This window comes from Microcoleus sp. B6-A1 (assembly GCF_036705085.1).
Classification (GTDB): Bacteria; Cyanobacteriota; Cyanobacteriia; order Cyanobacteriales; family Microcoleaceae; genus Microcoleus.
Genome location: NZ_JAUBTU010000008.1, coordinates 1 through 57,671, shown reverse-complemented (window position 1 = coordinate 57,671; position 57,671 = coordinate 1). Strand labels below are relative to the sequence as shown.

At 45.2% G+C, this 57,671-nt stretch carries 44 protein-coding genes and 1 tRNA gene (1 of these 45 running past the window's edge); 16 read left to right on the top strand and 29 right to left on the bottom strand.

Going from position 1 to position 57,671, the window contains the following annotated elements:
• Window positions 1–326 carry the 5' portion of a fused MFS/spermidine synthase gene (locus tag QUB11_RS04540; RefSeq protein ID WP_333199769.1) on the bottom strand. 619 nt of this gene lie to the left of the window's left edge, so only the first 326 of its 945 coding nucleotides appear in the window; it begins with the start codon at window positions 324–326; its stop codon lies off the left edge, out of view.
• 614 nt (window positions 327–940) lie between these two features.
• Here QUB11_RS04540 and QUB11_RS04535 point away from each other — a divergent pair.
• On the top strand, window positions 941–2,011 hold the full coding sequence (locus tag QUB11_RS04535; protein WP_333389913.1) for an ATP-binding protein: 1,071 nt from the start codon (window positions 941–943) through the stop codon (window positions 2,009–2,011).
• Window positions 2,012–2,090: 79 nt separating this feature from the next.
• Window positions 2,091–4,652, top strand: a complete 2,562-nt coding sequence (priA, locus tag QUB11_RS04530; protein ID WP_333389912.1) for a primosomal protein N' — start codon at window positions 2,091–2,093, stop codon at window positions 4,650–4,652.
• A gap of 350 nt (window positions 4,653–5,002) precedes the next feature.
• Here priA and gltD read toward each other — a convergent pair whose 3' ends face one another.
• Window positions 5,003–6,487 (bottom strand): glutamate synthase small subunit, encoded by a 1,485-nt coding sequence (gene gltD, locus QUB11_RS04525; protein WP_333253831.1) that lies wholly within the window; start codon window positions 6,485–6,487, stop codon window positions 5,003–5,005.
• Window positions 6,488–7,007: 520 nt separating this feature from the next.
• On the opposite strand from gltD, the gene QUB11_RS04520 reads away from it, so the two are divergent.
• The 4 genes from QUB11_RS04520 to QUB11_RS04505 all read left to right on the top strand — a co-directional run bounded on the left by QUB11_RS04520 (window position 7,008) and on the right by QUB11_RS04505 (window position 11,763).
• Window positions 7,008–8,039, top strand: a complete 1,032-nt coding sequence (locus QUB11_RS04520; RefSeq protein WP_333199775.1) for a sulfate/molybdate ABC transporter ATP-binding protein — start codon at window positions 7,008–7,010, stop codon at window positions 8,037–8,039.
• Window positions 8,040–8,259: 220 nt separating this feature from the next.
• Window positions 8,260–10,203, top strand: coding sequence for an ATP-binding protein (locus tag QUB11_RS04515; RefSeq protein WP_333199777.1), 1,944 nt, complete (start codon window positions 8,260–8,262; stop codon window positions 10,201–10,203).
• Window positions 10,204–10,359: 156 nt separating this feature from the next.
• Window positions 10,360–11,091 carry a serine O-acetyltransferase gene (gene cysE / locus QUB11_RS04510; protein ID WP_333199883.1) on the top strand — a complete coding sequence of 244 codons (732 nt, stop codon included), beginning with the start codon at window positions 10,360–10,362 and terminating at the stop codon, window positions 11,089–11,091.
• A gap of 87 nt (window positions 11,092–11,178) precedes the next feature.
• Window positions 11,179–11,763: a Crp/Fnr family transcriptional regulator gene (locus tag QUB11_RS04505; RefSeq protein ID WP_333199779.1), complete on the top strand. Its 585-nt coding sequence runs from the start codon at window positions 11,179–11,181 to the stop codon at window positions 11,761–11,763.
• An 11-nt stretch (window positions 11,764–11,774) separates the two neighbouring features.
• On the opposite strand, the gene QUB11_RS04500 is transcribed toward QUB11_RS04505, so the two are convergent.
• Window positions 11,775–12,986 (bottom strand): transposase, encoded by a 1,212-nt coding sequence (locus QUB11_RS04500; protein ID WP_333199781.1) that lies wholly within the window; start codon window positions 12,984–12,986, stop codon window positions 11,775–11,777.
• Between the two features lie 708 nt (window positions 12,987–13,694).
• Between QUB11_RS04500 and QUB11_RS04495 the strand changes: the two genes are divergently transcribed.
• Together QUB11_RS04495 and cysK are read left to right on the top strand one after the other, a co-directional pair.
• Window positions 13,695–14,132: an Rrf2 family transcriptional regulator gene (locus QUB11_RS04495; protein WP_333199783.1), complete on the top strand. Its 438-nt coding sequence runs from the start codon at window positions 13,695–13,697 to the stop codon at window positions 14,130–14,132.
• An 18-nt stretch (window positions 14,133–14,150) separates the two neighbouring features.
• Entirely contained in the window at window positions 14,151–15,131 is a 981-nt protein-coding gene (cysK, locus tag QUB11_RS04490; protein ID WP_333199785.1) for a cysteine synthase A, read from the top strand.
• Between the two features lie 359 nt (window positions 15,132–15,490).
• On the opposite strand, the gene QUB11_RS04485 is transcribed toward cysK, so the two are convergent.
• The 8 genes from QUB11_RS04485 to QUB11_RS04450 all read right to left on the bottom strand — a co-directional run bounded on the left by QUB11_RS04485 (window position 15,491) and on the right by QUB11_RS04450 (window position 22,735).
• Window positions 15,491–16,285, bottom strand: coding sequence for a sulfite exporter TauE/SafE family protein (locus tag QUB11_RS04485; RefSeq protein ID WP_333199787.1), 795 nt, complete (start codon window positions 16,283–16,285; stop codon window positions 15,491–15,493).
• A 304-nt stretch (window positions 16,286–16,589) separates the two neighbouring features.
• A complete protein-coding gene (locus QUB11_RS04480) occupies window positions 16,590–17,093 on the bottom strand; it encodes a hypothetical protein (protein WP_333199789.1) in 504 nt (167 codons plus the stop codon).
• A 304-nt stretch (window positions 17,094–17,397) separates the two neighbouring features.
• Window positions 17,398–17,844, bottom strand: a complete 447-nt coding sequence (locus QUB11_RS04475; protein WP_333199791.1) for a DUF202 domain-containing protein — start codon at window positions 17,842–17,844, stop codon at window positions 17,398–17,400.
• A gap of 15 nt (window positions 17,845–17,859) precedes the next feature.
• Window positions 17,860–18,282 carry a DUF202 domain-containing protein gene (locus tag QUB11_RS04470; protein WP_333199793.1) on the bottom strand — a complete coding sequence of 141 codons (423 nt, stop codon included), beginning with the start codon at window positions 18,280–18,282 and terminating at the stop codon, window positions 17,860–17,862.
• A gap of 146 nt (window positions 18,283–18,428) precedes the next feature.
• Window positions 18,429–19,094: a hypothetical protein gene (locus QUB11_RS04465; RefSeq protein ID WP_333199795.1), complete on the bottom strand. Its 666-nt coding sequence runs from the start codon at window positions 19,092–19,094 to the stop codon at window positions 18,429–18,431.
• 549 nt (window positions 19,095–19,643) lie between these two features.
• Complete coding sequence (locus QUB11_RS04460) at window positions 19,644–20,297, bottom strand: cadmium resistance transporter (RefSeq protein ID WP_333199797.1); 654 nt, start codon at window positions 20,295–20,297, stop codon at window positions 19,644–19,646.
• Between the two features lie 20 nt (window positions 20,298–20,317).
• Entirely contained in the window at window positions 20,318–21,022 is a 705-nt protein-coding gene (locus tag QUB11_RS04455) for a cadmium resistance transporter (protein WP_333199799.1), read from the bottom strand.
• Window positions 21,023–21,232: 210 nt separating this feature from the next.
• Complete coding sequence (locus QUB11_RS04450) at window positions 21,233–22,735, bottom strand: APC family permease (RefSeq protein ID WP_333199801.1); 1,503 nt, start codon at window positions 22,733–22,735, stop codon at window positions 21,233–21,235.
• 388 nt (window positions 22,736–23,123) lie between these two features.
• On the opposite strand from QUB11_RS04450, the gene QUB11_RS04445 reads away from it, so the two are divergent.
• Window positions 23,124–24,038: a LysR substrate-binding domain-containing protein gene (locus tag QUB11_RS04445; protein WP_333389910.1), complete on the top strand. Its 915-nt coding sequence runs from the start codon at window positions 23,124–23,126 to the stop codon at window positions 24,036–24,038.
• A gap of 479 nt (window positions 24,039–24,517) precedes the next feature.
• Here the strand turns inward: QUB11_RS04445 and QUB11_RS04440 are convergent, their stop codons facing one another.
• Both QUB11_RS04440 and QUB11_RS04435 read right to left on the bottom strand, forming a co-directional pair.
• Entirely contained in the window at window positions 24,518–25,363 is an 846-nt protein-coding gene (locus QUB11_RS04440) for a prohibitin family protein (RefSeq protein ID WP_333389908.1), read from the bottom strand.
• A 53-nt stretch (window positions 25,364–25,416) separates the two neighbouring features.
• Window positions 25,417–26,619, bottom strand: a complete 1,203-nt coding sequence (locus QUB11_RS04435) for an EAL domain-containing response regulator (protein WP_333389906.1) — start codon at window positions 26,617–26,619, stop codon at window positions 25,417–25,419.
• 421 nt (window positions 26,620–27,040) lie between these two features.
• Here QUB11_RS04435 and QUB11_RS04430 point away from each other — a divergent pair, with 421 nt between their 5' ends.
• A complete protein-coding gene (locus QUB11_RS04430) occupies window positions 27,041–27,556 on the top strand; it encodes a heme-binding protein (RefSeq protein WP_333389905.1) in 516 nt (171 codons plus the stop codon).
• On the opposite strand, the gene QUB11_RS04425 is transcribed toward QUB11_RS04430, so the two are convergent.
• From QUB11_RS04425 to QUB11_RS04415, 3 genes are all read right to left on the bottom strand, one after another.
• Complete coding sequence (locus QUB11_RS04425) at window positions 27,543–27,959, bottom strand: secondary thiamine-phosphate synthase enzyme YjbQ (RefSeq protein WP_333151165.1); 417 nt, start codon at window positions 27,957–27,959, stop codon at window positions 27,543–27,545. The two genes, QUB11_RS04430 and QUB11_RS04425, sit on opposite strands and share 14 nt — an antisense overlap.
• Window positions 27,960–28,232: 273 nt before the next feature.
• Window positions 28,233–29,333 (bottom strand): glycosyl transferase, encoded by a 1,101-nt coding sequence (locus QUB11_RS04420; RefSeq protein ID WP_333389902.1) that lies wholly within the window; start codon window positions 29,331–29,333, stop codon window positions 28,233–28,235.
• A 150-nt stretch (window positions 29,334–29,483) separates the two neighbouring features.
• Window positions 29,484–30,497, bottom strand: a complete 1,014-nt coding sequence (locus QUB11_RS04415) for a hypothetical protein (protein WP_333389900.1) — start codon at window positions 30,495–30,497, stop codon at window positions 29,484–29,486.
• Window positions 30,498–30,619: 122 nt separating this feature from the next.
• Between QUB11_RS04415 and QUB11_RS04410 the strand changes: the two genes are divergently transcribed.
• Window positions 30,620–31,186 (top strand): hypothetical protein, encoded by a 567-nt coding sequence (locus QUB11_RS04410; RefSeq protein WP_333389898.1) that lies wholly within the window; start codon window positions 30,620–30,622, stop codon window positions 31,184–31,186.
• 4 nt (window positions 31,187–31,190) lie between these two features.
• On the opposite strand, the gene QUB11_RS04405 is transcribed toward QUB11_RS04410, so the two are convergent.
• Window positions 31,191–36,530 (bottom strand): AAA family ATPase, encoded by a 5,340-nt coding sequence (locus tag QUB11_RS04405; RefSeq protein WP_333389896.1) that lies wholly within the window; start codon window positions 36,528–36,530, stop codon window positions 31,191–31,193.
• Window positions 36,531–36,959: 429 nt separating this feature from the next.
• Between QUB11_RS04405 and QUB11_RS04400 the strand changes: the two genes are divergently transcribed.
• On the top strand, window positions 36,960–39,428 hold the full coding sequence (locus QUB11_RS04400) for an ATP-dependent Clp protease ATP-binding subunit (protein ID WP_333199818.1): 2,469 nt from the start codon (window positions 36,960–36,962) through the stop codon (window positions 39,426–39,428).
• Window positions 39,429–39,728: 300 nt separating this feature from the next.
• Here QUB11_RS04400 and QUB11_RS04395 read toward each other — a convergent pair whose 3' ends face one another.
• The 9 genes from QUB11_RS04395 to QUB11_RS04355 form a co-directional block, all read right to left on the bottom strand.
• Complete coding sequence (locus tag QUB11_RS04395; RefSeq protein ID WP_333151151.1) at window positions 39,729–40,289, bottom strand: Uma2 family endonuclease; 561 nt, start codon at window positions 40,287–40,289, stop codon at window positions 39,729–39,731.
• A gap of 335 nt (window positions 40,290–40,624) precedes the next feature.
• A complete protein-coding gene (locus QUB11_RS04390; protein WP_333199820.1) occupies window positions 40,625–44,674 on the bottom strand; it encodes a hypothetical protein in 4,050 nt (1,349 codons plus the stop codon).
• Between the two features lie 310 nt (window positions 44,675–44,984).
• The gene (locus tag QUB11_RS04385; protein WP_333389894.1) at window positions 44,985–45,527 is read right to left on the bottom strand and encodes a redoxin domain-containing protein; all 543 of its coding nucleotides are present in this window, start codon (window positions 45,525–45,527) and stop codon (window positions 44,985–44,987) included.
• Between the two features lie 112 nt (window positions 45,528–45,639).
• A complete protein-coding gene (locus QUB11_RS04380; RefSeq protein WP_015178160.1) occupies window positions 45,640–46,239 on the bottom strand; it encodes a peroxiredoxin in 600 nt (199 codons plus the stop codon).
• A gap of 125 nt (window positions 46,240–46,364) precedes the next feature.
• A tRNA-Met gene (locus tag QUB11_RS04375) sits at window positions 46,365–46,437 on the bottom strand.
• Window positions 46,438–46,575: 138 nt separating this feature from the next.
• Complete coding sequence (locus tag QUB11_RS04370; RefSeq protein ID WP_333389892.1) at window positions 46,576–49,050, bottom strand: peptidoglycan DD-metalloendopeptidase family protein; 2,475 nt, start codon at window positions 49,048–49,050, stop codon at window positions 46,576–46,578.
• Window positions 49,051–49,632: 582 nt separating this feature from the next.
• Window positions 49,633–50,094, bottom strand: a complete 462-nt coding sequence (locus tag QUB11_RS04365) for a tRNA (cytidine(34)-2'-O)-methyltransferase (RefSeq protein WP_333199826.1) — start codon at window positions 50,092–50,094, stop codon at window positions 49,633–49,635.
• Between the two features lie 396 nt (window positions 50,095–50,490).
• Entirely contained in the window at window positions 50,491–51,642 is a 1,152-nt protein-coding gene (gshA, locus tag QUB11_RS04360) for a glutamate--cysteine ligase (protein WP_333389891.1), read from the bottom strand.
• 9 nt (window positions 51,643–51,651) lie between these two features.
• Window positions 51,652–51,951, bottom strand: coding sequence for a hypothetical protein (locus tag QUB11_RS04355; protein WP_333389890.1), 300 nt, complete (start codon window positions 51,949–51,951; stop codon window positions 51,652–51,654).
• A 108-nt stretch (window positions 51,952–52,059) separates the two neighbouring features.
• Between QUB11_RS04355 and QUB11_RS04350 the strand changes: the two genes are divergently transcribed.
• Window positions 52,060–53,103, top strand: a complete 1,044-nt coding sequence (locus tag QUB11_RS04350; RefSeq protein WP_333389889.1) for an AI-2E family transporter — start codon at window positions 52,060–52,062, stop codon at window positions 53,101–53,103.
• Between the two features lie 156 nt (window positions 53,104–53,259).
• Here the strand turns inward: QUB11_RS04350 and QUB11_RS04345 are convergent, their stop codons facing one another.
• Window positions 53,260–54,075, bottom strand: a complete 816-nt coding sequence (locus QUB11_RS04345) for a cobyrinic acid a,c-diamide synthase (RefSeq protein ID WP_333199835.1) — start codon at window positions 54,073–54,075, stop codon at window positions 53,260–53,262.
• Between the two features lie 324 nt (window positions 54,076–54,399).
• On the opposite strand from QUB11_RS04345, the gene QUB11_RS04340 reads away from it, so the two are divergent.
• The 3 genes from QUB11_RS04340 (at window position 54,400) to QUB11_RS04335 (ending at window position 55,811) form a co-directional block, all read left to right on the top strand.
• The gene (locus tag QUB11_RS04340) at window positions 54,400–54,621 is read left to right on the top strand and encodes a hypothetical protein (protein ID WP_333199837.1); all 222 of its coding nucleotides are present in this window, start codon (window positions 54,400–54,402) and stop codon (window positions 54,619–54,621) included.
• The gene (locus tag QUB11_RS31240; protein ID WP_445300761.1) at window positions 54,570–54,707 is read left to right on the top strand and encodes a Mo-dependent nitrogenase C-terminal domain-containing protein; all 138 of its coding nucleotides are present in this window, start codon (window positions 54,570–54,572) and stop codon (window positions 54,705–54,707) included. The genes QUB11_RS04340 and QUB11_RS31240 overlap by 52 nt, the downstream gene beginning before the upstream one ends.
• A 240-nt stretch (window positions 54,708–54,947) precedes the next feature.
• Window positions 54,948–55,811, top strand: a complete 864-nt coding sequence (locus QUB11_RS04335) for an Npun_R2479 family HD domain-containing metalloprotein (protein ID WP_333389888.1) — start codon at window positions 54,948–54,950, stop codon at window positions 55,809–55,811.
• Between the two features lie 25 nt (window positions 55,812–55,836).
• Here QUB11_RS04335 and QUB11_RS04330 read toward each other — a convergent pair whose 3' ends face one another.
• Window positions 55,837–56,841 (bottom strand): MvdC/MvdD family ATP grasp protein, encoded by a 1,005-nt coding sequence (locus QUB11_RS04330; RefSeq protein ID WP_333199840.1) that lies wholly within the window; start codon window positions 56,839–56,841, stop codon window positions 55,837–55,839.
• Between the two features lie 207 nt (window positions 56,842–57,048).
• Window positions 57,049–57,279: a hypothetical protein gene (locus QUB11_RS04325; protein ID WP_333199843.1), complete on the bottom strand. Its 231-nt coding sequence runs from the start codon at window positions 57,277–57,279 to the stop codon at window positions 57,049–57,051.
• Window positions 57,280–57,671: the final 392 nt, after the last annotated feature.

Below are 57,671 nucleotides of genomic sequence, written 5' to 3'. Positions count from 1 at the left end.
ACTTTTTCAACTGTTTTCCAGCGCAGCACTTCTCTAATTGTAGCTCCTTCTCCGCCGCCGAGAACGAGGACTTTTTTGGGTGAACCGTGACAAATCATGGCTGGGTGCACCAGGGGTTCGTGGTACAGAAACTCGTCGCCTGTACAAGATTGCCACTTACCGTCTAAAACTAAGCCTTTGCCGTAGGTACCGGTCTGAACTACGTACATTTCTTGATAGGCTGTTTTCTTGTAAGCGAGCACCGCGATGACGCCGTGAACGTAAATATCCCAAGGGGTAATGTACTCGCTCATCCAAAAGTCTGCACGAACTTCGCTACCTGACATCAATTACTCTCCAAATATAAACTGCTGTGTCGATGTTCTCACAAGTAGTAGTTATTAGCACAAAATGGTGCGGGTGTGTAAGTACGATCGACACATTAAAGTGAGATTTCTCAGCAATGCTATAGTGTGATTGCGTTCTGGGAACTCGCAATTGGCTTGGTACTTGAGATTGCTTGTGGGCGAGCGCGGGCCCAGTCGAGATCACTTTTCCCGTCGCCCCCGGTCGAGATCACTCATATTTAATATTTTCGCTTTGCATTGCCGGCGGGTTTTGTACAAATGTTGTCTGAATCGGGAAATTTTTCGCGCTGGGCCCGCCTTTATCAGTTTGCGATCGGCCTGCTTATTTATCAATAATCGGATGAAAACCCCGCAAATGCGAGAGCGGGGAATAAAAGTAGCGATCGGTTTTCACCCGACTTGTTATTAATAACTTGACATTGAGAATGTATATTAGATATGATTTTTAGACCTAGCCAAATAAAGGCAGCGTTGAACTTTTCGGGCCAAATTGCCGACGCGATGTGCGACAAACTTATCACTAGGTAAAGGGTGCAACTAAATTTACTGATTAAACTGTTAGGGCACTATTTTTAGGTTCAAAATAATAGCCGATGGAACCAACAGACTGGGAAAAAAGAATCAAAGAGCTGGAAAATGAAAATCGAATGCTGCGGGAAAAACTCGAAAATTCTGAAACCGAACGCAGCCAATTACAAGCCCTTAATCAAGAAAAAGAATCTTTGCTAAAAAAGCTCACTGAGGAATTTAGAGATTCCGAAAATATTTTAAAAGCAAGAATGTCTACACTAGAAAAAGCTTTGCAAAACCAGCAAACAACGCAGCTCAAATTGATCGAAGCCGAAAAAATGTCGGCTTTGGGCATTTTGGTAGCTGGTATTGCCCACGAAATCAACAATCCCGTCAACTTCATCTACGGCAATATTACCTATGTCAATGACTACGCTGGCGACATTTTAACATTGCTAGCAATGTACCAGGATAGGTATCCCGAAACAGATGCAGAGATTGAAGCTTTTCTGGAAAAAATTGACATCGACTTTTTGCGCGAAGATTTTTTGAAAACTCTTTCGTCAATGAAAGTGGGCTCCGAGCGCATCCGCGAAATTGTGTTGACTTTACGCAACTTTGCGCGGGTAGATGAAGGTGAAAAGAAACCAGTTAACCTTCACGAAGGAATTGACAGCACATTGTTAATTTTGCAGCACTTAACTAAAGAAAAACCCGGTCATGCCGCTATTAATCTTATTAAAAATTATGGAGAATTGCCCAAGATCGAGTGTTATGCGGGGCAATTAAACCAGGTGTTTATGAACATTATTAATAATGCTGTTGATGCCCTGCGGGAGCGAGAGCAAAAGTCTTCAGTGGACGATATCGAAGCCAACCCTATCCAGATGACAATTACTACTTCTATTATTTCCGAGAATTGGGCAAGAATTAGCATCAAAGATAATGGTCTGGGAATGAATGAATCTGTAAAAGCAAAAATTTTCGATCCGTTTTTCACCACCAAACCAGTTGGGCACGGGACGGGTTTGGGATTGTCAATTAGCTATCAGATTGTTGTGGACAAACACGGCGGGAGGTTAGAGTGCATCTCCGCAATTGGAGAAGGGACTGAATTGGCGATCGAGATTCCGATCGCCAATTCCCGCAGCTAAGATCGATCGATCGAGCTAAACTGAGGGATAATGAAAACTCCCTTTGACCGCGGCTCCTCCTAGTTTGATGTGCAACCTTATGTCTACTGTCACTTTTGGTTTGTCAACCCCTATAGCGGCAGAGGCCGGGGCATCCTACGGCAGCAGCGAACCGCCACAGCGCCCCACCGTGCGGGCAGAATGGATCGAGGTATTGGTAGACTCTCCTTTCAGGGTGGCGGGGGACTCTGCAGGGGAGGAAAACAAGTTATTTACCTATCGTTTACCTGCGGAACTTACCGTGCAACCAGGGGATATCTTGAGTGTACCCTTTGGCAGTCAACAGGTAGGGGCGATCGCGATTCGGTTCATTTCTCAACTGCCGCCAGACTTAGATCCGGCGCGGGTTAAAGATGTCGAAGATGTTGTCAGTGCGGGCTTTTTCCCACCGACTTACTGGGAATTGCTCGATCGCACCGCCACCTATTATTGCACACCATTAATTCAAGTAATTAGAGCCTCGTTGCCGCCCGGTTTGTTAAGCCGTTCCGTGCGCCGAATTCGCTTAATTAAGGACGCAATTTCTCCGAATGCCGAAACATTTCTCAATCCGGCAGCGAGTCAAATTTTGCAATTGCTGCAAGCTCAAAAAAACGGCGATTACACTTGGCAATACCTTCAGCGACAAGTCAAGGGAAGTTATCGGGGATTGAAAGATTTATTGAAACGCGGTTGGGTAGAAAGTTATTTAGAACCTCCCAATCCTCCCAAACCACAACTCAAACCGGCAGTGACATTAATTGCTAGTGCATTTGTCACAGATTTAACCAAGCGGCAACAAGAAGTATTGGAAGTTTTGCGGCGTGGCGGCGGTGAAATGTGGATGAACGATTTGCTGAGAATTTGCAGCGCGAGTTCTTCGGTTGTCAAAAATTTGGAACAAAAAGGTAGCGTTGTCATCGATCAAAGGGAAGTGCTCAGGGGCGATCGCGGAATTTCTCAATTGCCAGATGCACCGAAGACTTTAACTCATTTTCAAGCTCAAGCCTTAGCGTTTATTAACTCTTTTTCGGGATTTCGTCAAGTGCTGCTGCACGGCGTTACAGGTTCCGGGAAAACCGAAGTGTATTTGCAGGCGATTGCCCCCATCTTAGCCAGGGGCAAATCCGCCCTCGTACTCGTTCCCGAAATCGGCCTCACACCGCAACTTACAGACAGATTCCGAGCCCGTTTTGGCGAGCAAATTTGCGTGTACCACAGCGCCCTATCCGAGGGCGAACGTTACGATACATGGCGTCAGATGCTGACTGGAACCCCGCAAATTGTCATCGGCACGCGATCGGCCATTTTTGCGCCATTACCTCACCTCGGCTTAATTATCCTCGATGAAGAACACGACAGCAGCTTCAAACAAGACCAACCAGCCCCCTGCTACCACGCCCGCACCGTTGCCAAATGGCGCGCCGAATTAGAAAATTGTCCCTTAATTTTAGGTTCCGCAACGCCAGCATTAGAGACTTTGGTGGGGACGCGCCGAGATTATTACTCGTTACCAAATATCCATTATTTATCATTGCCCGATCGCATTTATTCCCGCCCGATGCCGCCTGTGGAAATAGTCGATATGCGCCAAGAATTGCGGCAAGGAAACCGCTCAATTTTCAGTGCTTCCCTGCAAAATGCCCTGGAACAATTGCAAGCAAGACAACAGCAAGGTATCCTGTTTATTCACAGAAGAGGACACAGTACCTTTGTCTCTTGTCGGAGTTGCGGCTATGTAATGGAATGCCCGAATTGCGATGTTTCCCTGTCTTATCACCACGTCGGCGAAGGAACCGCAGAAATATTGCGCTGTCACTACTGCAACCACACAGAAAGACACCCCCAAAACTGCCCGGAATGCCGTTCTCCTTACTTCAAAAACTTTGGTAGTGGCACTCAGCGAGTCGAACAGGAATTAACGAGATTGTTTCCCCAATTGCGGGCAATTCGGTTTGACAGCGATACGACTAGAAATAAGGGCGACCACCGCAGATTGTTAACGCAATTTGCTAATGGGGAAGCTGACATTTTGTTGGGTACGCAAATGCTGACGAAAGGGTTAGATTTAGCTGGAGTCACATTGGTGGGAGTTGTGTCTGCTGACGGGTTGCTGAACTTATCGGATTATCGGGCAAGCGAACGAGCTTTTCAAACATTAACTCAAGTCGCGGGCCGTGCGGGCAGAGGCGACGATCCGGGGCGGGTAATTATTCAAACTTACACTCCCGAACACCGGGTTATTCAAGCAGTTAGGCGGCACGAATATGCGGGTTTTGTGGAAACAGAATTAGCAGAAAGAGCGGCGCTAAATTATCCTCCTTCGGGGCGGCTGGTTTTGTTGCGATTGAGCAGTGTAGATGCGGCGGAAGTGGCGGTGACAGCGGTACAATTGGCGTCTGTTTGTCAGGAGTATATTGAGCGATTGTCTGTACCGGGATGTGAATTGTTGGGGCCTGCACCTGCGGCGATTATGCGGGTGGCAAATCGGTATCGGTGGCAGATTTTGCTGAAGTTGCCTTTGGATGAGTCGGTGGATTTGTCGGATTTGATCGGATTGCGCGATCGCACGCCGCGTTCTGTTAGTTTAATTATTGATGTCGATCCGTTGAATTTTGGTTGATTGGTGGTGGAGAAATGCGATCGGGTACAGGAGAGGGCGGGCACGGGGGCACCGCCCCTACGATTATTTTGGGGTAGGGAAACGGCACTGCCGTGTCCTCGATGCTGTCAACAAGGGCGTTAAACCCTCAGTCCGGCAGGGGTTGAAACCCCTGCCTCAAAGCTAAAGTCCTCTTAAGAGGACTGAGAAAAAGACTTGTAAACTGATTAGTCCTCTTCAGAGGACTTTCGCTATTAGACAGGGAATTCATTCCCTGGCGGACTGCCGGGTAGGCGGGAGGACTAGCGGACGAAAAGCTTAAGTTGACACCAATGGGCACGGCGCCGTTTCCGTACTGTAAATCCTACCAACTAAGGCAAATCCGTACTCCCCATCAGATAAAGATCGCACTCCCGGGCCACGCCGCGCCCTTCGTTAATCGCCCAAACCACCAAACTTTGTCCCCGGCGACAGTCACCAGCCGCGAAAACTCCCGGAATGCTGGTTGTATATTTTTCGTGCTCCGCTTTCACATTGCTGCGGGCGTCACGTTCCAATCCCAGCGCATCCAGCAAGGGCTGTTCCGGGCCGAGGAAGCCCATCGCTAGCAACACAAGCTGTGCGGGCAACACTTTTTCGGTGCCGGGGATGTGGTTCGGAATGAACTGCCCTTTCTCGTTTTTCGCCCACTCCACTTCAACGGTGTGCACAGCTTTGACATTGCCGTTTTCGTCGCCCTCGAACTTTGTCGCCGTGGTGAGATAGCCGCGGGGGTCGTCGCCGAATTTGGCTGCGGCTTCTTCTTGGCCGTAGTCGAGACGGTAGACTTTCGGCCATTCGGGCCAGGGATTGTTGGCGGCGCGTTCCGAGGGCGGTTTGGGCAGGATTTCTAGCTGTACGAGGCTTTTGCAGCCGTGGCGGATGGAGGTGCCCACGCAGTCGGTGCCGGTGTCGCCGCCGCCGATGATCACGATATCTTTGCCTTCGGCGGAGATGAAGTTATCGTTGGTGCTCTTGTCTAAAACTGCTTTGGTGTTCGCAGTCAGGAAGTCCATTGCGAAGTGGATGCCTTTTAATTCCCGGCCGGGGATGCCCAAGTCGCGGGGTTTGGTGGCGCCGGTACAGAGCACAACGGAGTCGTATTCTTTTAGCAGTTGTTCGGCTGGTAAGTCTTTGCCGACTTCGGTGTTGCAGACGAATGTCACGCCTTCGTCTTCAAGGACTTTGAGGCGGCGCATCACGACTTGTTCTTTGTCTAGCTTCATGTTGGGGATGCCATACATTAGCAGGCCGCCTGGTCGATCGGCTCTTTCGTATACAGTTACCCAATGACCGGCTTTGTTGAGTTGCGCGGCGGCGGACAAACCTGCGGGCCCGGAACCGATGACGGCGATTTTTTTGCCGGTGCGTTTGGCGGGCGGTTCGGCGGTAATCCAGCCTTCATCCCAACCTTTATCAATAATTGCGGCTTCGATGTTTTTAATCGTGACTGGCGGGTTGTTGATGCCGAGCACGCAAGCGCCTTCGCAGGGTGCGGGACAGACGCGGCCGGTGAATTCCGGGAAGTTGTTCGTTTTGTGGAGTCTGTCTAGGGCTTCTTTCCACAGTCCGCGATATACTAGGTCGTTCCATTCGGGGATGAGGTTGTTAATCGGGCAGCCACTTGCCATGCCGCTGATAATTGTGCCCGTGTGGCAAAACGGAATACCGCAATCCATGCAGCGCGCGCCTTGGGTGCGGAGTTTGTCCTCCTCCATCGGTAGGTGAAATTCGTCCCAGTTGTGGACTCTCTCGACTGGTGAGAGTTCGGAGGGCAGTTCGCGCAAGAATTCGATAAAGCCTGTTGGTTTTCCCATAGTGGTGTTCTGGTTAGAATTTACTATTCTGGTAGTTTGTCAAAGCTGAAGCCTGTATGCTTATGAACTAACTATTGTCATATAAATTGTGGGCGATCGCACCTCAGATTGAGCAATTTGTACATGAAATCTTTAATATCGCCGGGAGTCGGGGAATTGTCGGCAGCGGTAAAATATAGATAGATGGACAGCAAAGAAACCGGGTTTTTTACGGGTATTAAAGGTTTTAAAGGTTTTGATGCAGTATTTTCGTCCATCAAACCCGGTTTCTACGTAATTTCAGCATGGCTTATTCTCCGACGATCGCATTTACGGCTAAAGCCACATCTGAAAACTCTCGCGGGTTAACTCAGACGGCCCGCCAGCATCAACTTTCAAGCGCCGTCCCCATCAGCAGGGCTCGAAATACAATACAAAAAGTTACAGGCCTTGCCAAATATTAATTTCAGGATATACTACTGTAAATCGGTCAGATATATGGAGTTAATACCATCAACTCCTAAAATAGGTACACAAAGTCATGAGCATTACAATTGAGAACGTATCGAAACACTTCGGCTCCTTCCACGCCATTGACAACGTGAGTTTGAAAATAAAAAACGGCTCTCTAGTCGCGCTTTTAGGGCCTTCCGGTTCGGGGAAATCGACTCTGCTGAGGATGATTGCCGGACTCGAACCGCCGGACACGGGTCATATTTACTTGATCGGGGAGGATGCTACCCAGCAGTCGGTGCAGGAACGGCATATTGGTTTTGTGTTTCAGCACTATGCTTTGTTCAAACACATGAGTATTCGGAAAAATATTGCTTTTGCGATGGAAATTCGCAAAGTTCCTAAAGACTCTATTCGCAGGCGGGTTGATGAACTTTTGGATTTAGTGCAGTTGACAGGTTTGGGCGATCGCTATCCTTCGCAACTTTCCGGGGGCCAGCGGCAGCGGGTTGCTTTGGCCAGAGCTCTCGCAGTTCAACCGAAAGTGCTGCTGCTAGACGAACCTTTTGGAGCATTAGATGCTAAAGTACGCAAAGAATTGCGATCGTGGCTGCACAACCTTCACAAAGAAGTTAACATCACCACAGTTTTTGTGACTCACGACCAAGAAGAAGCTATGGAAGTAGCCGATGAAATTGTGGTGATGAACAAAGGTAAAGTCGAACAAGTTGGCACTCCTGCTGAAATTTACGACAAACCGGCGTCAGCTTTTGTGATGAGTTTTATTGGGCCGGTCAATGTGCTCTCGAATACTGCGGGTTTGTTCGCCAGCAACGCCACAACGGCTCACAAGAACGGAGCCGCCCATTCTGAAGTAGTGTTTTTGCGCCCCCACGATGTGGAAATTAAAACTAAGCCGGAGTCTGGTTTTGCATTAGCAACAGTCAGCCGCATCATTCATTTAGGGCGGGAAATACAAACCGAGTTACTGTTAGAATCGCAGCAGGTAGTAACAGCTTACGTGAGTCGCGAGCGCTTCGATTCTCTACAGTTAACGCGAGATCAGCAGGTTTACGTCAAGCCCAAACACGCGATGACTTTCCCTGTTTATTCAATTTAAATCAGCGGCTGCATCTTACTCAAAATACTATCGGGGAGCTTTTACAAAACACTGCTCCCACATCGTTACCAGGCTCGTGCCTGGTAATGCTGTCTCGTGGCTCTAAATCGGAGGCAGAGCCTCCTGAAATTCATTCCCAGGCAGAGCCTGGGAACGAGAAAAACGAGAAATCTCAGGCTCTGCCTGAGACGGAGAACTAGAAACAAGATAGGTGAAGAATATGACTGCTAACAAATTCAAGAATTTAGCAACTAGCACTTTACTTGCTTATCGCCGTTACATCCAGGCAGGATTAACACTTTGTGCAGGATTGGGACTGTCTGCGATCGCCTCTTCAGTTGCGTACAATTGGGAATACAAATCCATGCAAGCCGAACTGCAAGACCGGCTGGACAAAATAGCTACAGACATTCAGAGAGATGTTAGCGGCAATTTAGAAATAATTCGGGCTGCTGGAGCATTTTACAGCGTATTTGACGGCGTTAAAAAACCAGAAATGAAGACATTTGTTGGGCCTGCCCTCTACCGGCATCCGAGCCTGAAGGCGATCGCTTGGCTGCCCAGTGTTTCTGACTCTCCGCAATTCCTGACAGAGGAAATAGATTTAGGTTTAGATTTAACGGCCAATCGGGTAGCGTTAGAAAACGCCACCAAAAGACAAGAAATTACCGCGACAGATCGCCAAAAAATGTCTTCGCAAAATCAACCCATCGTCTTCGTCTTCATGCCAATTTTTACTCAAAATTCTGCTGACGATGGCGCCGAATTGCAGCCAAATTTACCTGCTCGCTCACCAGAAAATTTGAAAGGTTTTACTTTTGGCGTTTTGCTGGTTGATGCTATTGTCAAATCGGCTTTACAGGAAACTAACCTCAACTTTGTTAACGTTTATCTTCAAGATGCTATGGCTCCTGAAGCAGAAAGGTTTCTTGCTTTTTATGAAGCCAAGACAAAAAGGATAATTACCGATGAAAAAATTAAAAATAAAATCCCAATTGGGGAAAGAGCTTACTGCCCAGACGGCAGCAGTTGCACCCGCATCCTCAATATTGAAAATCGCAGGTGGTTGCTGCAATTACGGCTGACGCCAGAGTACATTAATCCTCTAAAATTTTGGCGTTCTTTGACGGTTTTAATTCTGGGGACAATCTTAACTCTGGTGGCAACACTTTACCTGATGAGCTTGTTAAGTTATACAGAAAAAATTGAAAAGATCGCAGCAGAACGCAGGGCTAAATCTCAACAGCTAGAGAAAACTTTGCAACAGTTGCAACAAACTCAAGCTCAACTAATTCAGCAGGAAAAGATGTCAAGTTTGGGTTTATTAGTTGCTGGTGTCGCCCACGAAGTTAACAATCCTATTAATTTTATTTACGGCAATATCCACCACGCCAGGGCATATACTAGCGATTTGTTAGAGTTGGTAAAACTCTACCAAAAACACTATTTATCCCCTCCATCGGAAATTGCCCAGTATTTACAAAATATTGACTTTGACTTTCTCAGTAAAGATTTGCCGCAACTGCTGTCTTCGATGAAAATAGGAGCCGATCGCATTGTTCAAATTGTTCAATCTTTGCGAAATTTCTCTCGCCTAGACGAAAGCGAAATGAAACCTGTCAATATCCATGAAGGCATTGACAGCACTCTGCTAATTCTGCAAAGTCGCCTGAAAGCTACAGCCGATCGCCCGGCGATCGAGATTCTTAAAAACTACAGCCATTTACCTTTAGTAGAGTGCTATGCCGGACAATTAAATCAGGTGTTCATGAATATTCTGGCTAATGCGATCGACGCCCTTGAGAGTTACAACCTCGATCGCGGGCCCAAAGCAGCGGAAGCCAATCCGATCGCGATCGCCATAACCACAGAATATTCGATCCCCGATAAAATAATTGTGCGGATATCTGACAACGGCCCCGGTATGGCAGAAAATGTCAAAAAACGGCTGTTTGACCCGTTCTTTACTACTAAACCTGTGGGAAAAGGGACAGGATTGGGACTGTCAATCAGCTATAAAATTGTCGTAGAAAAGCACAAAGGTGCGCTGCGCTGCGATTCGACACCGGGATTGGGGACCCAATTCTCGATCGAGATTCCGCTGCGGCAAGAAGTCAGACAAGCTGTACCGTTTGTTTCGCGGAAAATATCCGAGGCAGCTTAGAAAGGGCTGGGGAAGGAAAAAATTTTTTCCATTAACTACTGTAACTCGGTCGAGTTATAGTATTATATGTAATAATGCCACAACCAATACTGCTTTATGCAGCTTAAACCGTCGGCACTGCCGATACTGTATAACCCAAACACGGCGGGACTAAATATGTTCAGTGACTTGCAAATTATTTACGAACGCGACCCCGCGGCGCGCAACTGGCTGGAAGTATTATTTTGCTATCCCGGACTGCAAGCACTTTTTTTCCACCGGATAGCACACTGGCTTTATTCCGCGGGCCTTCCGTTTGTACCGCGCTTGATTTCCCAACTAAGTCGCTTTTTAACAGGTATTGAGATCCACCCAGGAGCGAAAATTGGTAGGGGCGTGTTTATCGACCACGGCATGGGGGTGGTAATTGGCGAAACTGCGATCGTTGGAGATTATGCTGTAATTTATCAAGGAGCGACCATTGGCGGCACGGGTAAAGAAATAGGAAAACGGCATCCAACGCTGGGAGAAAATGTCGTGGTAGGAGCCGGTGCTAAAGTTTTAGGCAATATTCAAATTGGCAATAATGTTCGGATTGGTGCGGGTTCGGTAGTGCTACGGGATGTCCCTAGCGATTGCACAGTTGTGGGAATTCCCGGCCGCATTATCTCTAGGAAAAAGCAGGTGGAAGATGGTCAAAATTCTCAAGGTCTACCGGATTTGGAAGCTCAAGCGATTCGAGCTTTGTTCGATAGAATTAAGGATTTAGAAGAGCAGGTTGCTTTTTTGAAATCTCAACAATCTCCACTCAAAACAACTCAATCAGAGCAAGCAGAGGTCAAAAAACATGAATTATTCTTGTCTTCTGATTTATTCATTACACAGTTTTTAGACGGTGCAGGAATCTAGTAAAGCTTTAATTTATATAGATTTTTGCCAACCACACTCTCCTGCTGTCATTGGACAAACTAACTTTTATTCTTTCAGTAACTGGCTATGACTATTGCTTCTCTTTCCACTAAAACTTTTGATGAAACGAGCAGACATATATTTTCTCGCCGCTCGCACTTGCCGAACAGAAGCAATGCTCTGTGGCGAATTGAAACTGGAGTAGTGCGAACTGTAACGTGGCTTGAAGATGGCACAATTATCACCTTGGGATTGTGGGGGCCTGGTGATACGATCGGCAAACCGATCTCAAAATGCGATCCTTTTCAAATTGAATGCCTCACTAAAGTCGAGGCAATTTTACTATCGGGCGATCGCTGGCTAAATAGAGATATTTTGCTCCGTCACATTCAGCAGGCTGAAGATTTTATGGTAATGCGAGGTTACAAAAGAGTTGATTTTATGCTCTATCAACTATTAACTTGGCTGGCTAAGAGGTTTGGTTCTGAGGTAGAGCGAGGACATCTGATCGATATGATTTTAACGCATCAGGACATTGCAGAAATTATCGGTACAAGTCGCGTAACTGTCACTCGCACCCTCGGTCATTTTGAGCAGCAAGGCTTGATAGATCGTCTGCCACTCCACCGGATTATTCTGCAACCTTCTGAGGTGTGGCACTACGAAATTTGACACTCCCCTGCCTAAAGGCGAGGGGATTCTTGATTCGCAGAATCGACTTGCCGATGCAGAATTACTTCAACATCGGTAGCGGTCAATTCTCCACAAGCGTTCGGATCTAAAATCCAAGTTCCGGTGTGCCCCACCGTACTCAATCCCCGACTTAGAATATTTTTAGCGGCATTCCAATCACGATCTAATACGCATCCACACCGACAAGCATGGGTTCGCGTTGATAGAGTTTTCTTAACAATTGTTCCGCAGTTAGAGCATTCTTGACTTGTTCCATTGGCTGGCACGGCAATCGTAATTCTTCCGAATACTTTGCCGAAATATTCCAACCACACTCGGAACATATACCAAGATGCGTCGTTAATCGATTTCGCTAGACAGTGATTCTTCACCATATTTTTACTCCTCAAATCTTCGTAGGCTACACAGTCGCTAGACTGGATCACACATCTTGCCAATTTCACGGCAAAATCTTTACGTTGCCTACTTATTTTGAGGTGGCGCTTTCCTAAAATCACTCTAGCCTTTTTTCTATTTTGCGAACCCTTGACTCGTTTGGCAACTCGTCTTTGGGCTTTTTTTAACCTGCGCTCGGACTTGCCCAGAAATCGCGGATTTTCGACTGCAACACCATTGGAATCTGTGTAGAACTCTTTTAGTCCCACGTCTAATCCAATGGCGTTGCCAGTAATTTCAATCTTCTCAGAGCGATCAACTTGAATGCAGAACTGGACGTAATATCCGTCTGCTCGCTTTACCAAGCGCACTCGCTTGATTTGACTGCGTTGGTAGAAATGCAAGTCGCGCGTTCCTTTTAATTTGAGTTTCCCGATTCCTTTCTTATCGGTAAAAGTAATAGATTTCCGGTCATCTGCCAGACGCCAGCCAGTAGTCTTGTATTCGACCGAGCGGTTGTCTTTCTGGAATTGCGGGAATCCTTTTTTTCCTGGGACTTTCTTTTTACAGTTGTCATAGAATCGGGAGATCGCCGACCACGCTCTTTCTGAGCTAGATTGGCGAGCCATGCTGTTTAAGTCATCGCAAAACGGGAATTCTTTAGCTAGAACAGCGCTGTACTTGTTTAAGCCGTATTTATCGACTTTTGTGTTTTCCATCCAAAAGCGCAATGCTTTGTTGCGGATGAACTGCACCGTTCTAATTGCTTCGTCTACAGCGTCAAATTGCTGTTTTTTACCGAATGCTTTGAACTCAAAAACTAGCATGACTTCGACCTCATCACGATATCTTTATGCTAGCGGGGCTGGCTTAATATTGCCGAATTATTCACAAAAATATACAAACACAAGTACGGGCGTATCCCTAAATTAAGAGAAAGCCGTCCTACAAGGACGGGGTTTTAAACCCAGTTTTGTGAGAATTTGCATTTATTAAATTTTCTCCTCCACTGGTCAATAAGGTCAAAAGCAAGGGTGACGATCGCACTTGCTTTTATATTTCTCCTGATGTCTTTCTTCTCACTGCCAACAGATGCGATATCTCGCACCTGTTGACTGCCGCCAAGTAGGTGAGTATGAATCAACTTAACGATGACACAGCATATATCCGCCTACCTACTTAGCCCTTACTTTAAGGGGGCGGTATTGCCTCTAATATACTCGCTCCCTGCAACATTTGAGACTTTCGGGCTCTACCCGCTTCTGGGTATTCCCAAGACGGTGAAAAGGGTGGAACCAAGAAGGAGCAAGCTTTCCACCCACCCTGTACCCCCACGCCGAGCATCAGGCAGTTTCCACCCCTGTGCCCGTGCTGCTCGTAATACCGACAGTGCCGACAGCTTAAACCTACATTTACGTTGCTCACGGGATTTCTCCAACCGTTTTTGTAATAAAAATATACTAACACCTGTACACCTACCGGAATTGTGTACTATGATAGAATGTACAATTTAAACTCGATCGCCAGTGGGGAATGTGGAACTATCTTCTAGAGTACAATATGCCCTGTTAGCGCTCTTGGAACTGGCGAGCCACTACCCGAAGGATTCGCCCCTAACAGTAAGCGAACTTACTGCTTCTGGTGAGATACCCGAACGCTATCTAGACCAAATTCTTGCCGTGCTGCGGCGTGCAAGTATTGTCCAGAGTTTGCGGGGTGCTAAAGGCGGTTATTTGCTGGCGAAAGAGCCTTGGCAGATTACTTTGCTAGAGGTGTTTTCGACACTCGAAGGATCCGGCAGCAGCCCGACCCAAAAAGTTTCGGAATCTGTAACAATAGAAAAAACTGCGGTGCTAGAAATCTGGCAGGAAGCTCAACAGGCATCTTGGGCTGTTTTGGGGAAATATACATTACAAGATTTGTGCGAACAGCGGGATGTTCGCAAACAAGCACATCCCATGTACTACATTTAAGTGGAGAGAAATTAAGCCATGAGAATTGCTAAGGATGTTACAGGAATAATTGGCAGAACTCCTTTAGTTCAGCTCAATAAAATTCCCCAAGCCGAAGGAGTAGTTGCTCAAATTGTGGCAAAATTGGAAGGGATGAATCCGGCTGCTTCGGTGAAAGATCGGATTGCAGCGAGCATGATTCAGGCTGCAGAAGATGCGGGGTTAATTCAACCGGGGAAAACTATTTTAGTTGAACCAACTTCAGGAAATACGGGAATTGCTTTGGCAATGATCGCGGCGGCGAAAGGGTACAGTCTGATTTTAACGATGCCGGATACGATGAGTACGGAACGCCGATCGATGTTAAAAGCTTACGGAGCTCAGTTGGAATTAACTCCGGGACATGAAGGGATGTTAAGCGCGATCGCCCGTGCGGAAGAAATTGTAGAAGAAACCCCCGATGCTTTCATGCTGCAACAGTTTCGCAACCCCGCTAATCCAAAAATTCACCGGGAGACAACGGCCGAGGAAATTTGGGAAGATACAGAGGGTAAAGTAGATTTTTTAGTTGCTGGAGTTGGCACCGGCGGTACGATTACGGGAGTTGCTGAAGTAATTAAACCGCGAAAGTCTAGTTTTAGGGTAATTGCAGTTGAACCCGCAAGCAGCCCCGTGCTTTCTGGAGGCAAATCTGGTGCTCACAAAATTCAAGGGATTGGTGCAGGATTCATCCCGGAAGTGTTGAAACCCGAGTTAATTGATGAAACAATCGCAGTTAGCGACGCAGATGCGATCGCTTACAGCCGCCGGCTTGCCAGAGAAGAAGGATTGTTGTCAGGAATTTCTGCCGGCGCCGCTTTGTATGCCGCAATTCAAGTCGGCAAGCGTCCCGAAAATGCTGGAAAATTGATAGTTTTTGTGCAGCCCTCTTATGGCGAACGCTACCTCAGTACAGCGCTGTTTAAAGACTTTGAATTGCCGACAGTCAGCGAACTTGAAGCATTAGTCAGCAAGTATTAAATTGTAGGCACCGGGCGATCGCCCCTCCTGCGGCATTGATATCAGCTTAACCCGAAAGACCGCCAGGGAATTAATTCCCTGGCTCAAAGCGAAAGTCCTCGCTATTAGGACTAATGAGTTATATCATGTCCGGTCAATTAACCATGATTCCTGTAGGGGCGGGTTCGCCCAGATATTGAATAGAAACGGGAAAATCTGTAAACCCGCCCCGGCATTTAATCGCGGTCAATCGATAGGACATGATATTAATAGTCCTCATAGCGAGGACTTCAGCTTTGAGGCAGGGGTTTAAACCCCTGCCGTAATGCAGCGAAAGCGCATATTTGTTGACAGCAATACTCCTGACATTACCCTACTTTTCAGACTTGATACAACTTCCAACTAGCCATCGCCAACATTCCGTAAATAACAAACTTTAGCGGGCGTTGAGGCATAATTTGGCAGAATTTAGCACCTACTAAAACTCCCGGCACCGAACCCAACCAAATTGGCAAAACTAAACTCCAGTCTACCGTTCCGAGGCTGAGGTGTCCCAGAGATGTAAACATCAACAAAATTGCCGCCTGCGAAATATCTGTACCCACCAATTTAGAAGTATCCAGGCGGAAAAAAGCAATCAGCAACAGTGCAAACATCGAACCGGAAGACACGCTAGTGATTCCCACTATGCAGCCTAAAATTGCTGCAGCACTCACAGTACAAATACGGCCAGAATTAGTATTTAAGTCCCATTTAGGGGGCGAAGGCAATTTAAAACTAGGGAAAAATGTTTTGACCACTAATTGGGTCAGGGATAAAGCGACAATTAGTGCGATCCCTACTCCGAGACAGCGCAGCAATATGCTGTCTAAGTCCTGACTTCCGCTGGATTTGATGCAGTGTAAAATCCACACGCCAGCCAGGGAACCGGGTACGCTACCCAATGCCAGCCACTTAACTACTTGCAAGTCGAGGGTTTTTTGCTGCCAGTGTTTGAAGCCACCAACAACTTTCATCAGTGTAGCAGCTACGACATCCGAACTAATGGCAATTGATGCCGGAATCTGGAAAACAAAAATTAACATTGGGGTGATGAGCGATGCTCCGCCAACTCCGGTAAAACCAACGATAATGCCCACAAAAAAGCTGAGAAACGATAGTAATAAGTAATTCACTGTTATGCCCAAAAACTGTGTATTTAAGCGCTGCCAACCAACAAATAGATAACTTGGGTGGCTAGAACAACACAGCTACACAGGCTAAATATCACTTGCATCTCAAGATTTTTAACCCAAAAAATGTCTCTTCAACACTTTTGATTGGTCGCGTTTTCAGCAACAATGTTCTTGGTAAAAGTAAGTAAATGCAAATAAACAATCCTACACAAATTGTAGTGTAAAAGCTCCCTGATTTTCTTAAATGTCCCTGTGTAACTGCTCGAAAACCCTCGATTTATTTATGGGGTTTATATTCTGCCTTTTACCTTGAAGTGACGAGCGTCACAGGTAAAGCAGAGCTGAGGTTAACCGACTGCTGGCCGGAAAAGAAATCGGGAGTATCGAGAACATTAAAATGAATCAATGCCACAATGACAACTGTGAAGGCGGTTGATGATACTAAACCCGTTAATAACTCTTTTTTGAGGTTTTTTTCCTTGGGTTTGTCTGTAAAAACATCTAAAGTTCCTAGCTGCATCAACAGAATTCCCACAATATTGGAAAGCCAGTAGCCGACAATTGTGCAAGGAAACAGTAAATCTGGGGAAAGCCAACTAAAGATATACCCAAAGGCGTAGGCAATTGGCAGATTGAAAAATATGTCGTTCCACCAACACAGCGGTGATAACAAATATCCAATTGCCAGAAGCAACCCGCCTCGGATTTTTTTAAACCAGACTTCGTTAAAGCCCTTAGCTTCTGGCAACTGTTGGGTAAGTTGTCCTGCAAGCTGGTACTCTTGACTGACTTTTTTAGCGTTTTCCACGTTAATAGCTCATAACTCGCTCGACTTACCGTAGTTTAACAGCAAAGCTGAATTATGTCTAGTAAGTCAATCGACTTACCGTACTTTAGCTGCACAGGGGTAAGTCTACTTTCTTTGTGGCAGCAAAATATCGATCTGGGACAGGTTGTTGAGAACAGACAAGATTGCAAAAGTCCTTTTAATCAAATTTTCGGACGGGCTAGAAGCCCATCCCACAAGAAAAAAAATTTTGTGGGATGGGCTTCTAGCCCGTCCTAATTATTTTTGCAATTTTGTCTAATGCTGCCTGATGTCCTTTTTGCAATCAATCGGGTATTACAAGACTACTTGGGCTCAGGGCGGTTGCCAAAATTGAATAAATTACTCCAATCCCCAATAAGCCCACAGCGGAACTGAAAAATAAAACCATGCCGTCAGGGGGATTGTAGGTATCGTGGTCAATTTGGTGGCGAACGGTGAAGTAGTGCTTAGTTGAGATTAAGACTGTCACCCAACCTATTAGAGAGAAGATTAAACCCAACTTCCACCCCATCGCCTGACGGTAATGTACGGGCATTTGCACGACGCGAAGTCGGATGATGACGACGCCAAAAGCCATGAGGGCGATCGCAGCCCGCATCCATGCTAAGAAGGTGCGCTCATTTGCCGATCGATCGATCGCCCGCGACAGATTTTGCAGGTTTGGTTTCTCATCATCTACTGGCATCGGTTGGAACGATAATTGCACGCGATCGAACTCTTTAATATTCATAGTGAACCGCCACCATTATTCAGGTGCCATCAAACCAAATGAGCTAGAAGGAACGGTGAACATATAATAAATTACCCCAGCCCCTAGGAGTGCGATCGCGAGGCTAAAAAGAATTACCCAGCGATCCGTAGGTTCATAAGTATCGTAATCGATATCCTGACGGACACCAAAGTAGTGCTTAGTTGAGAATAACACCGTCAGCAAACCCACTGCTGAAAAAAGCAAACCCAACTTCCAGCCATTGCCGGGAGTTGGGAGTAGAGGGGGATGAAAGGTGCGAAGGCGCACGATAACTACGCCAAAACCCATCAGCGATATTGCTGTCCGCATCCATGCTAAATAAGTGCGCTCGTTTGCCAAGTGATCCCGCACCCGCGACGGATTTGGTCGCTTAATCTTTTCTGTAATTACTTTTGTGGATTTCCAATTTAATAGCATAGATAAACCTTTTAATTTTTACTGGAAATGAGAAGGTAAACCGATATATTTGCGCTGGGACGATTATCCGCCGGGTATTTATACCCGGCGGGATTTTGCGTTGCAACGGGCTTTACACAGCCGATCGCATTACAACTTCACCAAACCTAATCATTTTCCTCAGTAGGGGCGTTGGGAACTTGCGTATCTATGTAAGCCTGAGTCACATCAGGAACAAACCAATTCGCATCCCCAGGCTGGAAAACCTTAGCAGTAGGAACGTTGAATTCTACAGCCCCCGTATCGGGATTAGCTCTGGCTACAACTTGAGTTCCGTCAACTATCTTAACAGCTAGACCCCCCGTCAATTCTTCTGAAGGTTGATCTGTCGTTCTTAAATCAGTTGCTTTGATATCGCTGGGTAGATAAATTCCATCGCAATCCCATTTATGTTCAGTTGTTTGGCCGTCAGCTAGAAAATAAAGGGCATTCTCGTAAGAAGAAGAAGCTGCTTTTTTGCGTTTCTGGCCGTAGACAGCCAGGGTTTTTCCTGTCTCGTTGCGGCACTGACCCCAAGGTTTTCCAGTTTCTAAAGTGTATTTTTGAAACTCCAATTGAGAGATTTTTTGCTGAAGTTGCTCAGGGGTATAATTCTGGGCGGTATCGGGTGCGTCTTTCGCTGCCTTGAGAGTGTTCAGAGCTTGAGTCACTTCTATGTAGTCGGGATTGCTCGCATATTTCGGCGTTTTTGGAGCGTCTGCCCAAGATGGGGGAACGAATACTAAATTGGCGGCCATTACCAACAGCACTAAAACAAATTTGAAGATTTTCACAATTTTTCTCCTTTTCTCGATTGTCAGGTTTTTTCCAACTTTCTGTTTGCTTGCTATTTTAGGACTTAGGCAAAAACAATATCTCTTTAACTGGTTTGCCGGAGAAACCAAATTTTGCAGAATCGAAAAATCTGGTTTTTTAGGATTAGACCTATTGTAAAAGTCTATCGGTGTGGGGTAGTGGCAAAGTGTTCGGGCGATATTTTAAGGATTCCTCCTCAAATTTTTAGCTGAGTTGGATTCACCACTACAGGATTTAGTGAAATGACAGGTATATTCTTGCCTAATTCTGGCAACTTGCTAGCTCACAAAATGGCTTGAACTTTCGTAAAAATTCGAGGCTAAATTAGTTTAAAGCTGCTTTTAGCTCGGTTAATTAGTTCATTATTAACTTAGCATATTTGGTGATATATGGCAAGTAATTTAGAGACCATTTTAAGAAAACAATTGGTAAGGCAAAAATGATAGCTTATAAATTATGAACATCGGAAAAGTTATCTGCCTAGAAAGGGATGTAAGTAGCGGAACCGAGGCTAATTCTTAGTTGAATTAAAATGCCGGGAGCAGGCGATAAGTACCGCTTTCAATCAGAATAAATATTCCCAAGCCAATTAATACAAAAGGGACAACAGCCTTGGTATAGCGAGTCAAAATATGGGCGATCGCCCTTTGGCGAGTTAACCGATAAGCGGCATAAGACCAAACACCTACCATCACCGAGAAAACCGCCAAAATCACCAGCAAGCTCGGCAAATCGCTGCTAGCAAACAGCGGCAAGTAAATACCGATGTTGTCACCCCCATTCGCTACTGTTACCGCAGCCACATTCAAAGTTTGGGGGTTGAAAAGATTCGCAAGTCTTGACACAGCAGATGAGTTAGATTGACGGTTAAATTCGCCCGATACTGCTTGTACGTCATTTTCATCATTTTCTCTCTTGACTAAGTGACTGATGCCGATCGCGATCGGAACCAAACCCAGCAAGCCAATCCAAGCTTTCGGCACAATTAACCCACCAAAAAAACCGGGCAAACTAGCAGCTATGAGTGCTGCAAATCCGAGGTACTTACCGACAAAGATATGCCGGGGGCGGAAAGTATCATTTACCTGGGCGAAGAACAGCATCGAAATCACCATATCGTCGATATTGGTTGCGGCAAAAGATGTAATCCCGGCAATAATCGCTGCTGCAATCCAATTCATGTGGTGTCCCTGCAATTTTTTTAAACTTCAGTTTCGCTGGCGTTACTTCTGCTCATCGTTATCAAACAGAAACCGCAACCAACTAAAGATATTATACTTAAAGTGGGGCTTGCCAGAGTGCCGCTTTTAACCAGAATTGCCATTCCCAATCCGATCAAAACAAAAGGCACAAGCTGATTGCCGTAGCGAGTCAAAGTATCTGCGATCGCCCGCATTTGAATTAACCGATAAGCAGCGTAGCACCAAACGCCCACCATCGCGAAGAATACGCCGAGAATCACCGCCAAACTTTCTAAAGTATTGCTAGCAAAAAGCGGTACATATATCCCGATATTGTCGCCGCCATTTGCCACCGTCACCGCTGCTACGCTGTAAGTTTGAGGAGACAGAAAACTGCTAAAAAAAGAGTTCTCTGATTGCTCTAATTCTGCCTCAGATTCCGAATCGTCAGTTTCTGGATTCAGCAAGCGGCTAAGCCCGATCGCAATTGGCAGCAAACCCAGCATTCCGATCCAATCTGGCGGAAAGATTAAGCTGCCAAAAAAGCCGGGAAGGCTAGCCAAAACCAGTGCAGTAAAGCCCAGAAACTGACCGAAGACGATATGCCTGCGCCGAAATATTGCATTCACCTGCGAGAAAAACAGCAGCAGAATCAGAATATCGTCAAGGTTCGTAGCCGTAAAAGCTGTCATCCCCGTAGAAATTGCTGTTAGTAATTCATTCATTTCTGTGTCTCCTCAGATTTTTTATTTCGTTCTACTGGCTGGGATCGTATCTTAGGAACGGGCAAGATGCCCGTTCCACACAAATTAAATTTTATTGTGGCTAGTTGCTCCTAGCCTGCCCTTGAAAGGCCGATCGACAATGCTGCAATATCTCAGTCAAAACCAGTTGCTAAAAACTCTTCGTCCTGGCTGAGAACTGGTAACTGCTAATCAAAAACCATCACTGTCAAAGGGGACTGTTTTCAATCGAACACCACCGTAAATTGCATTTTCTTCGTCGAATTTGGCATGAATTGCGTCAATACCATGCTCCATCGAACGCACAAGTCCAGGAGAGCGCCGCCGCTGCAACACAAACCACCCGCAAGTAGCAACCAAATACATCAAGAACAAGTAAGGAAACGCATCGTAAGGAGCTTCGGGAACTGGGAACATAGTGCTGCCTGGAATGCCCACACTGCCCGCAATCGGAATCATCATAAATGCGATCGCCACCACCGAGAACACCACATCCCGCAGGCGCAATTTACCAATTTTGTGCAAGTAAACTGGAGCCGCGATCGAAATCAAGATGTATACAGTTAAAAATCCGTAGCTGCAAATTGCCCCCAAATAACCCATACAATCGAACAGTTTGATGTTAAACATAGACATCACAGCAGGCACCAAAAATGTCATAAATGTACACATCGTTACTGCAACGTGGGGAGTTCTATTAGACGAATGCGCTACACCTAATGAAGAGTGAAACAAACCGTGCCGCGCCATCATAAAAAACACTCTCGCGGCTGGATTGATGCTGCCGAGCACGCAAGCAAAAAAGCTAAATAAAGCGCCGAAAGCCACTAACTCTCCCAGCCAGCCCATCCCGACTTGTTGCGCTAGAAAAGTCAGAGGTTCTTCACTATTAGTAATAGAAACTCCAGTACCGCTAAAACCCAAAACCTCAATATAGGTCATCAAAATGAAGAATAAGCCTGCCATGACAGCACTGCCCATGACAGCTCTGGGGATATTTTTTAAGGGTTTTTTGGCTTCGTCGCCCAGAGATGTAGCGCTTTCAAAACCTGAGAAACCAAACATTACTAAGACAAGTCCCGTCGCTATGTTGCCCGGAGTTACGCCTTCCAAAGTTAATTGGGACATATCCAGGGCAAAACCTTTGTGCGCCCAGATGATAATTCCTAAAAGTGCGATCGCAGCCACTGATGCTCCTTCCAGCCACAGCATCGCCATAGCTGAGAGTTGGATATCTTTATAACCTGCATACCAAGCAACGCCCGCCCCGATCGCTAACAGCGTAATCGGCGAGGGATGGATGCCTAAATGACCGATGAAAGTACCCGTAAAGTTGGCAAAACCACACAAAACGGCCATCGCAGTAAATAGATAAGCGAGTACCAAACTCCAGCCGCAAATTACGCCGGCAGTCGGGCCAAGTCCTTTAACAATATAAGAATAAAGAGAACCTGCAGAAGCCGATCGACTCGCAAATTGGTTGATATTGATGCTGACAAATACTAGGCCTATCAAGCCGATGAGAAAGCTCAGCCAAGCCCCGTTACCCGAAAGAGCGACGATTAAACCTATATTAGATGCGGGTATAGTTGTAGGTGCAATGACGGCAAAGGATTGAGCTAAAACCTCCCCGAAGGAGAGGCAGTCCGGCTTTAAGCCGTGGGGACTGTGATTTTTTGGCGTTTTCTTAGTCATTTATCTTCTCTCTTTTTGTTGATCGACTTTTGGCGATCGGCTTAAACTTGTCGGTGCTGCTTCAGCATCGGGCCCTGCGTTAGAAGCTTAAGTATCACCTTAAGGCTCTTCAGAGGTAGAATCAAATGTTGTTTGTTATCGAATTAATAAATACAAGTGATGCAGTGCCGTCGCAAAAATAACTGTTGGAATACGGGATCTATCTGTCGCCACAAGCTCAAACCCTTGATGTTAAAAGGAAAATTTAAATAGCGGCTGGCAACCGTGCTTTTTGGGGAATTCCAACCTGTACAATAAAGTCAAAAAGTTCAGATAAAAGTTGAGCCGCAAAAGATTTTTTTTTCAAAAAATAACTGTATTTAGTAAAGGAACCCTCAGCATGGCCGGAATGACGCTTGACCAACTGCGAGTTTTTCTAGCTGTCGCGGAACACCTGCACTTCAGCCGCGCAGCGGAGGAACTTTACATCACCCAACCCGCTGTCAGCGCGACAATCCAAAGCTTAGAGGCACAATACGGAGTAAAACTATTTCACCGCATCGGCCGCCGCATCGAAATCACAGATGCTGGGAAGTTGCTGCAAGTTGAAACGCAGAAAATTCTAGACCAAGTTGCTTTGACAGAGAGAGGTTTGCGGGAGTTGAACGACTTGCAGCGAGGCGAATTAAACTTGGGTTGCAGTCTGACCATTGGCAATTATTGGTTGCCTGATAAACTTAGCAAGTTCAAACAAAAATATCCTGGTATTTGCGTGAATTGTACTCTGGCAAATGCCGAAGAAATTTGTGCGGGGACGGCGACGGGAACATTTGATTTGGGTTTAGTGACGGGAGATATTAAAGCTTCACTTAAGAGCACTCTGGAGGAAGAAGTTGTAGGCAGCGAACGCTTGCTGATTGTAGTTGGCAAATCTCACCCTTGGTTTGAACGTGCAGAGGTTAGTTTAACGGAAATTGTGAAAACGGATTGGGTGATGCGAGAAGCTGGTTCTGGAGTTCAGCAAATGTTGGAACAAGCTTTGCAAAGTTGGGGCATTAATCCCCATGAATTGAATGTAACTTTAGTTTTGAACAGTAGTGAAATGGTAAAAGCAGTGGTGGAAAGCGGCACAGGTGCAGCGGCTATTCCTGAATTGATGGTAAAAAAAGAATTGCAGCTATCTACACTGCGAGCAATAAAAATTTCAGCTATCGAACCGAGTTCAAATGTATCTTTTGAAATAATTAAACCTGTTTTGAAACTGAAACACCGACAGCGCTTTCAAACTGGAATTACTAAAGCTTTTGAACAGAGATTAACTTAAGGTGCTGGGTAATATCATGTCTGATCTATCGCCCATAATACATAAGCCGGGGCGGGTTTGTGAGATTGTCCGTTAGGGGCAAATATTATTGGTGAACCCGCCCCTACAAGAATCAGGGTAATCGACCGGACATGATATAATTGGTAATTCAGGACTTACGCACGAATAGTCAAGAAACCGGGTTTTTTACCGACATAAAAAGCTAAATTCCCTGTATTTTTGTACTGGACTTGTGCACCGATGGTCAATCGATTTTAGATTTTAGATTTTAGATTTTAGATTGAAGCATTGACCCCACGGATAAATTCGGGGGGCAAGTTTCATCGGATACAGGTTTTTTATTTCTGGACGGATGAATCACGTGGCGGGTATCCTGGATGCTTTCGGTCAGAAACCGGGTTTTTTTCCGAAAATCCTTCGTTGTAGGTCACAGATTAGGTAAAAAACCCGGTTTCTTTGGGCTGATGCGTCCAGGGCTGTTATCTCTCAACCAATTTCCTCAAGTCCAATAAATTTTTACCCCCATCACCAACAATCAGCGGCAATTTCCCATCCCATTTTTCTATAGCCTGCCTTTCCAAAAGTTCGGGAGTCAAATTGTCCCGCAGCAACCTTTGCACTTCGGCTTCTCCCTTGGCTAAATTCACCTTAGCCTCGGCCTGTTTTACTGCCTTCAGCGCTAAAAACTCCCCTCTTTTTGCCTCCTGTTCGGCAATTTGTTTCGCCTCCACCGCCTCGCTAAACCGCTCAGAAAAGTGAACGTGTACTAAAGAAATATCGTCAACGGCAATGTGATATGTAACCAGCCTCAAGGTCAAAGAATCATCAACGGCGGCTTTAACTTCTCCCCGTTTAGTAATAATTTCTTCAGCCGTGTATTTGGCCATAACTGCTTTTAATACTTCTTCAACTGCCGGATCTATAATGCGAACCACGACTTCTTTTTCGTCACCTATTTGTTGAAAAATAGCATTTGCTTCTTCTGGGATAATGTGCCAGTTGAGCGCTACATCCGTGAAAACATCTTGCAAATCTTTTGAGGAAGCTTCAGCGGAACTTTCCTGTTTCTGTACGCGGACGCTCAACTTTTTTACAGTATAAACTGTGGGGACTATTACGTGAATTCCTTCTCCTAGTACCTGTTCTTGCACTTTACCAAACTGCATCAGCACGCCCCGTTCTCCGGCGTTGACTATGATAAAAAATTTGGAAAAAATAGCTAAAAATACTATTACTACAGCTAGTTGAACAGCTAGGTAAAACTCTTTATTTTTTTTATTGCTGGATTTGAGTGAGTCAACGTTACTGCTGGATTCTAAAACCATATTCCACCCCGATCGCACTTAATTCTCTGCTCAAGATTGACTTAATAGATATTCTATTTTCCTGCCATCAACAACTGTTCAAAATCCGCTGCAGCCAAAGGAGGACTGAACAAATATCCTTGCATTATATCGCACTTATAGCGCCAGAGAAAATCTTTTTCGGCTTCTGTTTCAACTCCTTCGGCAATTACCTCAAGACAGAGACTGTGCGCCATTTCAATAATAGCTTTCACAATTGCTGCATTGGTGCAACCATCGGTGATATTGCTGATAAAACAGCGGTCTATTTTTAAAGTATCGAAGGGGTATTGCGTCAGATAGCTTAAAGAAGAGTACCCAGTTCCGAAATCATCAATAGATATAGAAACTCCCAATTTTTTCAATTGTTGCAAAGTAGCGATCGCACTTTCGGCATCTTCTACCATCAAACTTTCGGTCAGCTCTAATTCCAAACTGCTCGCTTGCAAACCAGTTTCTGCTAAAATTTGGGCAACTCTGCTGCTGAGATCCGGTTGGTGAAATTGGCGTGGCGACAGATTCACCGCTACCCGCAGCCCCGAAAAACCAGCATTTTTCCAAACTTGCATTTGCCTGCAAGCTGTCTGCAAAACCCACTCGCCTAACTGTACAATGAAGCCAGTTTCTTCGGCAGCCGGAATAAATTCTGCGGGCGAAATCAGCCCTTTTTCTGGATGTACCCAGCGCACTAAAGCTTCGGCGCTGATAATTTTACCAGTGTGGACATTGACCTGCGGCTGATAATAAACTTGGAATTCTTCTCGTTCCAGTGCGTCGCACAAACTTGTTTTTATCCGCTCTAATTTGTCGGCATCTTGGATCAATTCGCTGCTTTGCGATCGCAAAGTATTGTACTGTTCGGCGAAAGCTTCTTGTTTTTTCAAGCGGCTCGATATCGCGCCCACAAGTTCAGCTTTAGTAAAAGGTTTAGTCAGGTAATCATCTGCGCCCAATTCCATACCTTGCCGCATTTCAGAGCGATCGGCTTTACCAGTGAGAAAAACAAAAGGTACTGTAGCAGTAACAGGATTAGATCGCAAGGCCACCAGCACCCCATACCCGTCAAGTTCTGGCATCATCACGTCGCAAATAATCACGTCGGGAACATTTGACACCGCCGCATATAAACCTTGCGATCCATTTTCTGCACCCGTCACGTCGAAACCTTCAGCTTTAAGGAGTTTGAGAATATTCTCGCGAATTACTTGCTCGTCCTCAATCACTAGAATCTTTTTCATACGTCATTCCCTGAAAGCGGTATAATTGATAGGCGTTACTGAACGCGATAAGCGTCCCAATAACTGAGAACGCACAGCTCGATCGGCCCAACAGCGGAATATTTTCCGACACAAATAGCAAACACCTGAAAAACGCTAATTTTTCAAGCACAACTAGATTAATGTTTCTGTGCTTACTCAGTGCCGTCCGTATTATTACGAGGTTAATTAATAATCTCTCAACTAATTCTAGGCGATCGACAGTTAGCAGCGCCTTAAATAACTGCTAAACTAATTGTGCCGCCTGAACGATTGTCTGCAAACAATCTCAGCCTATTTATACCAGTTGCCAAAAACCATGCAACTGCAAGCAAGTTCCAAACCCTTGCAGAGTCAGTCTTTCCCCCTTCTTCAATGTAAAATCTCAACTTTTAAATCTCAAATGGTATTACCTACTGGATTCCCTGAACCCGCACAGATTGGGGTGATAGAAGTTAAGCAATATCCTCAGTACCGCGCTGTCACCTACACCCACGCGGGCGATTTGCGACAAGCGACAGGAATCGCCTTCAATCCCTTATTTCAACACATCAGCAACAACCAAATTGCGATGACAACACCAGTAGAAGCGCGCTACACGGAAACTTCCGGGCAAATCGATGCAGTTCCCCAAGCTGAAGTTTCGTTCCTCTATGCCGCACCAAATATCGCCCCCAGTAGCGTTAACTCCGCTGTAGAAATCACGGATACTTCGCCGATGACGGTTGTCAGCATTGGCGTGGGCGGGGCCTACACTTGGGAAAGCTACGAAAATAACCTCCAGAAACTTAAAGATTGGCTTCAAGAACATCCCGAATATGAAATAGTCGGGCCGCCGCGCCGCTTTTTTTACAATTCCCCGATGACGCCGGAAGCAACTAAAATCAGCGAGGTACAAATTCCCATCAAGTCCCGCTGACGTGAACAACTAATTCGCGAATGTGACCCCGCTGGCGGTGTTCCCACAGGTAAATTCCCTGCCAAGTTCCTAACAGTAACCTGCCGCGATCGATCGGGATTTGTTCAGAAGTATGAGTCAGCGCAGTGCGAATATGGGCCGGCATATCGTCTGGGCCTTCGGCATCGTGAATGTAGCGATCGTCCTCCGGTACCAGTTTAGCCAAAAAGTTAGCCAAATCCTTAAGTACATCCGGGTCAGCATTTTCTTGAATCACCAAACTAGCAGAAGTGTGGCGCAAAAATAAGCTACAAAGTCCCGTTTTAATACCTGAATTCGCCACCGCATCTTCTATCTTAGGAGTGATTTTGCACAGAGATTTCCCTGTAGTTTGAATCTTGAGTATCTGTTGATAGTGAGTCATAGGATTTGGGATGTGGGATTTGAGATTTGGGATTTTCAAAGAAACTCTTGCAAAAATATTCTCCTATTGTTACATCTTACTTCTTCCTTTTTTATTATGTAGGTTGGGGTTGAGGAACGAAACCCAACACTCATTAATTGGATGTTGGGTTTCGTTCCACGGGCCCAACCTACCACTACCACTACTACCACTACTACTGGTATATTAGACCTCTCCAATAATTATTGTGGAACAGGCATCCTGCCTGTTCAAAACTTACTATTCGGTCGAGGTCTAATAAAAATAGTCTACAACAGCTTGGGCGATCGCCTCCGTACCATTTTTATCCAATTTATCCGACAAACGGGGCGGATGCAGCGGTTGTCGCAAAAACTCCCAATCCCCCTCAAAAAACTCCGTCGCCGTCACAATTTGATGTTCCGCATAATTTTGAAGCCATTCCAGCAACACCGCAGCTTCTGCAAAACCTTCTCTCATTATAGAAACAACAGGTATTTCCAAGCGCAAAGCTTCCGCAAAAGTGCTGTATCCCGGTTTAGAAACTAAGCGCCCGCAGACAGGCATAATATCAACCGGACGGGGTAAAATCGGGAGAGATTTTGCAAACTCCTGATTTTTGACTTTAATCAAATTCGGCAAATCGGGAGCTCCCGCATCAAAAGTAATAAATTGCCAGTCGCTAAATTGCTGTAAATTTTGATAAGGAATTTCCTCTAAACCCAATCCGCCGAAAGTCAACAATACAGTTTTTTCCAGCGGTGTTTCGATGCCGAATACTTCCCGAACTTTATCGTTACTGTAGCGAGGATTGCCGCCAGTCAAGCCCACATCTTGAATATTTGGGAAAGCTGGCATCGGTTCGTGCAAAGGAAGACGAAAAAGCCGATCGCACATTCCGAAACATTCACCAATCCAATCTGCCATTTCTACAAATTCCCCGCCCCAATCTCGATAGATAAAATCCCACCCAAAATTGCTCATCATCCAGCAGGGAACCCCAGCCGCTGCCGCCATTCGCGTTGCCAAAGGAGGAATATCTGCCAGCACCAAACCCACCCGATTTTGCTTGATAAAAGTAACTTCGCTGGCAATTAGGGAATTTTGCTTTTTCCGAATTTCCCGCAATTTTTCCAGCGTCGCGTCTTTATCCATATTCAAACTGTCAGCTTGCACGACTCCGACATCAAAAGCGCGGGGACGGTGGATAAAGTCGCCCGTAATATAAGATTCTAGCAGCCAGCGAGGTGCTGTTGTTGTGATAATTAGTAAGATATCTGGATTTAATTCTTGAATTTTTGCAGCTACCGAGGAGACTCGGACAGCGTGGCCGAATCCGTGATTTGTGATGGCAATATATAATGTTGGTCGAGACATTGATAATAGGGAATTGGGAATTGGGAATTGGGAATTGGGAATTGCGAATTGGAGGTAGAGACTGGAAGCCAACAAGGCAAAGCTTCAAGCGACGTACAACCAACAATGACACAATTAATAACTAATGACTATCGAATATGCAAGAACTCATCAATCGGACGCGCCCTCAGACCAAACAGGCAATTGATTAATCTTGTCCAGGGTTATATCTACATACTTTTTACCGTCCGCTGCTAGATTTTCCCCAAAATATCCCTCATCGCCGTCATGCTTGTGAGGGCCGCTCAAAGCTGCTGCATAGCGGCCTTGCAAACGAGCTTGGTTGAAAGGAGAAGTCGCGTACCAGTACCAGCGACTCGGAAAAACTATGCCGCCAATATCCTCAATTGAATCGCGAGTGCCGTGAAAGTGGAAAATGCGATCGGCCTCTGCAAAACCATTTTCTCCCGAAAACACGCCCCCAACCGAAACAACCGTAATTTCTGCCTTCAGCCATTCTTTAAGATAGCGAGTAGCACCCAAAGCAACTTGTGCACCGCCGCTAGTGCCAATTAAAATAACTTTCAAAGGTTTTTGAGGATTAACTGAAATGGGAGATTGAGCATTCATGCGATCGATAATTGCCTTAGCCATTCCCTGATTGTATGCAAATCCGTAGCGATAATCTAGAGAAATTGCAAACCTCCAGAGATTGCGAATTTTGATGAATATATCCCCCGCAATCGGCCCGCTTTTTGCCTGTTCTGCAAACCGCCAAAAAGGAGCTAGCCACCGCTCTCCTCCTAAACTTTTGTTAGACGCTGAATAAGGAAAAACATCGCCCACTGCTACACACTGCGGGTGACTTTTAACTAAACGCTTGAGAAAAAACTCTTCACCAGGGGTTAATTCATCCCCTGAAAAATCGCCAACTCCCGGTAAAAAGATGATATAACAATTGAGCTGCGAAGACTTGCGGGCTTCTAAATTGCCCTTGTTTGAGGGCAGTATCTCCGGTGGATTTTTCTTAATCCCAAAAGTTTCGGCACTTTGATTCAGCCACCATATAACAGTTCCCACCGGCGAAAGAATGCCCCAAATTATCAGGATTACACCTGCGATGAGCAACAAATTTAAACTTCCCCCGCGCAGCCATGCAAGTATCCGTAAAATCAATCTTAGCATTTAATAAAATCTGGTAGAATGCCAATTAATTACCTAATTACCTACAAATAGTTCGGTGATTCTGCTGTATTAGAGCTTATTTTGTAAAAGTTGTCAACTATCTTGAGGAGCAGGAGTTCAACGTGAAGGGAGAAGATTCAATTGCAGGCTTGGGGGCAACGCTTTGGAACGCACTTTCATTGAACGGCAATTTTTACGAAAAAACTCCCTACACTCGCAGAACTAAGCGGATAGCTTTAACAATTGTAATTTTAGCTGCGCTGTCCCGCGTGTTGGGCAGTGCTGTCATTTTGTTAATCAATCGAACTGAGCTATCAGTGTTATTTTTAGCACTTTGGATAGATGGTTTGGCAGTCGCGGGGGGTTATTATTTTTGGACTTTCACTATCTTTAAAATCGGAGAGTGGCTGAAGCAGGGGCACGTAACTTATGGGGAGTTGTTGGTTCCGATCGGCTTTGCTTACGCGCCCCAAGTGCTCAATTTTTTAACCTTAATTCCCTTGCTGGGAGAAGGAATAGAGCGCATATTAGCTGTGTGGAGTTTGCTAGCTGTAATTGTGGCGGTTCGCCAAGGTTTGGATATTCAAACTCGCTGGGCGGTGTTAATTTGTCTGGTGGGTTGGCCGTTGATCCAAATTGCGATCGGCTTTGTGAAAGTAATTGAACAGTTGCTTTCACGATGGCTTTAATTCATCAATACGGCAGCAGTATAGTAAACTCGCTGCCCTCTCCAGGTTCCGACTTGCAAATTAACTTTCCTCCATGTTGTTCTACCACAATTTGATAACTGATAGACAATCCCAAACCCGTCCCCTTACCTACCTCTTTAGTAGTAAAAAACGGGTCAAATATTTTACCCAATACCTCCGAACTCATCCCCACACCATTATCAACAATGCGAATTGCTACTTGATTTCCTTCGGCGACTTCAGTGCAAATCTGAATTGTCGAGTCAAATTCTTTCCCTCTTTTTTCGCGAGACAAAGCATCAATAGCATTAGTCAGTACATTCATAAATACCTGATTAATTTCTCCCGGATAGCAGTTCACTAAAGGCAAATTGCCGTACTCCTTGAGCACTTGAATATCAATTAATTTGTGATCCAAAATCATCAACGTGCTGTCGATACCTTCGTGGAGATTAACCCATTTTCTATCTGATTCATCTAGCCGAGAAAAGTTTCGCAGCGACAGCACAATATCGCGAACTCTCGCAGCACCCACTCTCATTGACTCTATCATTTTAGTGAAATCAGTCATCAAAAAATCTAAATCTATTTGCTCTGTTTCATTGACTATTTCTTGCACGGGATTTGGGTAATGATTTTGGTATAAACGTAGTAAATCTAGTAAGTTTTCAGCGTATTCATTGGTGTAATGTAAATTTCCATAAATAAAGTTAATGGGGTTATTAATTTCGTGAGCAATTCCCCCTACCACTTGCCCTAAACTGGACATTTTTTCACTTTGGATTAGCTGCAATTGAGTGTGGCGAAGTTCTTCCAATGCAGTATGCAATTTCTCAGTTCTTTGCGCTACTCGCGTTTCCAGAATAGTATAAAAACGGGCATTTTCTAGAGAAATAGCTGCTTGTGCAGACAATATTCCCAAAATTTCTAGCCTGTCGCTAGTAAAAGCACCCTTTGTTAAATTATTTTCTAAATAAAAAATTCCCGTAAGGTTGCCTTGATGGATAATTGGCAATACCAGGATAGATAGGGGTTGATTGCTCGCAATATACGGGTCAAATTGAAATTGATCTGTTCTAGTAGCATCATCTAAAACCAAGTATTTTTGAGTTATTTCTACATAGTTAATCAAGGAAATTGGGAGAAGATCGGATTCTGCCATCGGGAGAGATTGTAACACGATAACATCATTAAACTGACCTGTAACTCCAGCTTCTATGAATAATTGATTACCTGTCTTGGCAAGAAATAATACTTTTTGAGCGCCTGCATTTTCCTTCACAAGCTGTACGAGTTTCTCTAGCAAGCGGCTGAGGATAATTTCGCTCGAAACAGCTTGAGATGCTTTGATAACAGTTGGTAAATCCAGCATAAAGCTATTGTCAACAGTAGTGGTAGCAGTCATGATATCAACATTTTTAGATATTGCTCCTTGATTGGGATCAACTAAATAATGATAACGGGATTCTAAGTATTTAACTTTTGCTATAGCTCCCCAGCGGATGTAGGCATAATAAGCTTTTGTCAGATAAGTTCGAGCAATTATCTCTTTATCCCAAGATTGATAAAACTCTCCCGCTAATTCATAGGCTAATGCTTCTTCTTGGATGTAACCGTTAGCAGCCGCTCCTTTAATAGCGAAGTCATAATAATCCATTGCTGCAAGTTTATCGCTAAAAATTCTAGCTTTCTCAGCTTCAACTAAGTCGTACTTGTGCTGATAATTCATGGGTGCATGGTAGGCCCACTTTTTCATGATTTGCTGATTAGAGTTAACAATAGCTAAGTCTGCTTCTTGATTGTCACTGTCAGGATAGTGAGCGAGGATGGCCAGCGAATAGTAGAAATTGTGTACCCCAACAGTGATTAAGCCGATCGCCCCATCTGCGTATTCTGCCGCTAATTTACCGCTGGCCACAGCCGCAGCATAATCTTTAAGTAAATAAAGCAGCATCAATTTAGCAACATAAGCTGCAAACAGCGACATTCGATTATTTTCTTTCTGCCAACGGGACATCACAGCAGGTTCATCCAACCTGCCGCTAACTAACCGTACTTGCTCTGCTGTTTTGCTTCTTAAACTTGAAGCAATTACTTGCCAAATTTTAGCATAACCTATGGCAAATTCGTGTTTATTTTTTACCAAAAATTCCATATAAATGCTTTGTTTTTCCGTGACATATTCTAGCGGTTGTCCCACCAGAAATAAATTAGTAATATAGTGCTTAGAATTATAAATTGCCCATTCTAAGTCACCACTTTCCACACCAAAATTTCTTCCTTCTAGAAAGGAAGCAAGTGTATTTTTAGTAGACTCTTTCCATATTCTTATATGACCATTAAACATTACATAAACCTTAGCTTTCTGTTGGCTAGCATTAAATTGTACTAGCAGCTTTAAAGCGATTAGTCCAGCGTAGTAGCCAGCTTCGATGTCGCCTTCGATGCCGCACAGCATCATTCCATAAAGAGTATAGGGAAAACTAGCTAATGCTGAATGACCGCGATCAATACAAAGATTGACCATAGTCAAGACGAGGGAGGACACAATTTCAGGTTTGGCAATATAAGCAGGAGGATAGAGGGCTGTCAGGATTTCCATAGCTGCCAGTTGATAAGGATCTGTCATAACTGGCAGATTGGCTAATTCCTCAATTCGCGGCAATTTTGGCACTGCAATGGTGTGCTTATCTAATAGGTTGACTCCCAGCATTTCCAGCACTTCTAGACCTGTTTCAACAGCTTTTAGCATCTGGCTTTGAGCCTGATAAAAAAGGATCTTGAGCTGATACACTTTCACTATGTCAAGCTGGTTTTTAGCCCATCGCAAAACCACTTCTGCCAAAACTTCTGCTTGCTCAAAGTTGGTGTTTAAATATTCTGCTTCCAGCGTCTCTACATACAGCCGCAGCGTCATGTTATAGTTGCAAACCCAGCTATCAGGTGCTAATAAGGAAATTCCCACATTCAAATACTTAACAGCGGGTTCATAAGCGTTAGCTGCTTTTGCCTTATGCCCAGCCATTAAATTTAATCCTGCTAATTCATCTTTTTCTGATTGCAGGCTCAGACAATCAATTCCTACATTCAACTGGTTGATAATATCAAAAATTTTCTCTTCTACTTTATCGGCGGGCGTCTTTTCCAACAGCAATTTACCGATACTAAGATGAGTGGCTTTCTTTTCATCATCAGGAATCAGCGAATATGCAGCTTGCTGGACGCGATCGTGCAAAAATTTATAGCTGATTCGCGAAGAATCGAAAGTTAAATTAGCTCCTCCTTCTCCATCTAAAAATAAAGGAATGAGGTAACTCTCATTCAATGGAAGTATTAACCCCGCTTGCAAAGCATCCCAGAGTTCCGTCGCAGTGACTGATGGAGATTTTGCGTTGACAGTAGAGAGAACATCTAAAGTGAATTTGTCCCCAACACAAGCGGCTAATTTCAAAATTTCTCGTGTAATCTCTGGCAATTTTTGAATCCGACTGGCTACCAGTTCCACTACACTCTTATCTGTAATACCAATAGCTTGAATCTCCTCAATGTTCCACTGCCACTGCCCTTTTATCCCGGTAGACAGCAGCCGGGTAAAGTCAAATTTTAAAAGTTTTTCTTGATAAAGAGTGTTGAGCAATTGCGTCACGAAAAAAGGATTACCACCAGTTTTATTCCAAATTAACTCCGCTAAGGGGTGAATTCTTTCTGAGTCATTCAACGTCTCAGAAATTAACTCAGTCACCTGGGCTAAAGAAAGAGGTTGCAGCACAAATTGGTTGATAATAGTCCCCGTTCGTTCAAGGTACTCTACTGTTTGCATTAAAGGATGTGTAGAGCTAACTTCATGGTCTCGATAGGCTCCAATTAATAGTAAATATTTGCTATCGGGGTCAGTTGCCAGCAATTCCATTAATTTCAACGTCGCTGAATCTGACCACTGCAAGTCATCAAGAAATATGACTAATGGATGCTCTTTTTGCGCGAATACGTGGATAAATTCTTTGAATAGCCTGTTAAAGCGGTTTTGTGCTTCAGTTGGGGCAAGTTCGGGAACGGCAGGCTGTTTGCCAATTACCAATTCTAGTTCGGGAATCACGTCAATAATTACTTGCCCGGAATCACCTAGTGCGGCTAAAAGTTGATGTTGCCAATCTTGTAATTTTTTGCTATTTTCGGCAAGTAACTGCTGGATCAAAGATTGAAAAGCTTGAATTAAAGATGCGTAAGGTATATTCCGCTTGAATTGGTCAAATTTACCTGAAATAAAATAACCCCGCTGTCTGGTGATGGGTTTTTGAATTTCGCTAACTACGGCCGATTTGCCTATACCTGCATAACCCGACACTAGGATCAGTTCAATTTGGGAAGGGGAAGAATTTTCCTCGCAAAGATTAGCTACACGTTCAAAGGCTGCCAATAGTTCGCTGACTTGTGTTTCCCGACCGTACAATTTTTGAGGAATCAACAACTGACTCAATATATCTAAGTTTCCGGGGGTAAAATCGACTATCTTGCCTGTAGTTTCTAACTGATTTAAACAATTTTCTAAATCGGCTAACAATCCGCCTGCGCTTTGATATCTATCTTCGGCATTTTTGGCCATCAATTTCATCACAATTTGTGAGATGGCTGGTGGAATGTCTGAATTAATTTGATGGGGTACAATTGCTTGAGATGCTATGTGACTGTAAACTATCTCTAACGGGTCGTTACTCATAAATGGTAATTGACCTGTCAGCATTTCATATAAGGTAATACCGAGAGAATAAAAGTCGGTGCGGTAGTCGAGGGTGCGGTTCATTCTCCCGGTTTGTTCGGGAGACATATAAGCAAAAGTACCGACTATCGAGTTAATATTATTAATTTGGGGATTTTCTTTGGACAATCGTGAAGCAATCCCGAAATCTGTCAGTTTAATAATTCCTGTTTGGCTGTTGAGGATGATATTGCTCGGCTTAATATCTTTGTGAATAATTTTTTGAAGGTGTAGATATTCTAAGGTTTTTATGAGTTGGATGCCAAACCTCAAACAAGTGATGACTTCGAGCTTTTGTCTGGACATCAGGCGATCGATAGATTCGCCCTCAAAGTCTTCCAAAAGCAAGCCCAGACGGTTGTCAAAGGTTTCTAGGCTAATGACTTTAACTAGGCCCGGATAATCTAAATGTTGGCGAATGCGATACTCGTGCTTGATCCGAGTAATTGCATCGAGGGTAGGATATTCAGCTTTCAGGATTTTGAGTACGGTTGTCTCCTGCTGGGTGGGGATTTTTCCTCGATAAATAATCGTTTCGATACCTTCGTGGAGAGTGGAGTGGATTTGGTATTGCGAGAGAAATTGCATGGAGTTATCCTAAGAGTTGAAAATATATCTGATTCGAGTCGCTGTTCGCTGTTGACTGACGGCACGACCACCCTCAACCCTCAAAAGTCTTGACATTGCAACTGTTATATGCTTAATTCAACCATCTAGTTATGCCAACAAAAATCAAGCTTTATTTGCTTGAACAAGAATACAATTTATACATAAAATGATAGTATTCAGGCAATCAAGCCATTTTGCTACTATTATTCTCAATTAATATCCGATCGACAGCGGACGGCAACCACACCCCTACTATTCGGGTCTCCCCACTGTCCCTACCCCCTTAGCAAGATACATTGTTAAAGAAGGAAATACACAAAAATTTACATCTATAATTTGTGTAGTGTTCCAAATCGCTCCTCACCAGCAGCGATACAGCCCTCGCCAAGACAGTAGGATAGAAAAAATATGTTTGAACGCTTTACAGAACAAGCCATTAAAGCAATCATGCTAGCCCAAGAGGAAGCGCGACGCCTCGGTCACAATTTTGTAGGCACCGAGCAAATTCTTCTGGGGCTCGTCGGCGAAGGCACTGGCATCGCTGCAAAAGTATTACTGGATATGGGCCTCAATTTGAAAGAGGCGCGCAATGAAATCGAAAATATCATCGGTAGAGGTTCCGGGTTCCTCCCACCGGAAATTCCTTTTACGCCCCGCGTCAAGCGCATTTTTGAGACGGCGCTGAACGAAGCGCGGCAGTTAGGCCACAATTACATCGGCACCGAGCACATCCTGCTAGGGCTGATTCAGGACGATGAAGGGGTGGCGGCGAAGGTGCTGCAAAACTTGGGAATCGATCGCCAGAGAGTCCGCACGCAGGTAATTCGTGCCGTGGGAGAAGTGGCGGCGGTACCTGGAGGTAGGGGAGATAGCGGCGATCGCAAAATCCCGACTTTAGAAGAATTTGGCACAAACTTGACCAAGTTAGCCGCAGCCGGCAAACTCGATCCCGTGGTGGGCCGCGAAAATGAAATCGAGCGTGTGATCCAAGTGCTCGGCCGCCGCACGAAGAACAATCCAGTGTTAGTAGGCGAACCGGGAGTAGGCAAAACCGCCCTCGCCGAAGGCCTAGCCCAGCGGATTGTTAATAGAAACGTCCCGGAAATTTTAGAAGACAAACAAGTAATCAGCCTCGATATGGGTTCGCTGATTGCTGGTACAAAGTTCCGAGGCGAATTTGAAGAACGGCTAACGAAAATCATGGCCGAAATTCGCGCTGCCGGCAACATCATTCTGGTCATTGATGAAATTCACACCTTAGTCGGTGCAGGCGCAATTCAAGGTAGCATGGACGCCTCCAATATGCTCAAACCAGCCCTTGCTAGAGGCGAATTGCAGTGTGTTGGCGCCACTACCTTGGACGAATATCGCAAGCATATCGAGCGCGACGCTGCCTTAGAACGCCGCTTCCAACCGATCAAAGTCGGTGAACCGAGCGTGGCTGAAACAATAGAAATATTGTACGGGTTGCGATCAGCCTACGAACAGCACCACAGACTGACGATTTCCGATGCAGCTATAGAAGCAGCGGCTACACTGTCAGACAGGTACATTAACGATCGATTTTTGCCAGACAAGGCGATCGACTTAATTGACGAAGCAGGTTCCCGCGTCCACGTCTTGAACTCGCAAACCCCGCCCGAAGTTAAAGAACTCAAAAAACAACTTCCGGCTGTTAGCAAAGAAAAAGATGCTGCTGTGCGCGAACAAGACTTTGACAAAGCTGGCAAATTGCGCGATCGCGAATTAGAAATCGAAGCCGAAATCGCCGCAGCTACTATCAACAAAAGCCAGATCAGAATCTCTCCCATCGTCACCGAAGAAGACATCGCCCACATCGTGGCTAATTGGACGGGAGTACCAGTCAGCAAGCTGACAGAATCCGAATCGGAATTGCTGCTGCACATGGAAGATACTTTGCACCAGCGCTTGATCGGTCAAGAAGAAGCTGTCAGCGCAGTTTCTAGGGCTATCCGTCGCGCACGGGTAGGCTTAAAAAATCCCAATCGCCCGATCGCCAGTTTCATCTTTTCCGGCCCCACAGGCGTCGGCAAAACGGAACTTACAAAAGCCCTGGCCACTTATTTCTTCGGTTCCGAAGAAGCCATGATTCGGTTAGATATGTCCGAATTCATGGAACGCCACACGGTTTCCAAACTCATCGGTTCGCCTCCCGGTTACGTTGGCTACGACGAAGGTGGCCAACTAACAGAAGCAGTCCGGCGCCGTCCTTACACGGTCATCTTGTTCGACGAAATCGAAAAAGCTCACCCGGATGTCTTCAACATGATGCTGCAAATCTTGGAAGACGGCCGCTTAACTGATGCTAAAGGTCGGACAGTAGACTTTAAGAATACACTGCTGATCATGACCTCAAACATCGGTTCGCGAGTGATTGAAAAAGGCGGCGGCGGTCTCGGTTTCGAGTTTGCTGAAAGTGCCGCAGACGGTCAGTACAACCGCGTTCGCAGCTTGGTAAACGAAGAACTGAAACAGTTTTTCCGTCCCGAATTTATCAACCGCTTGGATGAGATTATCGTCTTCCGCCAGTTGAACAGGGAAGAAGTCAAGCAGATTGCGGACATTATGTTGCAGCAAGTCTTCAGCCGCTTAACCGAACAGGGTATTACTTTGTCGGTGACAGAACGGTTCAAGGACTTGTTAGTTACAGAAGGCTACAATCCCAGCTACGGTGCTCGACCTTTGCGCCGCGCAATCATGCGGTTGTTGGAAGATGTACTGGCTGAGGAAATGCTGTCTGGGAAGCTGAAAGACGGCCAAAAGGCGATCGTGGATGTGGATGAAAACGGTCAGGTTAAGGTAGTGCCCGATGGTTCATCTGAGCCGAAATTGCCCGAATTCGCATTAAGCCATTAATGCACTCTACAGACGGATAAATACTGTTAATTAAAAACCCGGTTTCTCCGAGAAACCGGGTTTTTAATTAAATAATACCCGTTAAAAAAAAGCAAGTTTAGGCACGCTCCAAATCCTTATATAATCAGTCATATCAAATTCGGTAGCATCGGAATTATTCCTCTCTGTATTCTCTCCCTCTGCGTTCTCTGCGCCCTCTGCGGTTAAATCATTCCGATACAACCGGAAACGATATCATTCCCAATTCTAAAATCTAAAATCTAAAATCTAAAATCTAAAATGGTATGAGTTATGACTCTATTATCCCAACACATTATCTACAGCAATTTCTACATCTGGAAAAGCAAGAATTGATAAAACCTGACCCCGCTGAAATCTTTGAATATTTTGGTATCCCGAAGGAGAAGGTTCGCGATAAACTACTACACATTGCTCGTTAATATCTACCTGCCAAACTTCTACAATATTGTCTTCGGCATAAAGAGGAATTTTGATATTTCTGTCAGTTTCAGCGGTTGCATCCGCCACTTCCACAATTAGTAAAATATCCTCAGACTGAGGATGTCCCGATTCGTAAAAATCATCGCGCCGTCGCAGTAAGGAAATATCCGGTTCAGGTTCCGAGCGATCGTCCAATTCTACCGGATCTTGAACTCCAATGGTTACTCTCGATAATAAGCGGATATAGAATAACTCTGTCAGACGCTTGACATGAGATGTATGCCTTCTACCGACGGCGGCCATTTGAACGATTTCTCCTCGAATCAATTCAACTTTATCATCTTTTGTCAAGATGCCAGATTCAATCATCTGATGATATTCTTTTACTGTGAACAGGCGCTTCATAAACTGAGTTGTCATAATTTATTTATTTGGCGCTCCTTTTAGTTGCCCTTTTTCTGTTTCATCGCCTTTGCTGCTTTCACAATCTCAAATCGCGGCGCAAAAAAAGGAATTTTTACCTATTGATCTTAGTTTGCTTTTAAGGTATATTTTAGATAATGGGAGTAGTAACTTAATTTTTAAAATTGCCACTATTCCCATTATTAAATAATACATTGTCAAGCTAACAGTGTCAAGCTTTTTACCCAAAAAAAAAAGGGCGATTTTTCAAAACTTCATCAACAAATAATCATAGGGTTAGGGTTTTGGTAAACCCACCCTAACCACCCAACAAAAGTTGATTAAGGGAAAATTTAATCCCACGATTGCAATTGTACAACCCAATGCTGCACGACAGCAGAAATGCGATCGCGCCGCGTTTCAAAAGTAGCAGCAATCCAGATAAATGCAATGCCAAAAGCCAAACCAATGGCCCATTTAATCAGCGGATAATCGAAGATTAGAACCACCAACTGATAGAAAACATTGATTAAAAAAATTCCCGTTCCCACAAACAAAAACGCCCGAACTCGCAGCGCCAAACCCGCTGCAATCGCCACCAAACTAAAAGCTGCCGCAACTAAACCGTGGCTTTGCTGAGTCAAAAGAGGCATCCCGCAAATCAGCGCCGTTGCGAGCATTCGTAGAGTGTGGCGTAGCGGTTTTTGTGCGGGTAATTTGAGAGTGCGATCGAACTGAGTAATATAAAGGAAAGAAAGTCCTAAAGGAGTAACATAAAACTCTGGCTGAGTCAATCCTATTTCCCCAAACCACCGCAGCAATATCCAGTCAATTATCGCCACACTCACATAGGTACAACGGACTTCCTGCCTTTCCCAAGCTAGGAAAACATAGAAGGCGGCAGCTATCAGCAAGCTAATCGGATAAAACTTAGCCGGACTTTCCAAAATAGTAACTATTGGAATCAGCAAAGCAATTACCTGCCAAGGTTTTTTTGACCAACCCCAGTTGTCCCAAGGCAAAATGTAAATGAAATAGGCAAATAGAGAAGCGAGGGCAACTTTCCAAGGCCCCAGCGGCCCGGAAATATACTTAACTAAAGGCGTATTGATCCAGTAAAGCCGGATACCAAAGGCTTCTAGCCAGCCCAAGTAAATCCAAATTTCTGCCCATTGGCGATCGAGATTATTTCGCCCTTGCAAGAAAGCATATTGAACTAATAAAGCACCAGTGACTAATCCTAAATTGAGGCCGGATTTAATATCATTGGCAGAAGCCCAAATCAGCAGCCAACTGCTCAAAACCCAGTGCAGGTGAGCAAATATTTTTAACTCTGCATTAGTTAAATGTAAATAATTGCTGAGCCAAGGAGATAAAATGCGATAAATATATGTTAAAGCTGTGCCGAGAGTGGCCAGGACAATTAAGCCGTCGCCAAAAGCTCCTTCTGGTGTTTGAAAAAGTTGATAGAGTAGCGATTCGTAAGCAGCAACGGAGACGCCAATTAATCCTAAATAAACCAAAGGTTTGAATTCTGGCTCCCGCCTACCAATGCCGATCGCAATTAAAGACGCACCCAACACAGTTAAACCAGTCCAATTCGTCAAAGTGTGCGATCGGAAAGTTAAACCCAATACCCCGTAAACCAAAGGTATAAAATGAATGCTAGGTAAAATAGTTGGATCGCGGTGGCGGCGCCGCCACACATCGCCCAATAATTGCGTAGACAATCCGAGAGCGATATTAGCAACTGCTAAATTAATCGTCGTGCGATCGACAAAACTCAAACCGACTGCTGTCAACAACTCCAAACTCCAAGCCAAGGCATAAATTGCCAGAGGGGAAAGTTGGCGTAAACTTCGGAAAATAATCGCAGCCATTATCACCAAAATAGCAGCCAAAACTTCAGCAGAGGGCGAGGAACTCAAGTTACTGCCTGCGTACAGTTCAAAAGAATAAAAAGTAATAGTTGTTAACAGCAAGCTTGCCAGTAAGATTGCCCACCCATCTGCAGCTCGATCGTAAATTTCAGCTAATTGAGAAGACTCAGGTAAACGGCTGGAAAAACGAACAATCATGCTGCGAAGCAACCACAGACACAAAAGAGCGATCGCCCCGGCAATTCCCCAATCCCAACCCGAAACAAAACCTAATTGATCGATCACCGCAGCTACGAAACTCAAGCCAAACCCCACTCCAATCGCAGCCGCTGGTAGCTCGACTAAATAGTAAGTATTGACCAACATTAATCCGGCGGCAACCCCCAAACCAATTAATCGATATCCCGGAAAAATAAAAATTAGAAGTTGGGCAACTATTAAAGCGATCGTACTAAATGTACTGGCAACTCGTTTGTGAGGAACCTCAGTATATTTAGCAACAGCAGTCAAAGCCAAAGGAGTCACCAGCCAGAGTAAACTCCACTGAGGGCGGTGAGTGGCAGTACCCGCAATCAAATAATTTTGCATCAAGACAAAGCTAAATCCTGCTAATACTAAGCCCAGATACCAGGAACTTTGGAACCATGCAGGATGCCAGCGTAAAAAGGCAGAGTTTTCTTGGGAATTTGCCGCTTTCATCCAGACAAAAAATACCCATTCACTCGCCATAAACATTAATAATATTGCCGACCAAATATTGGGGGTCAGGTTTGGGAAAAATAAGTCAATTGCCGAAGCGATCGCGCCTAAACCCATAATGTGAGTTATGGGAACCAAAATTGCTGGATTTCCCTGTTGCTCAGCCGCAGAATCCGGCCTCGCAACTCGCCGGGAATTATCTGGAATTATGTATTTCCAAGCGATCCAACCTAAAATTAAAGTAGAGACTAATAAATTGAGCGATCGCCAAAACGGATTGACAAAACTAATAACAGTTAAAACACTCCCCAAACCGAGAGCAAGGTTTTCGCCAAAACTGGCAAGTTGAAACTTTCGCTTGCGGTAGAGCCACTGCGCTGCACTTACCATTAAAATTAAATAAGGCAACAGCAGAACACCCCAAAAAGCCCAAGGAGTTTCCTGAGAGTTTGTAAGCTGAGTTAAAAATGCCACAACTTGTGTTTTAATCCCTAAAGGAAGCACTCGCCAAAACAGCCAAATACTTTGAAGTCCCACCGCCTCCAGCATTAGCAAATCAAACTCTTGCCAAAACCGCACTAAACGGTTATAAAAAAACCAAACAGCCAATCCGCTAACTGCGATCGCCTGTAGCGGAATGTCACGAAAACAAACCAGCCACCCCAAACCCAACAAACCCATTCCCGCTAATTGCCATTTAAAAAAATTGCTGGGATTTGGCCGATCGGATATATTGTTTTCAATAGTCCCAGATGTGAGGGGGTGCTGCCAATCTAGCCATGCTAAAAGCACGCCACAAATCGCCAAAGCTAAACCCATTTCAGCGATATTTACATCCTTGACAAATATCGCTCGACCCAGTAAAATTCCTAACGAATAAGCTACTAAAGCTGCTTTTTTGTAAGTCAGAAAATCTCTGCTCAAACTGAAAGCAGCGGGGAACGTTTCAGTATTTCCCCCACCTTGGATAGATTGCAATCGTTGTTGCTGAACTTGATAAACTGTAGTAGCAGCAGTTCCCACTGTACCCACATAAACCGCAGTAAGGGCAAAGCCTGCCAAGGCCCACCAAGAGTGCAAATAACTCAATCCCAAGTGATTTAGGGCGATCGATCGAGTGATGTTTTTTCCTGAACAGCTTTGATATTGATATTTGATAATCCGGGCAGTTATCCAAGTCAAAATAAGTGCCGCTGCGATTGCTACCGCCCAATCCCAAGGATACCGCCACAATCCAAAAGTATCCATTGCCCAAAAATTGATCGGCACTAGCAACAGCGTCACTTCTTGCAAAGTTTGAGCAGTCAAGTGCAAATTCTGCTGTCTGTTTGCCCAACTGCTAATCGCCCAAAAGGTTAAAGTATAAGCTAACAAAACTCCGTATTGTCCGGAGGCAGGAAATCTTTCCCACTGACTGGCAGCTAAGACTCCAGAGGAGACAACTACCATGAACACTCCTAAAAACAACAGCCACACCACGCTAATTTCTGCCATTAGCGAGTGCAAAATTTGAGCGATAAAATTAGGGGTTTGAGTAGTTTCTGTGGGCCTAGCAACGCTTTCTCGGCTGCTAGGTACTGCTTTTTGCGTTGATAAGGCAGGTACTTTAGGCTCGGCAATAGGATCTCGCGGGTTTTCAATTTCAGAAAAATCTACAGCGGGATCTCTGATTGGGCAGACTAAATACTGTCGGCACAATTCCTCAACCTCAGCGGGCGAAAGTAAACCTAGCCGCAGCCACGCATCTAAACCTGTCAACAACTCAGGATGCGAGGCTAAGACGCTCAATTCAATTTTGCTCGATCGATCTTTGGGAGACGACATTGGCTTAAACTTGTACTAAGTACCTTCAAGCTATAGCCTAGATTAATGTCGAGCGAACATGGCAACATTCCGCCATCGCAATTGGCACAATAAGTATTTATTACTAAATATCTGTTGCAGCAAGTGTCAACCGATAAAAAAAACCGCTGATGGGCCTAAACTAGCGTGCCTCAGCGGTGAAAAACTCCCAATTAGGACACAGCACCGATGTCCTTACCGATGATCGACATACAACAGTTCTCAATCTTGGTGAGGTATGCCCACGGAGGCCACGGATCCCTATGCCCGCTTATCAACCGTGCACCTCATGTTACTGAGAAAGGCTATATTTCAACAAAGTGTCCACACTAGCATTGTGGTCTATGAAAGAAAACAAATGTTTGAAGAGGAGTTTTCCATCTGCATTCAAAACAAACTGAGCAGGCAAAGGAGCACCTAAAGCCTGACCGACTTGATAAGCACGAAAAACTTGACAGCCTGGATCAGAAAGCAGAGGCATTTTCAAGCCTAAATCTCTAACCACAATTTGGCTTTGGCGATCGTCGGTACTGGCAACCATCAATAATTCTATATTGCGATCGGCAAATTTTTCCCAGTTTTCATTCAAAGCTTTAATGTGAGGAAAACAGAAAGGGCAATATTGCTTTTCTGTAAAAATCCGCGTAAAAGCCAGGACTACCGGCTTATCGCCCCGATAATTCGACAGCCGCACTAATTTGCCATTATTAATATCCGGCAATTCAAAATCTGGCGTCATCTGTCCCAGCTTCAGAACATTACTCGCCGGAACAGGCAATAGATTTTGGAAAAACCGCTCATTTAACAAGCCGCTAAAATTAGTAGAAGTCAGCATATTTCCTAATTGGGTAATTGCTAATTGCTAATTGGTAATTAAAAATCCGCTTAAATAAATGCCTCTGCAGGTACGGACACGGCAGCGCCGTGTCCGTACAAATATAATCTGCTTAAACCGCAGCAAAGAATACCTTAGACTTGACAGGATCGGGAGTCATGGTCTTGTCACCGGGCTGCCAGCCGGCGGGACAAACTTCATCGGGGTGAGACTGGACGTGTTGGATAGCTTGCAGGGTACGGAGAGTTTCGTCCACGTTGCGGCCGAAGGCAAGATTGTTGATAGTAGAGTGTTGGATGATGCCTTCTTTGTCGATGATGAACAGACCTCGGAGGGCAATGCCTGCTTCTGGGTCTAGGACGTTGTAGGCCGAACTAATTGTTTTTTTGAGGTCAGCAACTAAGGGATAGTTGAGGTCGCCAACACCGCCAGATTTGCGGTCTGTTTGTATCCAAGCGAGGTGAGAGAATTCACTGTCCACGGATACGCCGAGGATTTCGGTATCGATTTTTTTGAAGTCCTCGAAGCGATCGCTAAATGCTGTAATCTCAGTCGGGCACACAAAGGTGAAGTCCAAGGGGTAGAAGAACAGGACTACATACTTTTTGCCTTTATAGTCGGACAGTTTAACAGTCTTGAATTCCTGATCCACTACGGCTGTTGCTGCGAAATCGGGTGCAGCTTGACCAACCCGGAGGCATTCACTGGTCATAGATTTTGTTTCCTTTTTTACGAACTGTTACAAATATATCATACTCATAACGACTACAAGTATCTTCTCGATCAATCAAAAAAAACGCTCTCAAATTTGAGAGCGCAGTTTTTTTGATTAAATAATGGCTCAGGCGGGATTTGAACCTGCGACCTTGGGCTTATGAGTCCCCTGCGCTAACCACTGCGCCACTGAGCCAAATCTACTTCACGATTTACTATCGTAGCACGGTAGGGCTAGCTATGTCTTGTTTTCAAACAACACTCTTTCTAATGACTTCCAGTAAAAGTTATGAGTTTTGGTAATCATTCAAAACCCATAACTTCCGACCAGTCGTTACCGAGAAGCGCTGGACGCATCGTCGGGCAGAAAAGCCATTGGGTTGATAGCACCCTGTCCGGGGGGATGAATTTCAAAGTGCAAGTGCGGCCCGGTACTGAAGCCAGTGCTGCCCATTTCTGAAATCTGTTCCCCTTGAGCGACTCTCTGACCCTTTTGCACCAAAATTCGGCTGTTGTGGGCATAGACAGTCTCAGTGCCGTCAGGATGGGTAATTTCCACCAGATACCCGTAGCCGCCGTCGTTCCACTGAGCATAGGTAACCACCCCGTCTGATGCTGCCACAATTGGCGTGCCGATCGGCCCTGCAATATCAATTCCTTTGTGCATCCGTCCCCACCGCCAGCCGTAGCCAGAAGTAAGAACGCCCTTAGACGGCCAAATAAACCCGTTAGCCGACTGTTGTTTGCCGTTAGGCAGATAAGTATCAGGGCTCGAAAGCGGAGGCAGTTCTGGAGAAACCATGCGTCCCAAAGACGGGTTGCTTAGGGGATCGTAACCCTCGGCTCCCAAAGGAGCAGTTGCCACTACCGGCTGTTCCAGAGTGCTTTTTGGCGTCAGGTTGATCGGTTGCAGTTCCGCTGCGCGAGCGGGGTCTAAACGCTCTTGCTGCTGCTTCTGAACCTGCTGGGACCAGGCTCTCGATGGCGGTCTGCTGATTTCATTCTGCACCGCCTCAGTATATTCGGGGGTGTAGAGATAGGGATTGGCACTTGGCATATCCTCAGACGGGTTGACCGAGGGCCCGTCATTTGGAGCCAGGGACACCGCATTGGCGCCGATCGAATTGCGCGAGGCACGATATTCCTCTCGCAGCCTGACAACTTCTGCCCTCAAGCGTTCGGAATAAGGGTTGAGAGCTTGTGCGGTGGGGAGAGCCTCCGAATTCGACTCTGGTAAAGCGCTAGTTGGATCGGCATTTGAACCCTGGGCGCTAGTATTTGCCACGAAGCTGATCGGCTGCGGGTATTCTCCCGTAGCGATGGCGGTAGCAGTTGCACTGGCTGGCGAGGGCAGGGCACTGGTGTCAACTGCACCTGTAAATGTTGGTTCGCCTTGAAGATCCAGCTTCCGTGGATCGCTAATGGTTTGGGAAACTTGAGTCAGCGGAATGCTGTTAATTTGGGGAACCATCGGCGCTGAAATATTGTTCAGACCTTCCAGGTTCTCCAAGGGAGAGACAACAGGCACTTTGGGCCCCGGTGCTGCAACGCCAGCACCGGCTATTTCCGAGGTAGACGAGCTGGGGTTCAAAGATGCGGGAACCGAACTCGCCCCCCAGACCGATGTAGAGTTGGAGGCAGAATAAGATGCTGCCGCCTCCACCCCTGGATTTTTCAACCCAACTTGGGGAATTTTGAGCCGTTGATTGACATTCAGCAAGTTGGGGTTGCCGAGCTTGTTGACGGAGATCAGATCTTTGGGCGATACGCCGTGACCTTTGGCGATCGCATCTACCGTATCTCCCGGACGCACGCTGTAGAGAACCTCAGCCGGCCGGGCGGTGCTTCCCGCAGGGGGGACTAGCACAGCCGAGGGCAAACTGGGTGTTGCCAAAGACTGTTCTATTGACTCGAATGCTCGATCGGGCGATGCTGCTTGACCTTCCCCGGAATTGGGAATTACAGGTGTGGCATCGAGGTCAGGAATAGTTGTCCCAGTTGCATATCCGGGGGAGGTCAGCGTCGGTGCTGACTCGGGCACAAATGCCGCAGGTGTAGATAAATTTGCTCCCCCTTCCGACCCGAACATAGTTCGACCCGATTCTGTGGTGCGGTTTTCCTGTTTTTTCAAACTGTCGATCGCCCCGTCTGCATTCGGGATGTCGATCGAACTTTGTTCCGGTACCGTCGTGACCAGCGGGGTCGCTGCGGTTGATGGCAGCGCTGTCATCGCTGCACTATCCAATGGCTCGGAGCCAGTCAGATTTAACTCTTGTTCGGGATTGACCGTCGCTGCGCGATCTAGCGAAGCCGATGTGCTATAGCCGGCGTTCTGTTGTGGTGTGGCTTCCGTCGCAGTCGGAATTCTAAGCTGTTGGCCAACTTGGAGTATGGTATCGGGTTGGATGTCGTTGGCAGTTGCTAGTACCAACGGTTCTACTTCATAATCCCGAGAAAGCTCCCAAAGGCTTTGCCCCTCCTGCACCTTAACCGTCGCCGGCTCAGAAGGTGCTCCGGGCTGTTGGGCCCTGGAACCGTCAACTTGTGCGGACGTAGCGGGCCCGTTGGCCGATACTGGCTGTACTTCAGCGGTGGATTCTGATGTCGGTGCGAGCTCAGACGCGCGAGCGCTGTCTCCATTTCTCGGTAGCAGGATGCCAGAAGCACCTACCGATATTGCCAGCCCGATCGTGGCGAGAGAGCGAACTCTGCCTGTGCTGAGCGTTGTCTGTTTTGATGGTTCCGCAGAACCGTCTCTGTCGATTTCACTAGCCTGAACAGGCTTAATTTGGGGATATGTTCGTTTCAAAAAAACGACCTCCTACTGAGAAGCGCTAACTGTCCTTGGAAACACTCAAGGGGATCGCATGACGCTGAATTTAAATCAACAAGCAAAAATATTCTGATTGTTGACAGCTATCATGCTTAGGCCAGATTACCTTGCTTTTTAAATTTAGACAAGCTCAAACCGTCATAAATTTTAAAATTCTCGGTCAAACCTGCTGCAATTAACCCCACAAGCCTTACACCGCAATAGCTGGAACGAATACATAAAATCTTCATTCCCGTAAGGCTCTGAACTCTCACCTATTATCAGACTTTAGGCTAATTTCCGGACAACCTACAACCGTATATTTACTAGATATAGTGTTCAGACCCAAGCTGGTACTCGCTGACGCCCTAAATCGCTAAAATCCTCTGTTTTTGTTGCTGAATCCTCTTGGGAGTAATTTGGTGTTGCTGATAACAATCTGTTTTTGAATGAATAAAATATATTAATGTCGGCTATCTAGATTTTCACCCCTTTGATACAAATTTCTTATATTAAAATGGAGACTTGGCAGCCTCCACCAGCTATTAAATATCTATATATTTATGTGTTGATAATGATTTATCCCAGCTCCCCCAACTGTCGTTTAGCCTCAAATAAACCTACAGCGGCGCTGACGGAGAGGTTCAAACTCCTGACTCCAGGCTGGCTCATCGGAATAAAAACTGTGGCATCGCAGGCATCCAAGACGAATTGGGGAATGCCTACAGTTTCCGAGCCAAACATCAGCCAGTCGCTGGGCTGAAATTGGAATTGCGCGTAATTGCATCGCCCGCCAGTGCTGAATCCGATCGAGCGTCCCCCGCGCTGCTCCCGATAGACCAGAAAAGCCGCTAAGTCTTCGTGGCAGTGGAGATTGACGTAGGGCCAGTAATCTAAGCCGGCCCGTTTCAGGTAGCGATCGCTAATTTCAAACCCCAGCGGGCCGACTAAATGCAGTTCCGTGCCTGTGGCAGCGCAAGTGCGGGCGATATTGCCAGTATTCGGGGGGATTTGCGGGTGAATCAAGACAAGTTGGGGCATGAAGCTAATTAAAAGCGTAAAATACAGCTATTGGGAAATTTATCAAACTACCCACAGGTAGATATACCTTATAGCTTTTATTTATAACCTTTGTCGAGCTCCATTGATTAAATATTCTGATTGGTTTTTGGGAGGTGCTCTGCAACTTTTGACAATCAAGCATCCAGGATACCCGCCACGTGATTCATTCCGAAAGCAGACTCAGGATCCAGAAATAAAAAACCTGTATCCGATGAAACTTGCCGAACGTATTTATCCGTGGGGTCAATCTAAAATCTAAAATCTAAAATCTAAAATCTAAAATCGATTGACCGGGAGGTTCGGGCTATTTGTATTTGCTGAGTACGCAGAGGCAGGGGGCTAGTGAAAGCCCCCCTTATCATAACGGCGGGTACTTCAGGCAACTAACTGGGCGCACAAGTTGTCTTCAAGTTCCCATTCTTGGTGAGCCATACCATTAATCCCTTGCAGAATAATACTGCGGGTGTCTGAACCGCCCTCGTGTAGCTTCAACCACTGCTGGGCCGTGTTGCCTTCCCGGAGAATCTTTTTGAGTGGCGAGAGAAAGCAGCTAAAGCCGCGTTTTTTGGCTATAGGCCACACTTCGCGGTAAATTTCCTCAATCCAATCTCGTGCCAGAATAGTTCTGCCGTCTTGCCAGTGGGTAAGTTCGGCATCCAAACTTTGCCGGGATGCAGCAATTTCGTTGGCGTCTGTGAGAGCAACTAAGTCTTGGTTGCGGGTGGCTGCTGGCAAGGTGCTGAGCTCTAAAGGGTCTAAGCTGGGGTCTTCCATCATCTGCCAAATGCGAGCTTCTAGTAAGGCAGTGATGGCTAACAAAGCCAGAGGATTGACTTCGAGGTCGCAAATTCTCAGTTCGAGGCGGTTGAGACAGTAGGGGCGGCGATCGCCATTTGGTCGCACTGCAGACCACAAATGGCGGACGTTTTGCATAGTACCGAGTTCTAGCTGTTCTTCAGTCCACTGAATGTAATGCTTGTGACTTTCAAACAGGGGAACGATGGCGGGAGTTTTGGGAAACAAACCCCACCGAGTGGAATGATAGCCCGTGACTTCCCCGTCGAGGAAGGGGGAAGAGGCGCTCAAGGCAAGGTATAGCGGTGCTTCGACGCGGGCGAGGCGGATGGCGCGCATCAGCATTTCTGGTTGGGAGATGCCGATGTTGATGTGAATGCTGGCGGTGACGACTTTGGTGCCGTAGGTTTGCTCGATGTAGGTGTGGTAGGGGTTGTTGGGATCGGATCTGTAAAATCGATCGCTCCCTCCGAGAGACAAGGTACTTCCCGGCAGCAAGGTATAGTCGCCCAATTGTTTGAGATACTCGCGCAGCCGGACTCGCGGCTTGACTAAGGCGCACAACAGGCGATCGTAGCTGCACAGCGGGGCGGTCGTGTACTCCACATTGCGGCTATCAGGCTCCCGCACAAATCCCTCTAGATCGGCGACTATGCGATCGGAGAGACCGACAACCTCACCTTCGGGAGTGCCGGTATACATTTCTACTTCAAAGCCTTTTGATAGCAGCACGTTTGTTCCTCAGCTAAGTTGAGTGCTAGTTTCTAGTATCCCAAAAATTGACCTGTTCATACTATCTTCCACGAGGCAGAGTTGAAATTTTTCGCGACTGGCACTGAAACCCGGTTTTTCGGCGCAGGCTTTGTTTGAGCGTTTGTTTCCTAGTTGGGGGCCTGCCATGACAAATAATGCCATCGCAAAGAGTTTCCGAGACGGTTTGAGAGTCAGAAAGGCTGTTTGTTCGATCGCGCTTGTGTTTGATTCGGTATTGGGGGCGATCGAACTTGTGGTGAATAGAACCCACTCCTGCCTCAGTTCCACATCTATTTTCTGCCTTGAGGGGGATAGCCGCAGATATATCTTGGGTGCGATTCTAAAAGAGGGCTCTGCAATATTTTTGAGCTATAGTATTAACCCCTAAAAATCCCTGTGAAAGAGCAAGAAAGAACCCCTCCCAATTTTTGGAATATGCTAAGCAATTTAGCCTTAGTCCGGTTTTTGCTTTTATTTGCTTCTGGTTGGGCTGGACTGCAACTTTTAGCTTACTTTGAAACAGCAGTCGCGGTTTTCACCATTGCTGCACTCGTGGCTTTTTTGCTCAACTATCCGGTGCGAACTCTCCAGAGATTTTTACCGCGAAGTTTAGCTGTCGCCTTCGTTGTCCTGCTCACCATTTTAGTTTTTGGCGGTCTCACCGTCACTGTAGGCGTCACTCTTTTATCTCAAGGACAGCAATTAATTGACAGCATGACTGAATTTGTGAATGCTTTTGCGCCTCTGTCCGAGCGCATCGAAGCATTTTTGCGAGCAAGAAACCTGCAAGTTAACCTGCGAGTTATTGAGGAACAACTGCGAAATCAAGCTTTGGCAGGAGTTGTATCGAGTATTGCTTTTTTACAAGTATTTTTAACCAATTTATTGAATTTAATATTAATTATGGTAGTGGCTTCTTTCATGTTACTTGATGGAGAGAGGCTGTGGCTGTTAGTTCTCAAATTTATACCCCGACACCTGCACAGGCGTTTAAGTGTAACAATAGAGAAAAACTTTTTAGGATTTTTTCAGGCACAAATCCTGTTAATGTTATTTTTGACAACAGCAAGTTTTTTAATCTTCCTGCTGTTAGATGTAAAATTTCCCTTGATTTTAGCCTTTATTATCGGATTGTTTGATTTAGTTCCAGGGATCGGAGCGACGCTGGGGATTAGCTTAGTTTGTTTTATTGTATTGTCTCAAAATGTGTGGCTATCTTTAAAAGTATTGGCAGCTTGCATTGTTTTGCAGCAAATTCAAGACAACTTTATTCATCCGAGACTCATGCAAAATTCCCTTAACCTCAATCCGGTAGTGGTATTTTTTGCACTGTTAGTCGGAGCAAGATCAGCAGGACTTTTAGGTATATTTCTGGCGATTCCGCTAGCGGGAGTTATAGTTAGCTGGTTTGACATTGAAGAAATGCAAGCGGAAGGTTAATTGATGCAGCCCTCCTATTTTATATCCAATCCCGCTGGAAAATTCGGTTTTAACTTACAGACTAGAAGTCCCATGCTTCAAAAACTCTCCTGTGCCCAAAGCGCAACTACAAGTAAAGAGAAAAAAGCACTGTATGGTACACCTTACTGCGTACAGTTAATGAATAAATTGCAAGTCAGTAGGAAATCTTTCTTCTTCTGGTTCTGGATCATAAATATAATCGCAGTCAAAACGCAGAGCTTGAGAGTGGCGGCTGATAGAAAATCCGCAATTACTCACCATTTCTGTAGTAAAAGTTGCCATGACTAACTCAATGAGCTTTCTGTAGGAAATGTTAGGAATTTGAACGTAATAGGTGCGTCTGGCAAAAAATATTCTCTCATCTTTCGGGAGAATTATGCCATTAATTCTGTGTGCGTGTTGAATCGGCTTGATATAGGTTTCAATAAACTGCGACTGATTTTTTTGGAGTCTCGCTAATCTTTCGTGTTGCAACCAGCTCATTTGAAACACAATTTTAATAAATTCAAACCCCAAAATGTAGTTAAAAACATTATTGCGTTCTTCTGTACTCAAGACGAAGCGGAGTGCAGATTCTAAATATTGGTCAGTTTCTCGGCGCGATTGTTGAGCTGAGTGGATATAAAATTGTTTGATGTAGCTTCTTAAATCTGATTCGTTTAATTGTTTTTTGACCCGAAATCTGATTAAATACTCTTTGACTCGGTGTAGAGTATCTACATCTTCAAACATTTTTGAGACTAAACCGTCGGCTGTATAATTATCTAAAAATTCTGCTTGCAAGTCGGGAGTAGATGCACACAATATGTAGCAGAGGGACAAGACATAGCGTCGCTGGTTCCAAGGCAAGCTTTGGGCCCAATCTTTAACTTCTACAGGGAGTTTTTGCAGCACGGTATCTGTGTGGGGGAGTTGAGCAAGGTCGGCATATTTATGTTTTTGTTTAATCATTGCCTGAAACCTTATATTAGTAAGTATACAGAGTAATATATGGCAGATGATGGGAGGGGGAAGCTGCGACGGAGGGTTGCAAGTTGTTCTGTCTTATTTTCTTGCCATCTATCTAAATATACATTCTGTAGGGAACATGGGGCGTGATCTGTCTCACACTTTAGCGAGTTTTAAATCACAAATGCTAGCTCTTCGCATCACATTTGGGGGCGACGAGTGCCACCCGTAAAACTTCTTCCCGTCACCGGCGCAACATTGGGTTTCGTTGAGGATTAAGTCGGGTGATTCATGAGTTTTTGTTAGTAATAATTACTGAGTTCAATCATGAAATTGACTACAAGTATTTTCCCGGAAAATCAGTGCCAAGACTTAACTTTTCGCGATCGCCTCTTGCAACAAGTGCGACAGTGGCTTGATAACATTGCCGTGGGAGAGCCACCAGTAACTCAGTGGTGTGCCCAGTTATACGCGCAGGGTGTCATTGTGAGAGAGATATGCAGCTATGGGGACACCATCTTTTCCACATACCGCCTATGTGCAAGCTGAATCCTGTGTATGAGGAATTAATTGGGTTAAGCTTTCGCTCGCCCTCGTTTTTTCCTAACCTATACGGGGAAGATGTAACGCCGTAGCTAATTGAGGGGTGTCATACCTCGATCGCCCCTTGATATCAATTATTTATGGGGTCTGTCGCTCTGGTAGTTGCGAGAGCCATAATTTAAGCCATAATTGTTGATAATATCAATGGATGCCTCTCGATAGGAGTGGGTATCCATCGTGGCGCTTAAGCCAAAAATAACATCAAACGGTAGCAGCAAAAACAATAACTATAAAAATAATTTAATAATCTACGTGGGCTCAGGGAAGTGAATATGTTTAACGCAACTGAACTGCTGATTAAGGCTTTTGTCAATCGCCTGATTGAAGGCTACCGCCACACTTACGGCGGGTTTAAATCTGACTATGGCGAGATTATTGCTTGGGTGGCGAGTATGGCTTTAGAAAATATTGCTAATAGCGATGCTCTTTACCATAATGTCGAACACACTATTTTAGTGACCTTGGTGGGACAAGCAATTCTGGGGGGGAAGCACATCCGCGAAGGGGGTGTTTCCTGCGAAGATTGGTTGCACTTCCACATTGCTTTGCTATGTCACGATATCGGGTATGTTAAAGGTGTTTGCCGACAAGATAGAACAGATTTAGGACTGTATGCGACGGGAATAGGTGACATGAAATTAACGCTGCCTCCGGGGGCCACGGATGCTAGTTTGATGCTTTATCATGTCGAGCGCGGAAAAATGTTTATTGACGAGCGTTTTGGCGGTCATAAACTGATTGATGCTGAGCTGATTAAGCATAATATTGAGCTGACTCGTTTCCCAGTTCCTGCAGATGAAGATTATCAAGATACTGTAAATTATCCGGGTTTAGTTCGGGCTGCTGATTTAATCGGTCAGTTGAGTGATCCGCGATATTTGCAAAAGATTGCGGCGCTGTTTTACGAGTTTGAGGAAATTGGGCAAAATCGGGTTTTAGGCTATCAAAATCCGGGGGAGTTGCGGGATGGTTATCCGAAGTTTTATTGGAATGTGGTTTATCGGTATGTGAAGGATGCGATCGGCTATTTGGAACTGACGCAGCAGGGGAAACAAATTGTTGCTAATCTGAGCGCAAATGTGTTCCGGGTGGAGCATTCTAAGGTAGGATTGGAGGAGGTGGCTGTCGTTAGGTAAGTTTTGGGTAGATGTCGGGCGATATTCAGCAATCCTGTTGATATTGCAGCGCTAAATCTTCGATGAGTTCCACCATTGCGCGAACCATAGGCATTTTAGTGAGAATTTCGATCCAATACCACTGTCCGTTAGGATTGAGTTCGATAAAATAGAGCGTATCATCCTCGTCGCGAATGATGTCGAATGCACCAAAATTCAAACCAAACTCGTCAAGCATTTGATGAAGTTTGTTGAGGTAGTCGATCGGCAAATTGTCGGGAACGTGAACGAGTTTCTCCGGTTCGGTGACGCGCCAATCCAAAGTCACGTCTGCATCGTTGGTATGTTTGGCATCAATCCGGCAAACAAAACTATGCTTGCCGATTAATGTAACGCGATATTCGGCTTTCTTTTGAATGCGTTTTTGAATAAAAACAGGCGCTAATCGAATGCTCTCTCGAAATGCTTCAAGTGTTTCTACATCAATGGGGCGAGTATAGCAAGCATACTGCTTTTCATCATGTAGGAATCCAGAGTAGCGCATCGGTTTGACAATGCACTTACCCTGTTGTGTCACAAAGTTGCAAGCAGCATCGTAGGAATTGGTTACGAGTGTTGGAGGGATAGTAATTCCCAGTTTTTGAGCAATTGGAATCTGATTGATGCGATGGGAAGGCAATCTAATTTTGTAGTAGTTATTGACCCACCTCGCTTTGGGATATAAGCCAGACAGAGAGTACATTAAAGATTCTGTTTCTTCTTGACAATACTTGATTGCCCAAGCATCATCAACTTCTGGAAACACTTGATAATCTTCTGGTTTTCGCCACCAAATCACGCCAACATCTTGAACTTCTCTCAAAGAGTCTTCAAAAGACAAAAAACTTTGACTGGGATTGCCCGAAGCTTGCCACGAGTAAGCATATTTGCTTTTTTTTATAAAACTTTCTGAATTTAATCGAATTGCTCGAATATTTGATTTTTGCAATTGGTTGATAACGACATCCGCATGAATGTCAGTCTCGGAAGTCACGATTAAAAGGTCAGTCATACTATTTTATATTTTAGATTTGAGATAGGAAATGATGGATAATGTATGGGTTTCGAGCTTGTATGCGGTTAGATTTTTTTTGAAACTGGTATCGCAATCAAACTAATTGAAATAATGTTGACAGTGAAAGACCTGTCATGCAAAAATTTATACAGGTCTTTCAAGAACATAAAGGGCGATCGAATTATCTGTTAATTATTAAAATTTCTAGTCGTCTTCTTGCGAGTCCTCATCGGATTTTGTAAAAGGCCAACCAACACTTTCACTCGTGGAAGAGCTCTTAGTACACCAGGAGCCGCTCATGGAGGTGATATTAGAAGTCTGCGTGCTGGGATCGTAGCTAGCTTGCTCTTCGGAAATGCCGTACTTGGGCAAGATGCTTAGGTGCATCATCAAGGGATGCGTTTTTTTGTCGAGAGCGAGTTGGGTAGTCGTCATAAGTTAGTTTCTTTGAGCGATGATTTGATATTCACAATGCTACAGCTTGCCAATTAATTTGTATAGTCGAAAAAGGTCGGATAAAGTCGTATAATATAAAAAGTTTTGATAAAGCTTTAATCGTTTTTGTATTCAAGGCGAAAATAGTCGGATCTAGACGGTTTTAGTTCGATCGCTCGGATATTGTGAGGAGGCGCGGGTGAACGTTAAGGAAGCACTGGCTTTTGCGGATGAAGTTGTCTTTGCGAAAACTGGCAAGCATTTAGATGATATGCAAGTTGGCGTGATTGAGGGCGTTCTGAAGCGACAAAAGTAGGGAGCGTGTCACTTTTGCGATGAGTATAAATACTCGTGAACCCCACCATGACTTTTTTACCCATCATCAGTATAAT

Bases quoted from the DNA above. Each gene is read 5' to 3' on its own strand.
- QUB11_RS04535 (WP_333389913.1), top strand. From the start codon at position 941: ATGGAACCAACAGACTGGGAAAAAAGAATCAAAGAGCTGGAAAATGAA.
- priA (WP_333389912.1), top strand. From the start codon at position 2,091: ATGTCTACTGTCACTTTTGGTTTGTCAACCCCTATAGCGGCAGAGGCC.
- gltD (WP_333253831.1), bottom strand. From the start codon at position 6,487: ATGGGAAAACCAACAGGCTTTATCGAATTCTTGCGCGAACTGCCCTCC.
- QUB11_RS04520 (WP_333199775.1), top strand. From the start codon at position 7,008: ATGAGCATTACAATTGAGAACGTATCGAAACACTTCGGCTCCTTCCAC.
- QUB11_RS04515 (WP_333199777.1), top strand. From the start codon at position 8,260: ATGACTGCTAACAAATTCAAGAATTTAGCAACTAGCACTTTACTTGCT.
- cysE (WP_333199883.1), top strand. From the start codon at position 10,360: ATGTTCAGTGACTTGCAAATTATTTACGAACGCGACCCCGCGGCGCGC.
- QUB11_RS04505 (WP_333199779.1), top strand. From the start codon at position 11,179: ATGACTATTGCTTCTCTTTCCACTAAAACTTTTGATGAAACGAGCAGA.
- QUB11_RS04500 (WP_333199781.1), bottom strand. From the start codon at position 12,986: ATGCTAGTTTTTGAGTTCAAAGCATTCGGTAAAAAACAGCAATTTGAC.
- cysK (WP_333199785.1), top strand. From the start codon at position 14,151: ATGAGAATTGCTAAGGATGTTACAGGAATAATTGGCAGAACTCCTTTA.
- QUB11_RS04475 (WP_333199791.1), bottom strand. From the start codon at position 17,844: ATGAATATTAAAGAGTTCGATCGCGTGCAATTATCGTTCCAACCGATG.
- QUB11_RS04470 (WP_333199793.1), bottom strand. From the start codon at position 18,282: ATGCTATTAAATTGGAAATCCACAAAAGTAATTACAGAAAAGATTAAG.
- QUB11_RS04460 (WP_333199797.1), bottom strand. From the start codon at position 20,297: ATGAATTGGATTGCAGCAGCGATTATTGCCGGGATTACATCTTTTGCC.
- QUB11_RS04455 (WP_333199799.1), bottom strand. From the start codon at position 21,022: ATGAATGAATTACTAACAGCAATTTCTACGGGGATGACAGCTTTTACG.
- QUB11_RS04450 (WP_333199801.1), bottom strand. From the start codon at position 22,735: ATGACTAAGAAAACGCCAAAAAATCACAGTCCCCACGGCTTAAAGCCG.
- QUB11_RS04445 (WP_333389910.1), top strand. From the start codon at position 23,124: ATGACGCTTGACCAACTGCGAGTTTTTCTAGCTGTCGCGGAACACCTG.
- QUB11_RS04440 (WP_333389908.1), bottom strand. From the start codon at position 25,363: ATGGTTTTAGAATCCAGCAGTAACGTTGACTCACTCAAATCCAGCAAT.
- QUB11_RS04435 (WP_333389906.1), bottom strand. From the start codon at position 26,619: ATGAAAAAGATTCTAGTGATTGAGGACGAGCAAGTAATTCGCGAGAAT.
- QUB11_RS04430 (WP_333389905.1), top strand. From the start codon at position 27,041: ATGGTATTACCTACTGGATTCCCTGAACCCGCACAGATTGGGGTGATA.
- QUB11_RS04425 (WP_333151165.1), bottom strand. From the start codon at position 27,959: ATGACTCACTATCAACAGATACTCAAGATTCAAACTACAGGGAAATCT.
- QUB11_RS04420 (WP_333389902.1), bottom strand. From the start codon at position 29,333: ATGTCTCGACCAACATTATATATTGCCATCACAAATCACGGATTCGGC.
- QUB11_RS04415 (WP_333389900.1), bottom strand. From the start codon at position 30,497: ATGCTAAGATTGATTTTACGGATACTTGCATGGCTGCGCGGGGGAAGT.
- QUB11_RS04405 (WP_333389896.1), bottom strand. From the start codon at position 36,530: ATGCAATTTCTCTCGCAATACCAAATCCACTCCACTCTCCACGAAGGT.
- QUB11_RS04400 (WP_333199818.1), top strand. From the start codon at position 36,960: ATGTTTGAACGCTTTACAGAACAAGCCATTAAAGCAATCATGCTAGCC.
- QUB11_RS04395 (WP_333151151.1), bottom strand. From the start codon at position 40,289: ATGACAACTCAGTTTATGAAGCGCCTGTTCACAGTAAAAGAATATCAT.
- QUB11_RS04390 (WP_333199820.1), bottom strand. From the start codon at position 44,674: ATGTCGTCTCCCAAAGATCGATCGAGCAAAATTGAATTGAGCGTCTTA.
- QUB11_RS04385 (WP_333389894.1), bottom strand. From the start codon at position 45,527: ATGCTGACTTCTACTAATTTTAGCGGCTTGTTAAATGAGCGGTTTTTC.
- QUB11_RS04380 (WP_015178160.1), bottom strand. From the start codon at position 46,239: ATGACCAGTGAATGCCTCCGGGTTGGTCAAGCTGCACCCGATTTCGCA.
- QUB11_RS04365 (WP_333199826.1), bottom strand. From the start codon at position 50,094: ATGCCCCAACTTGTCTTGATTCACCCGCAAATCCCCCCGAATACTGGC.
- QUB11_RS04345 (WP_333199835.1), bottom strand. From the start codon at position 54,075: ATGATTAAACAAAAACATAAATATGCCGACCTTGCTCAACTCCCCCAC.
- QUB11_RS04340 (WP_333199837.1), top strand. From the start codon at position 54,400: ATGAAATTGACTACAAGTATTTTCCCGGAAAATCAGTGCCAAGACTTA.
- QUB11_RS31240 (WP_445300761.1), top strand. From the start codon at position 54,570: ATGCAGCTATGGGGACACCATCTTTTCCACATACCGCCTATGTGCAAG.
- QUB11_RS04335 (WP_333389888.1), top strand. From the start codon at position 54,948: ATGTTTAACGCAACTGAACTGCTGATTAAGGCTTTTGTCAATCGCCTG.
- QUB11_RS04330 (WP_333199840.1), bottom strand. From the start codon at position 56,841: ATGACTGACCTTTTAATCGTGACTTCCGAGACTGACATTCATGCGGAT.
- QUB11_RS04325 (WP_333199843.1), bottom strand. From the start codon at position 57,279: ATGACGACTACCCAACTCGCTCTCGACAAAAAAACGCATCCCTTGATG.